General features: G+C 66.7%; 46 protein-coding genes and 1 pseudogene. 28 read left to right on the forward strand and 19 right to left on the reverse strand.

Going from position 1 to position 44,910, the window contains the following annotated elements:
• The 12 genes and pseudogenes from KXJ60_RS20990 to KXJ60_RS21045 form a co-directional block, all read left to right on the forward strand.
• Positions 1 to 99, forward strand: a pseudogene (locus tag KXJ60_RS20990) (4-carboxy-4-hydroxy-2-oxoadipate aldolase/oxaloacetate decarboxylase); the annotation flags it as partial.
• A gap of 110 nt (positions 100 to 209) precedes the next feature.
• On the forward strand, positions 210 to 1,142 hold the full coding sequence (locus tag KXJ60_RS20995; protein ID WP_291132175.1) for an amidohydrolase family protein: 933 nt from the start codon (positions 210 to 212) through the stop codon (positions 1,140 to 1,142).
• 1 nt (position 1,143) lies between these two features.
• Positions 1,144 to 1,584 (forward strand): protocatechuate 4,5-dioxygenase subunit alpha, encoded by a 441-nt coding sequence (ligA, locus tag KXJ60_RS21000; RefSeq protein WP_291132177.1) that lies wholly within the window; start codon positions 1,144 to 1,146, stop codon positions 1,582 to 1,584.
• A gap of 1 nt (position 1,585) precedes the next feature.
• Positions 1,586 to 2,440 (forward strand): class III extradiol dioxygenase subunit beta, encoded by an 855-nt coding sequence (locus KXJ60_RS21005; RefSeq protein WP_291132180.1) that lies wholly within the window; start codon positions 1,586 to 1,588, stop codon positions 2,438 to 2,440.
• Positions 2,441 to 2,536: 96 nt separating this feature from the next.
• Positions 2,537 to 3,496: a Gfo/Idh/MocA family oxidoreductase gene (locus KXJ60_RS21010; RefSeq protein WP_291132182.1), complete on the forward strand. Its 960-nt coding sequence runs from the start codon at positions 2,537 to 2,539 to the stop codon at positions 3,494 to 3,496.
• 5 nt (positions 3,497 to 3,501) lie between these two features.
• Positions 3,502 to 4,500 (forward strand): aldo/keto reductase, encoded by a 999-nt coding sequence (locus KXJ60_RS21015; RefSeq protein ID WP_291132185.1) that lies wholly within the window; start codon positions 3,502 to 3,504, stop codon positions 4,498 to 4,500.
• Between the two features lie 113 nt (positions 4,501 to 4,613).
• A complete protein-coding gene (locus KXJ60_RS21020) occupies positions 4,614 to 5,081 on the forward strand; it encodes a Spy/CpxP family protein refolding chaperone (protein ID WP_291132188.1) in 468 nt (155 codons plus the stop codon).
• A gap of 18 nt (positions 5,082 to 5,099) precedes the next feature.
• Complete coding sequence (locus KXJ60_RS21025) at positions 5,100 to 5,804, forward strand: response regulator transcription factor (protein ID WP_291132190.1); 705 nt, start codon at positions 5,100 to 5,102, stop codon at positions 5,802 to 5,804.
• On the forward strand, positions 5,801 to 7,204 hold the full coding sequence (locus KXJ60_RS21030; RefSeq protein ID WP_291132192.1) for a HAMP domain-containing sensor histidine kinase: 1,404 nt from the start codon (positions 5,801 to 5,803) through the stop codon (positions 7,202 to 7,204). The genes KXJ60_RS21025 and KXJ60_RS21030 overlap by 4 nt, the downstream gene beginning before the upstream one ends.
• 110 nt (positions 7,205 to 7,314) lie before the next feature.
• Positions 7,315 to 7,974 (forward strand): hypothetical protein, encoded by a 660-nt coding sequence (locus KXJ60_RS21035; RefSeq protein ID WP_291132194.1) that lies wholly within the window; start codon positions 7,315 to 7,317, stop codon positions 7,972 to 7,974.
• Positions 7,967 to 8,647, forward strand: a complete 681-nt coding sequence (locus KXJ60_RS21040) for a hypothetical protein (RefSeq protein ID WP_291132198.1) — start codon at positions 7,967 to 7,969, stop codon at positions 8,645 to 8,647. Before KXJ60_RS21035 ends, KXJ60_RS21040 begins: the two co-directional genes overlap by 8 nt.
• A 24-nt stretch (positions 8,648 to 8,671) precedes the next feature.
• Positions 8,672 to 9,088 carry a PPC domain-containing DNA-binding protein gene (locus tag KXJ60_RS21045; protein WP_291132200.1) on the forward strand — a complete coding sequence of 139 codons (417 nt, stop codon included), beginning with the start codon at positions 8,672 to 8,674 and terminating at the stop codon, positions 9,086 to 9,088.
• Between the two features lie 69 nt (positions 9,089 to 9,157).
• Here KXJ60_RS21045 and rpoD read toward each other — a convergent pair whose 3' ends face one another.
• The 4 genes from rpoD to KXJ60_RS21065 all read right to left on the reverse strand — a co-directional run bounded on the left by rpoD (position 9,158) and on the right by KXJ60_RS21065 (position 16,533).
• Positions 9,158 to 11,491: an RNA polymerase sigma factor RpoD gene (gene rpoD, locus KXJ60_RS21050; RefSeq protein WP_291132203.1), complete on the reverse strand. Its 2,334-nt coding sequence runs from the start codon at positions 11,489 to 11,491 to the stop codon at positions 9,158 to 9,160.
• A 318-nt stretch (positions 11,492 to 11,809) separates the two neighbouring features.
• The gene (gene dnaG, locus KXJ60_RS21055) at positions 11,810 to 13,786 is read right to left on the reverse strand and encodes a DNA primase (protein ID WP_291132206.1); all 1,977 of its coding nucleotides are present in this window, start codon (positions 13,784 to 13,786) and stop codon (positions 11,810 to 11,812) included.
• A 30-nt stretch (positions 13,787 to 13,816) separates the two neighbouring features.
• On the reverse strand, positions 13,817 to 15,610 hold the full coding sequence (locus tag KXJ60_RS21060) for a gamma-glutamyltransferase family protein (RefSeq protein ID WP_291132209.1): 1,794 nt from the start codon (positions 15,608 to 15,610) through the stop codon (positions 13,817 to 13,819).
• Between the two features lie 131 nt (positions 15,611 to 15,741).
• Positions 15,742 to 16,533: an IclR family transcriptional regulator gene (locus KXJ60_RS21065; protein WP_291132212.1), complete on the reverse strand. Its 792-nt coding sequence runs from the start codon at positions 16,531 to 16,533 to the stop codon at positions 15,742 to 15,744.
• Positions 16,534 to 16,612: 79 nt separating this feature from the next.
• On the opposite strand from KXJ60_RS21065, the gene KXJ60_RS21070 reads away from it, so the two are divergent.
• The 5 genes from KXJ60_RS21070 (at position 16,613) to KXJ60_RS21090 (ending at position 20,837) form a co-directional block, all read left to right on the forward strand.
• The gene (locus KXJ60_RS21070; protein WP_291132287.1) at positions 16,613 to 17,062 is read left to right on the forward strand and encodes a type II 3-dehydroquinate dehydratase; all 450 of its coding nucleotides are present in this window, start codon (positions 16,613 to 16,615) and stop codon (positions 17,060 to 17,062) included.
• Between the two features lie 48 nt (positions 17,063 to 17,110).
• Positions 17,111 to 18,100 carry a TRAP transporter substrate-binding protein DctP gene (dctP, locus tag KXJ60_RS21075; RefSeq protein ID WP_291132214.1) on the forward strand — a complete coding sequence of 330 codons (990 nt, stop codon included), beginning with the start codon at positions 17,111 to 17,113 and terminating at the stop codon, positions 18,098 to 18,100.
• A 76-nt stretch (positions 18,101 to 18,176) separates the two neighbouring features.
• Positions 18,177 to 18,680, forward strand: coding sequence for a TRAP transporter small permease subunit (locus KXJ60_RS21080; protein WP_291132217.1), 504 nt, complete (start codon positions 18,177 to 18,179; stop codon positions 18,678 to 18,680).
• Positions 18,677 to 19,978: a TRAP transporter large permease gene (locus tag KXJ60_RS21085; RefSeq protein ID WP_291132219.1), complete on the forward strand. Its 1,302-nt coding sequence runs from the start codon at positions 18,677 to 18,679 to the stop codon at positions 19,976 to 19,978. The genes KXJ60_RS21080 and KXJ60_RS21085 overlap by 4 nt, the downstream gene beginning before the upstream one ends.
• A 4-nt stretch (positions 19,979 to 19,982) precedes the next feature.
• Complete coding sequence (locus KXJ60_RS21090) at positions 19,983 to 20,837, forward strand: shikimate dehydrogenase (RefSeq protein ID WP_291132222.1); 855 nt, start codon at positions 19,983 to 19,985, stop codon at positions 20,835 to 20,837.
• Positions 20,838 to 20,849: 12 nt separating this feature from the next.
• On the opposite strand, the gene KXJ60_RS21095 is transcribed toward KXJ60_RS21090, so the two are convergent.
• The 4 genes from KXJ60_RS21095 to KXJ60_RS21110 form a co-directional block, all read right to left on the reverse strand.
• The gene (locus KXJ60_RS21095; protein ID WP_291132225.1) at positions 20,850 to 21,692 is read right to left on the reverse strand and encodes a plasmid replication/partition related protein; all 843 of its coding nucleotides are present in this window, start codon (positions 21,690 to 21,692) and stop codon (positions 20,850 to 20,852) included.
• A 62-nt stretch (positions 21,693 to 21,754) separates the two neighbouring features.
• Positions 21,755 to 22,546, reverse strand: a complete 792-nt coding sequence (locus KXJ60_RS21100; protein ID WP_291132227.1) for a tyrosine-protein phosphatase — start codon at positions 22,544 to 22,546, stop codon at positions 21,755 to 21,757.
• Positions 22,547 to 22,602: 56 nt separating this feature from the next.
• Positions 22,603 to 24,156, reverse strand: coding sequence for a methyl-accepting chemotaxis protein (locus KXJ60_RS21105; RefSeq protein ID WP_291132230.1), 1,554 nt, complete (start codon positions 24,154 to 24,156; stop codon positions 22,603 to 22,605).
• 238 nt (positions 24,157 to 24,394) lie between these two features.
• Positions 24,395 to 26,464, reverse strand: coding sequence for an AsmA family protein (locus tag KXJ60_RS21110; RefSeq protein WP_291132233.1), 2,070 nt, complete (start codon positions 26,462 to 26,464; stop codon positions 24,395 to 24,397).
• Positions 26,465 to 26,665: 201 nt separating this feature from the next.
• Between KXJ60_RS21110 and KXJ60_RS21115 the strand changes: the two genes are divergently transcribed.
• From KXJ60_RS21115 to KXJ60_RS21130, 4 genes are read left to right on the forward strand one after another with little or no spacing between them, the layout of a single operon-like run.
• Positions 26,666 to 27,829, forward strand: coding sequence for an ABC transporter permease (locus tag KXJ60_RS21115; protein ID WP_291132235.1), 1,164 nt, complete (start codon positions 26,666 to 26,668; stop codon positions 27,827 to 27,829).
• Entirely contained in the window at positions 27,830 to 28,624 is a 795-nt protein-coding gene (locus KXJ60_RS21120) for an ATP-binding cassette domain-containing protein (RefSeq protein ID WP_291132238.1), read from the forward strand.
• Entirely contained in the window at positions 28,621 to 29,655 is a 1,035-nt protein-coding gene (locus KXJ60_RS21125; RefSeq protein WP_291132241.1) for an MlaD family protein, read from the forward strand. Before KXJ60_RS21120 ends, KXJ60_RS21125 begins: the two co-directional genes overlap by 4 nt.
• Positions 29,652 to 30,263 (forward strand): PqiC family protein, encoded by a 612-nt coding sequence (locus KXJ60_RS21130; protein ID WP_291132244.1) that lies wholly within the window; start codon positions 29,652 to 29,654, stop codon positions 30,261 to 30,263. Before KXJ60_RS21125 ends, KXJ60_RS21130 begins: the two co-directional genes overlap by 4 nt.
• On the opposite strand, the gene KXJ60_RS21135 is transcribed toward KXJ60_RS21130, so the two are convergent.
• The 4 genes from KXJ60_RS21135 to KXJ60_RS21150 are packed head-to-tail and all read right to left on the reverse strand — an operon-like array spanning position 30,260 to position 34,094.
• Complete coding sequence (locus KXJ60_RS21135; RefSeq protein WP_291132246.1) at positions 30,260 to 30,937, reverse strand: RraA family protein; 678 nt, start codon at positions 30,935 to 30,937, stop codon at positions 30,260 to 30,262. The two genes, KXJ60_RS21130 and KXJ60_RS21135, sit on opposite strands and share 4 nt — an antisense overlap.
• Positions 30,934 to 32,193 (reverse strand): alpha-hydroxy acid oxidase, encoded by a 1,260-nt coding sequence (locus tag KXJ60_RS21140; RefSeq protein ID WP_291132249.1) that lies wholly within the window; start codon positions 32,191 to 32,193, stop codon positions 30,934 to 30,936. Before KXJ60_RS21140 ends, KXJ60_RS21135 begins: the two co-directional genes overlap by 4 nt.
• Before the next feature lie 18 nt (positions 32,194 to 32,211).
• Positions 32,212 to 33,141 (reverse strand): NAD(P)-dependent oxidoreductase, encoded by a 930-nt coding sequence (locus KXJ60_RS21145; protein ID WP_291132252.1) that lies wholly within the window; start codon positions 33,139 to 33,141, stop codon positions 32,212 to 32,214.
• A complete protein-coding gene (locus tag KXJ60_RS21150) occupies positions 33,138 to 34,094 on the reverse strand; it encodes a tripartite tricarboxylate transporter substrate binding protein (protein WP_291132290.1) in 957 nt (318 codons plus the stop codon). Before KXJ60_RS21150 ends, KXJ60_RS21145 begins: the two co-directional genes overlap by 4 nt.
• A 136-nt stretch (positions 34,095 to 34,230) precedes the next feature.
• Here KXJ60_RS21150 and KXJ60_RS21155 point away from each other — a divergent pair, with 136 nt between their 5' ends.
• The gene (locus KXJ60_RS21155) at positions 34,231 to 35,130 is read left to right on the forward strand and encodes a LysR family transcriptional regulator (RefSeq protein WP_291132293.1); all 900 of its coding nucleotides are present in this window, start codon (positions 34,231 to 34,233) and stop codon (positions 35,128 to 35,130) included.
• Positions 35,131 to 35,136: 6 nt separating this feature from the next.
• Here the strand turns inward: KXJ60_RS21155 and KXJ60_RS21160 are convergent, their stop codons facing one another.
• On the reverse strand, positions 35,137 to 36,123 hold the full coding sequence (locus KXJ60_RS21160; RefSeq protein WP_291132254.1) for an NADPH:quinone oxidoreductase family protein: 987 nt from the start codon (positions 36,121 to 36,123) through the stop codon (positions 35,137 to 35,139).
• A 125-nt stretch (positions 36,124 to 36,248) separates the two neighbouring features.
• Between KXJ60_RS21160 and surE the strand changes: the two genes are divergently transcribed.
• The 5 genes from surE to rlmD all read left to right on the forward strand — a co-directional run bounded on the left by surE (position 36,249) and on the right by rlmD (position 41,251).
• Positions 36,249 to 37,055: a 5'/3'-nucleotidase SurE gene (gene surE / locus KXJ60_RS21165; protein WP_291132257.1), complete on the forward strand. Its 807-nt coding sequence runs from the start codon at positions 36,249 to 36,251 to the stop codon at positions 37,053 to 37,055.
• A gap of 224 nt (positions 37,056 to 37,279) precedes the next feature.
• Positions 37,280 to 37,921, forward strand: coding sequence for a protein-L-isoaspartate(D-aspartate) O-methyltransferase (locus KXJ60_RS21170; RefSeq protein WP_366018917.1), 642 nt, complete (start codon positions 37,280 to 37,282; stop codon positions 37,919 to 37,921).
• A gap of 166 nt (positions 37,922 to 38,087) precedes the next feature.
• Positions 38,088 to 38,918, forward strand: coding sequence for a peptidoglycan DD-metalloendopeptidase family protein (locus KXJ60_RS21175; protein WP_291132259.1), 831 nt, complete (start codon positions 38,088 to 38,090; stop codon positions 38,916 to 38,918).
• Positions 38,919 to 38,934: 16 nt separating this feature from the next.
• Positions 38,935 to 39,720 carry a 3'-5' exonuclease gene (locus KXJ60_RS21180; RefSeq protein ID WP_291132262.1) on the forward strand — a complete coding sequence of 262 codons (786 nt, stop codon included), beginning with the start codon at positions 38,935 to 38,937 and terminating at the stop codon, positions 39,718 to 39,720.
• A 40-nt stretch (positions 39,721 to 39,760) separates the two neighbouring features.
• Entirely contained in the window at positions 39,761 to 41,251 is a 1,491-nt protein-coding gene (rlmD, locus tag KXJ60_RS21185; RefSeq protein WP_291132264.1) for a 23S rRNA (uracil(1939)-C(5))-methyltransferase RlmD, read from the forward strand.
• A gap of 7 nt (positions 41,252 to 41,258) precedes the next feature.
• On the opposite strand, the gene KXJ60_RS21190 is transcribed toward rlmD, so the two are convergent.
• The gene (locus tag KXJ60_RS21190; protein WP_291132267.1) at positions 41,259 to 41,600 is read right to left on the reverse strand and encodes a hypothetical protein; all 342 of its coding nucleotides are present in this window, start codon (positions 41,598 to 41,600) and stop codon (positions 41,259 to 41,261) included.
• A gap of 135 nt (positions 41,601 to 41,735) precedes the next feature.
• On the reverse strand, positions 41,736 to 42,431 hold the full coding sequence (locus KXJ60_RS21195; protein WP_291132270.1) for a Bax inhibitor-1 family protein: 696 nt from the start codon (positions 42,429 to 42,431) through the stop codon (positions 41,736 to 41,738).
• Between the two features lie 251 nt (positions 42,432 to 42,682).
• Here KXJ60_RS21195 and KXJ60_RS21200 point away from each other — a divergent pair, with 251 nt between their 5' ends.
• Positions 42,683 to 43,090: a heme-binding protein gene (locus KXJ60_RS21200; protein ID WP_291132272.1), complete on the forward strand. Its 408-nt coding sequence runs from the start codon at positions 42,683 to 42,685 to the stop codon at positions 43,088 to 43,090.
• A 139-nt stretch (positions 43,091 to 43,229) separates the two neighbouring features.
• Here KXJ60_RS21200 and KXJ60_RS21205 read toward each other — a convergent pair whose 3' ends face one another.
• The 4 genes from KXJ60_RS21205 to KXJ60_RS21220 all read right to left on the reverse strand — a co-directional run.
• Positions 43,230 to 43,433, reverse strand: a complete 204-nt coding sequence (locus KXJ60_RS21205; RefSeq protein WP_291132275.1) for a hemin uptake protein HemP — start codon at positions 43,431 to 43,433, stop codon at positions 43,230 to 43,232.
• Positions 43,430 to 43,843, reverse strand: coding sequence for a biopolymer transporter ExbD (locus tag KXJ60_RS21210; RefSeq protein WP_291132278.1), 414 nt, complete (start codon positions 43,841 to 43,843; stop codon positions 43,430 to 43,432). Before KXJ60_RS21210 ends, KXJ60_RS21205 begins: the two co-directional genes overlap by 4 nt.
• 11 nt (positions 43,844 to 43,854) lie before the next feature.
• A complete protein-coding gene (locus KXJ60_RS21215; protein ID WP_291132281.1) occupies positions 43,855 to 44,607 on the reverse strand; it encodes a MotA/TolQ/ExbB proton channel family protein in 753 nt (250 codons plus the stop codon).
• A 30-nt stretch (positions 44,608 to 44,637) separates the two neighbouring features.
• A partial coding sequence (locus KXJ60_RS21220; RefSeq protein WP_291132284.1) for an energy transducer TonB occupies positions 44,638 to 44,910 on the reverse strand: 273 nt, incomplete at its 5' end.

Below are 44,910 nucleotides of genomic sequence, written 5' to 3' on the forward strand. Positions count from 1 at the left end.
GGCGAGAAGCGCGCCAAGCTGGCCAGCGGCGTGCTGGGCCTGGACATGTACAAAATGCGCGAGCCGCTGGCCGCTGCCGGCCTGCGCTATATCGACTAACCCCGCTGCGCTTCGCGCGACCCCCTTGACAGGGGGCAACACCAGCGGCCCGGCGAAGCCGGTTCCGCGGTGTTTCTTGACAGAGTCACTTCATGCAGAAGGATTTGCAAATGACAAAAGCAACATCTGGAGACTTCACCAAAACAGCCGGCTGGCTCGACTGGTACGACGGCCCGAGCAAGCCGCGCTTTCAGCTGCCCGCAGGCGCGGTCGACGCGCATTGCCACGTGTTCGGTCCCGGCGCCGAGTTTCCCTATGCCCCCGAGCGCAAGTACACGCCGTGCGACGCGAGCAAGGAGCAGCTGTACGCGCTGCGCGACCACCTCGGCTTCTCGCGCAACGTGATCGTGCAGGCCACCTGCCACGGTGCCGACAACCGCGCCATGGTCGATGCCTGCGTCTCCAGCGACGGCAGGGCGCGCGGCGTGGCCACGGTCAAGCGCGACATCAGCGACGAAGCGCTGCACCGCCTGCATGTGGCCGGTGTGCGCGGTGTTCGCTTCAACTTCGTCAAGCGCCTGGTGGACTTCACACCGAAGGACGAGCTGCTGGAGATCGCCGGGCGCGTCAAGATGTTTGGCTGGCATGTGGTGATCTATTTCGAGGCGGTGGACCTGCCCGAGTTGTGGGACTTCTTCACCGCGTTGCCCACCACCGTGGTGGTCGATCACATGGGTCGCCCCGACGTGAGCAAACCGGTGGACGGCCCCGAGTTCGAGCTGTTTCTCAAGTTCATGCGCCAGCATCCCAATGTGTGGAGCAAGGTGAGCTGCCCCGAGCGCCTGAGCGCCACCGGACCCAAGGCCCTGAACGGCGAGCAGGCGGCCTACCAGGACGTGGTGCCGTTTGCGCGCAAGGTGGTCGAGGAGTTCCCCGACCGCGTTCTGTGGGGCACCGACTGGCCGCATCCCAACCTGAAAGATCACATGCCCGACGACGGCCTGCTGGTGGACTTTATTCCGCAGATCGCGCCCACGGCCGAGCTGCAGAGGAAGTTGCTGGTGGACAACCCCATGAAGCTGTACTGGCCAGAGGAGGTGTGACGTGGCACTCGACAAACCCTACCTGGATGTACCGGGCACGACCATCTTCGATGCCGAGCAAAGCCGCAAAGGCTACTGGCTCAACCAGTTCTGCATGAGCCTCATGAAGGCCGAGAACCGCGAGCGGTTCAAAAAGGACGAGCGCGCCTACCTCGACGAATGGGCGATGTCGGAAGAACAGAAGCAGGCCGTGCTCGCGCGCGACCTCAACTGGTGCATCCGCCTGGGCGGCAACATCTACTTCCTGGCCAAGATCGGCGCCACCGATGGCAAGAGCTTCCAGCAGATGGCCGGCTCCATGACTGGCATGACTGAAGACGAGTACCGCAACATGATGGTGGCCGGTGGCCGCTCGGTGGAGGGCAACCGCGTGGTCGGCGAAGACGGCTCCGCGCAGGCGCACCGCCAACCCCAAGGCTCCGCAGGCCAGAAAGCACACTGACATGGCACGCATCACCGCCTCCGTTTACACCTCGCACGTGCCGGCCATTGGCGCCGCGCTCGACCTGGGCAAGACCCAGGAGCCTTACTGGCAACCCGTTTTCAAGGGCTACGAGTTCGGCAAGCAATGGTTGAAGGACAACAAGCCAGACGTGATCTTTCTCGTCTTCAACGACCACGCCACGGCCTTCAGCCTGGACATGATCCCCACCTTCGCGATTGGCACCGCGGCCGAGTACCAGCCCGCCGACGAAGGCTGGGGGCCGCGCCCTGTGCCCAAGGTCATGGGACACCCCGAACTCGCTTCGCACATCGCGCAGTCGGTGATCCAGCAGGACTTTGACCTCACCATCGTCAACAAGATGGACGTGGACCACGGCCTGACCGTGCCGCTCTCCTTGATGTGCGGCCAACCCGAAGCCTGGCCCTGTCCGGTGATCCCGTTCGCCGTCAACGTGGTGCAGTACCCGGTGCCCAGCGGCCAGCGTTGCTACAACCTCGGCAAGGCGATTGCGAAGGCCGTGGCCAGCTACGACGAAGACATCAACGTACAGATCTGGGGCACGGGCGGCATGAGCCACCAGCTGCAGGGGCCGCGCGCGGGCCTGATCAACAAGGACTTCGACAACACCTTCCTCGACAAGCTCATCAACGACCCCGAGTCCGCGGCCGGCATTTCGCACATCGACTACGTGCGCGAAGCGGGCAGCGAAGGCATCGAACTCGTGATGTGGCTGATCGCGCGCGGCGCGATGGCCGATGCGGCCGGTGGCGCCCGCCCGAAGGCCGTGCAACGCTTCTACCATGTGCCCGCGTCGAACACGGCCGTTGGGCACCTGATACTCGAAAACACGTAAACCTCCGTTCGGGCTGAGCCTGTCGAAGCCCTCGTGCCCTCGGCTCGAGAGGACTTCGACAGGCTCAGTCCGAACGGTATTGACTGGAGAACACCCATGACCAAAACCATCAAAGTTGCCCTCGCGGGCGCCGGCGCCTTCGGCATCAAGCACCTGGACGGCATCAAGAACATCGACGGCGTCGAGGTGATCTCGCTCATCAGCCGTGACATCGACAAGACCAGGGAAGTGGCCGCCAAGTACGGCATTGGCCACGTCACCACCGACCTGGCCGACGCGCTCGCACTCAAGGAAGTGGACGCCGTCATTCTGTGCACCCCGACGCAGATGCACGCTGAACAGACATTGGCCTGCCTGAAGGCCGGCAAGCATGTGCAGGTGGAGATTCCGCTGGCCGACAGCTTGAAAGGCGCGCAGGACGTGATCGCCCTGCAGAAGCAGACTGGCCTGGTGGCCATGTGCGGCCACACGCGCCGCTTCAACCCCAGCCACCAGTACGTGCACAACGAAATCCAGGCCGGCAAGTTCAACATCCAGCAGATGGATGTGCAGACCTATTTCTTCCGCCGCACCAACACCAATGCGCTGGGCCAGCCCCGCAGCTGGACCGACCACCTGCTGTGGCACCACGCCGCGCACACGGTGGACCTGTTTGCCTACCAGGCCAACAGCCCGATCGTGCAGGCCAACGCCATCCAGGGCCCGATCCACCCCACGCTGGGCATCGCCATGGACATGAGCATCCAGCTCAAGGCCGCCAACGGCGCCATCTGCACGCTGAGCCTGTCGTTCAACAACGACGGCCCGCTGGGCACCTTCTTCCGCTACATCGGCGACACCGCGACCTACATCGCGCGGTACGACGACCTGTTCACCGGCAAGGAAGAGCCCATCGACGTGTCGAAGGTGGCCGTGAGCATGAACGGCATCGAACTGCAGGACCGCGAGTTCTTCGCTGCCATCAAGGAAGGCCGCGAGCCCAACTCCAGCGTGGCGCGTGTGTTTGCCTGCTACGAGGTGCTGCACCAGCTCGAGCAACAACTCAACGCGAACTGAACGCCATGCAACAACGCCAGCTCGGTCCCTTTCAGGTCGGTGCCATCGGCCTGGGCTGCATGAACATCTGCCACGCCTATGGCGCGCCGGTGTCCAGGGAGCAGGCCGAGCGCCTGTTGCTCACCGCGTTTGACGAAGGCGTGACGCACTTCGACACCGCCGCGCTCTACGGCTTTGGCGCGAGCGAAACGCACGTCGGCAACGTGCTGGCCCGGCACCGCAGCCGGTTCACGCTGGCCAGCAAGGGCGGCATGGCGGGCGTGCAGTTCGACGACGGCGTCAAGCGCGTGATCGATGGCCGGCCCGAGGCGATCCGCAAGAACTGCGAAGACAGCCTGCGCCGCCTCAAGACGGACGTGATCGATCTGTACTACCTGCACCGCTGGGACAAGCAGGTGCCGGTGGAAGACAGCGTGGGCGCCATGAGCGACCTGGTGCGCGCCGGCAAGGTGCGTGCGCTGGGCTTGTCGGAAGTGTCGGCGGCCACCCTTCGCAAGGCGCACGCGGTGCATCCGATTGCCGCCGTGCAGACGGAGTACTCGCTGTGGACGCGCAACCCGGAGATTGCGGTGCTGCAAACCTGCCGCGAACACGGCACCACGTTTGTGGCGTTCAGCCCGGTGGCGCGCGGCTTTCTGGGCGGTGAAGACCTGGACGCCAGCGCCTTCGACCCGAAAGACATCCGCCTGGGCATGCCGCGCTTCAAGCCCGAGCACCTGGCGGCGAACAAGAAGCTGCTGGCACCGTACCGCGCCATCGCGCAAGCGGTGGGCTGCACGCCGGCCCAGCTGGCACTGGCCTGGCTGCTGCACCAGGGCAACGACATCCTGCCCATTCCCGGCACATCGCGGGTGGATCACCTGCGCGACAACCTGGGCGCGGCCAACGTGAAGCTGGACGCGGCGACGCTGGCCCAGCTTGACGCGCTGATCAACCAGCAGACCGTGAGCGGCAACCGCTACAGCGAACAGGCAAACCGCGAGGTCGACACGGAAGTGTTCTGACCGCCCGGCGCCGATACAAACCGAAAAAAACCGAAACCGCGCCGACACCCCCCGGCGCCTGCGCGCCAGCACCATCACGGTCATGTTCAACCGTCCATTGAAAGGACACCGTGATGAAACCCTGGATTCAACGCTCGCTCATGGCCTTCACCGGCGTCGCACTGGCCGTGGGTGGCCTGGCCGCCTGCGGCACGCGCCACCACGAGCGCGGCCCCATGAGCCCCGAGAAGATCGCCGAAGTGCGCGGCAAGGTGGTGGAGCGCATCACCAGCAAGCTCGACCTCAATGCCGAGCAACAGCAAAAGCTCAACGTGCTGGCCGACAAGGTGCAGGCCCAGCGCACCGCACTGATCGGCCAGACGCCCAACCCGCGCGCCGAGTTCAGCGCCCTGGTGGCCGGCGAGAAGTTCGACCGCGCCCGCGCCCTGAACCTGCTCGACGAGAAGACCCGCGTGGTGCAGGTGAGCAGCCCCGACGTAATCAACGCCATGGCCGACTTCTACGACAGCCTGAACCCCGCGCAGCAAGCCGAAGTGCGCGAGCGCATGGGCCAGCGCAAAGGCTGGTTTTCGCGCGGCTGAGCCGGGTGACAATGCCGCATGCACCGCGTCCTGCTCATTGACGACGACGAACAGCTCGGACCTCCGCTGGCCACGTACTTCCAGCGCTTCGAGCTGTCGTTGACGCACGCGCTCAGGCCTGGCGAAGGGCTGGCGCAGTTGCGCGGTGGTGCGTTCGATGCCGCCATCCTCGATGTGATGCTGCCCGAGATGGACGGCTTCGAGCTCTGCCGCACGATCCGCAAGGAGAGCGACATTCCCATCGTCATGCTCACCGCGCGCGGCGACGTGATGGACCGCGTGGTCGGCCTCGAACTCGGTGCCGACGCCTACCTGCCCAAACCCTTCGAGCCGCGCGAACTGGTGGCGCACATCCAGACCGTGCTGCGCAGGCGCCACGGGGGCAACGGCCCGGCCGCGCTGGCGGTGGCGCCCGACCCCGGTGTGCTGGTGTTCGAGGGGCTCACCGTGGACCCGACGCGGCGCAGCGTGCTGCGCCATGGCGAGGTAGTGGAGCTCACCAGCACCGAGTTCGACCTGCTGCACCTGCTCGCGCGCGAGAGCGGGCGGGTGTTCAGCCGAGACGACATCCTGAACCAGCTGCGCGGCCACGAGGCCGACCTCTACACGCGCGCGGTCGACATCGTGGTGAGCCGCCTGCGCAAGAAGCTTGAGCCGCTGGACTGCATCAAGACGCTGCGCAACGCGGGCTACTCGCTGGCGCTGCGCAGGCTCGTGCCGTGAGCGCTGAACGCTCCGCATCCTGGTACCGCCGGGCGGCGCACGCGCTGCGCTGCTCGCTCAAGCTGCGCCTGGTGCTGGTGTTTCTGCTGCTGGCCGTGGCGGTGTCGTTCGCCTTCATCAGCGGCGCGCAGAAAGCGTTCTCGGTGGGCTGGCGCGACGCGGCGCGACCGCTGCTCATGGACTATGTCGACCGCCTCGCCCAGGACATTGCGCCAGCCGGCAGCGCGCCCAGCATCGAGCGCGCGCAGGCCATCACGCAGCGCCTGCCGATCACCATCGACATCTCGGGCCCGCAAGTCAACTGGCGTTCGCATCCCGGGCAGTCCCGACTGGAATGGAAGCGCCACGCGCCCCCTGGCGTCAAAGATCCCGACACCGAAGACTGGGGCAACGACAGGGACTGGCAGGCGCTGCTCCAGCGCAGCAGCGCCGACGGGCACCGCATCGAATTCGGCCTGAACGAAGCGGCCTTCGAGCGCCGCCCGCGCCTTTTCGGCTTCACGCTCGCCGCGCTGCTGGTCTTCACACTGCTGGCCTTCCTGTACGTGCGCCGTCTGCTGCGCCCGCTCGATCACATCCGCCAGGGCGCCTTGCGTTTTGGCGCTGGCGAGTTCGGTCAGCCCATTCCCGTGCGCCACGCCAAGCGACCCGACGAGCTCGGCGAACTCGCCGCCACCATCAACACCATGGGGCAAGACATCCAGCAGATGCTGGAGGCACAGCGCGCCTTGTTGCTGGCCATCAGCCACGAACTGCGCAGCCCGCTCACGCGCGCACGGCTCAACACCGAACTGCTGCCGGACACGCCAGACGCCGCCCCGCAACGCGATGCGCTGCTGCGCGACCTGGGTGAAATGGCGCGGCTCATCAGCGACCTGCTGGAGAGCGAACGCCTGGCCAGCCGCCACGCTGCGCTGCACCGCGAGCCCACCGATGCGGCCGCGCTGGCGCGCGACGTGATGGCCGAGATGGCCGCCACCGAACCGGCCGCGCGCACCCTTGCGCTGCACGCCGCCAGCGGCCTGCCCACCACGCCGCTGGACCGCATCCGCGTGCGCCTGCTGCTGCGCAACCTGCTGGGCAACGCCCTGCGCCACAACGCCGGCGCGGCGCAGCCGGTGGAGCTGCACGTGCGCGCCGGCCCCGCAGGGCAGGGCATCGAACTCGAAGTGCGCGACCACGGCCCCGGCGTGCCCGAAGACCAGCTGCCCCACCTCGGCCAACCGTTCTTCCGCCCCGACACCGCCCGCACCCGCAGCGCCGGCGGCGTGGGCCTGGGGCTTTACCTTTGCAAGCTGGTGGCACAGGCGCACGGCGGCACGCTGGCGGTGCGCAATGCGAAGCCCGGGCTGGCGGTGATGGTGACGCTGCCGGGTGCGACACCTGGATCCGCTCTGTAGGAGCGATGCCCACTGCTTGCTGCGGCATACGGCAGTCATGCGAATGACACGTTGCAGAAAGTGCAGGCATCCTTTATATTCCATATTCTCAAATCGCGAATAAAGAACCCGTGCAACTGAAACCCCAAGACTTCCTGGTCGCACTCAAGCTGGTGAGCTGGCGTCACCAGCGCTGGACGTACGCCCAGCTCGCTCAGGCGCTGGGCTTGAGCGCCTCGGAGGTGCATGCCGCTGTGAAGCGCGGCATGCACGCGGGGTTGTTGCTCGATACCGCGTTGCTGGCACCACCTCCTGCGGCCGCGCCGGGTGTCCAAGAGGCGGCGCCGGTCTACCGGGTGCGCGCAAGGCCGCGCCGGGCGGCGGCCGGTGCCGGTAGCGAGGCCGACAACCCCGCTAGGGTGAACAACCGGAACCTCGCCGAGTTCGCGGTGCACGGCGCCCGGTATGCCTTTGCCCCGGATCGGTTGCCAGCGGCGGTGGGGCTGCCCACCAGCCACAGTGCGCCGGCCTTTGCTGGCGTGTTTGCGCCGGGGTCCGACGACTGGGTATGGCCACATCCCAACGGCACGGTGCGCGGGCAGGGACTGGAACCGTTACATCCGAGCGTGCCATTCGCCGCAACGCAAGATGCGGCGCTCTACGAAATGCTGGCCTTGTTCGACGCGCTGCGCGTGGGGCGCGCGCGCGAGCGCGGCATGGCGCTCAAGCGGCTGCCGCGGCTGATCGACCCAGACGGGCTTCTGCCCAAAGAGAGCCCCATGCATGGCTGACCCCAACCTTGAGCTGCTCAGCGGCATGGCCATCGCGATGGGGCCGCTTTGCGAACAGGTGGTGTTCGTGGGCGGCTGCGCCACGGGGCTTTTGGTCACGCAGCCCCTTCTGGCTGATTCAAGGGTCACAGAGGATGTGGACGCCATCGTGGAGGTGGCCTCGCTGGCGGGTTACCACGCCTTGGCTGATCAGTTGATGGCGCAGGGGTTCAAGCAGACGATGCTCGACAACACACCCCCATTCCGGTGGTTCTGGCAGCGCATGCAGTTGGACTTGGTTCCGCTCGATGAGAAGGTGCTGGGATTTGCCAATCGCTGGTATCGACCCGGATTTGACGCGGCGCAGACCGCGACGCTGCCCACGGGCTTGCGGGTCAGGCACCTGTCGGCACCTTACTTTGTCGCAACCAAACTCGAAGCTTTCCAAGACAGGGGACGCAATGACGTATACCTCAGTCACGACCTCGAAGACATCATCACCGTGATCGACGGAAGGCCGGAGCTCTTGGCCGAGCTGCCCAAGGCACCGCCCGATGTGCGCGGGTTCATTGCGGGGCAATTTACGGCCTTGCTCCAGATCCCAGACTTCCCCAACGCCTTGCCCGGTATCGTTTCGCACAGCAGCCGCGCCGGTCTGGTACTCCAGCGATTCACCGAGATAGCCCAGCTGTAAAACCCGGCCGAAGAATCGAGCGCCATGAAAACCCTGCCCATCCGCCTCACCCCCGGCCAGGACCTGCGCCCCGCACTCGAAGCGGTGGTGCGCGAACACGGTTGCCAGGCCGCCTTCGTGATCGCCGGGATCGGCAGCCTGAGCGATGCGCGCATCCGCTTTGCGGGTGTGGACGAAGCGCAGACGCTGGCGGGCGACACGGAAATCCTGAGCCTTTCCGGCACGGTGGGCGTGGATGGGCAGGGGCACAGCCACTCGCACCTGCACATGGCAGTGTCCACCGCCACCGGGGCGGTCTTCGGTGGCCACGTGGTGCCCGGCTGCCGTGTGCGCACCACGGCCGAGGTGTTGCTGGGCTTGTTGCCTGCGTGGTCGTTCACACGCGAACACGACGCCGCCACCGGCTTTCCCGAGCTGCGGGTGCTCCCTTGCGAGCCTTGAGGCGTCGCAGTGCACCAGAAAAAAGGGAGCCCGAAGGCTCCCTTTTTCATGTGACCGACCTTCGCCGGCTTACAGCGTGTCGATGAAGCTGCGCAGCTTGTCCGAACGGCTGGGGTGCTTGAGCTTGCGCACCGCCTTGCTTTCGATCTGGCGAATGCGCTCGCGCGTCACGTCGAACTGCTTGCCCACTTCTTCCAGCGTGTGGTCGGTGGACATTTCAATGCCGAAGCGCATGCGCAGCACCTTGGCTTCGCGTGGCGTGAGGCTGTCGAGGATTTCCTTGACCACTTCGCGCAGGCCGGCCTGCATCGCCGCCTCGATGGGGGCGGTGTTGGCCTGGTCTTCGATGAAGTCGCCCAGGTGCGAATCGTCGTCGTCGCCGATGGGGGTTTCCATCGAGATCGGCTCTTTCGCAATCTTCATGATCTTGCGGATCTTGTCCTCGGGCATCTCCATCTTTTCGGCCAGGATGGACGCATCGGGCTCGAAGCCGAATTCCTGCAAGTGCTGGCGGCTGATGCGGTTCATCTTGTTGATGGTCTCGATCATGTGCACCGGGATGCGGATGGTGCGCGCCTGGTCGGCGATCGAGCGGGTGATGGCCTGGCGGATCCACCACGTGGCGTAGGTCGAGAACTTGTAGCCGCGGCGGTATTCGAACTTGTCCACCGCCTTCATCAGGCCGATGTTGCCTTCCTGGATCAGGTCCAGGAACTGCAGGCCGCGGTTGGTGTACTTCTTCGCAATCGAGATCACCAGACGCAGGTTGGCCTCGATCATTTCCTTCTTCGCATCGCGCGAAGTGGACTCGCCCTGGTTCATCCGCTTGTGGATGTCCTTCAAGTGGGCCAGCGGCACGACCACGCTGCTCTGGATGTTGATGAGGCCTTGCTGCAGTTCCTGCACCGGCGGGATGTTGCGCTCGAGCACCACGCTCCAGGGCTTGCCCGCAGCGGCTTGCTTCTCGACCCATTTCAGGTTGAGCAGGTTGGGCGGGAAATCCTTGATGAAGGTTTCCTGCGGCATGCCGCACTTGTCCACGATGATGCGGCGCAGTTCGCGCTCTTTCTTGCGCACGTCGTCGACCTGGCTGCGCATGGTGCCGCAGAGCTTCTCGATCGCCTTGGCGGTGAAGCGGATCGACATCAGCGTTTCGGTGATGGCGAGTTGCGTCTTGAGGTAGGCCGGCGTGCCGTAGCCTTCCTTGTCGTAGGTCTTGTGCAGCTTCTCGAAGAGATCGCGCATGGTGTCGAAGCGGGTGAGCGCTTCGCGCTTGAGTTCTTCGAGCTTGCGCGTGAGGGCCTTGGAGCCGCCCTTGCCGTCGTCGTCGTCGGCTTCGTCGTAATCGTCGAAGTCTTCCTCGGCCACGTAGTCGTCGGCCTCGTCGGCGTCGGCAAAGCCGTCGACCACGGTCGAAATGACGACCTTGCCTTCGCGGATGTCGTCGGCCATCACCAGAATTTCGGCGATGGTGGCCGGGCTCTCGCTGATGGCGGCCATCATGTCGTTGAGGCCGCCTTCGATGCGCTTGGCGATTTCAATTTCGCCTTCGCGCGTGAGCAGCTCCACCGTGCCCATTTCGCGCATGTACATGCGCACGGGGTCGGTGGTGCGGCCGAACTCGCTGTCGACGGTGGAGAGTGCCGCTTCGGCTTCTTCCTCGGCTTCTTCTTCGGTCGCGGCGGTCGGGCCGGTGTTGTTCAGCAGCAGGGTTTCGGCATCGGGCGTCTGCTCGTAAACGGCCACACCCATGTCGTTGAGCAGCGAGACCACCACTTCCAGCGTTTCGGCTTCCACCAGCTTGTCGGGCAGGTGGTCGTTGATTTCGCCGTGCGTGAGGTAGCCGCGCGTCTTGCCCAGCTTGATCAGGGTCTTGAGGCGTTCGCGGCGGTTGCGCGCTTCTTCTTCGGACAGGACGGTTTCGTCCAGGCCGAATTCCTTCATCAGCGCGCGCTCCTTGGCCTTGCTGATCTTCATGCGCAGCGGCTTGACCTTCTCGGTCGTCTGCGCGGTGCTCGTGTCCACCGCCTCGGCTTCGACTTCACCCGTCAGGTCGTCCTCGATGTCGCTGAGGTCGGCGTCATCCATATCGGCGTCGCCTTTGCCTTTGGCATCGGCTTTGGGCTTGCGGCCGCGCTTGGCGGCGGGCTTGTCGGCCGCATCGGCCTTGGCCGGGCGACCGGCCTTCTTCTTCGGAGCGTCTTCGAGCAGTTCGGCTTCAGGCTTGGCCTTGGCGGCGGTCTTCTTGGCGGGAGCGGCCTTGGCTTCGGCTTTGGCAGGGGTCTTCTGGGTCACAGCAGGGGCTTTCTTCGGGGGCGAGGCCGGGGCGGCAGCGCGCGCGCTGGCCTTCTTGGCGGTTTGGGTGCTGGACGCAACGGACGTACTGGATTTCTTCGCGGGCATGAGGACCTCAAAAAAATGTCGAACTGGAACCGGCAGAACACACAAAAACCGCCAGAAGGCCGCACGAGACGGCGCTTCCCGGTGATTTTTTGGGGCACTAAGCCTGCCTTTCGCCGGAAAGGGCAGGCCCGCAAGCTGTGGGGGCGAACATTTGGTGTGCAGTCCTTGCGGGGGGTTCCGTCGGGCCGGGGAGGTCGCCGAGGTGGCCAGGAAGGTGTTCCATCTAGCCCCGTTCAGGGGCCGGGCCGATGCCGGAGGTGCTGCTGTCGCGCTTGCGGTGAAAAGCCTTGGATTATACCGCCGGTGGCGTTTTTGTGGTCAACGGGCCGTGGTGGCCTTGAGCACCTGCAGCTGGGCATTGACGCGCTTGTAGTCGTCCATGGCCCCGGTTTCGCCCCGTGCCACCCGGTCGGCCAGATGGCGCGCCTGCTCCTCCAGGGCGTCGCGGCGCAGGCGGTTCATCACGTCGGCCAGTTCGGAGAGCTCGGTGGTGGCGTCGACCCCGAGCGTGACCTGTTCGGCCTGGGCACAGGCAAAGGCTTCGTGTTCGTGCCCGCGCAGCGCCTCGCGCAGCGCGGCCCAGGGCTGGTGGCCGTGCTCATGGAGCTGGGCTTCGAGCCAGCCAAACATGGGCCCGTGAGGGGCCGGCAGCTGGGCCAGCAAGGCGTGGTCGTCGGCCGAGAGGTGGTCCCAGGCCTGCATGTTGGCCAGCAACAGGCCCACGGCGCGGTCCGCACGGCTGCCGCCGGCGCGGCGTGTGCCGAGCATGCGGGGCGGTGGCGGGTCTTTGCGCCATTTGCCATAGCCCTTGCCGCTGTACTTGCGGGGGGCTTCGCCGCCGTAGCCGCCCTGCGCAGGGGCCGACTCGTAGCCGGAGGGCGCGTAGCTGAAATCGCTGGTGCCGCCGTCGTAGCCGGCGTCGCGAGGCGGCTGGGGAGCAGGCGCCTGGGCGCCGGTGCGGGGCCCGCGTGAGCCCCCGCCGGCCTGCTGCCACAGCTGCAGCAGGTCGGCGCTGCCGATGCCGATGCCCGACGCCAGCTCGCCGATCAGCTGGCGCTTGAGCGCGCCATCGGGCAGGGCGCTCCAGAGCGGGCGGGCCTGGCTGGCCATGCGGGCACGGCCTTCGGCGGTGCCGAGGTCGCAGTCGGCGCTGGCGGCTTCGATCAGGAAGCGCGAGAGCGGCACGGCGTCTTTCACGCACTGGGCGAAGGCGGCTTCGCCGTTGGCGCGGATGAAGCTGTCCGGGTCGTGCTCGGCCGGCAGAAAGAGGAACTTCACGCTGCGCGTGTCGGTGGCCAGGGGCAGGGCGGCGTCGAGCGCCTTGCGCGCGGCGCGTCGGCCAGCGCCGTCGCCGTCAAAGCTGAAGACCACCGTGTCGGTGAAGCGAAAGAGCTTCTGCACGTGGTCGGGGGTGCAGGCGGTGCCCAGCGTGGCCACGGCGTTGGCAAAGCCCAGCTGGGCCAGGGCCACCACGTCCATGTAGCCCTCGGTGACGAGCGCGTAGCCGGCCACGCGGATGGCGGTGCGGCCTTCGAACAGGCCGTAGAGCTCGCGGCCCTTGCTGAACACCGGAGTTTCGGGGGAGTTGAGGTACTTCGGCTCGCCCTTGTCGAGCACGCGCCCGCCAAAGCCGATGCACTCGCCCTTGACGTTGCGGATCGGGAACATGATGCGGTCGCGGAAACGGTCGTAGCGCTTGGACTGGCCGTCCGCGCCCTTCTCGTCTTCGTGCTCGATCACCATGCCCGACTCGACCAGCAGCGGCTCCTGATAGTCCGGGAACACGCTGGCCAGGGCGCGCCAGCCTTCGGGCGCATAGCCCATGCCGAAGGTCTTGGCGATCTGGCCCGACAGGCCGCGCCCTTTGAGGTACTGCACCGCCCGCGGGCTGGCCTTGAGCTGTTTGGCGTAGGCCTGTGCGGCTTTCTCCAGCACGTCGGTGAGCGTGGCCTGCTTCTGCCGTTGCTGCGCCGCGCGCTCGCGGTCTTGCGGCGAGGCGTCGTCTTCGGGCACCTGCATGCCGGTTTGCTGGGCGAGGTCTTTCACGGCTTCAATGAAGCTCATGCCCGCGTGCTCCATGAGGAAGCCGATGGCATTGCCGTTGGCCCCGCAGCCGAAGCAGTGATAGAACTGCTTGGTCGGGCTGACGCTGAAAGAGGGCGACTTTTCGCCGTGGAACGGGCACAGCCCCATCAGGTTCGCGCCGCCCTTCTTGAGCTGCACGTAGCGGCCCACCACGTCGACCACGTCGACGCGGTTGAGCAGTTCCTGGATGAAAGTCTGGGGGATGGCCATGGCGGGGGGTGCCAAGCTTAACGCCGTGCCTCAATCCCCGGCGACGATGCCCTCGCGGCGCGGGTCTGCACCCCCCAGCCAGACGCGCTGGCCCCCCTGCTGACCGCGCACCAGCGCCTGCAGGCCGCTGGTCATGGCGGTTTCTTCCACGGTGTGGCCGCGCTGCCGCAGGTGGGCCACGGTGGCGGCGGGAAAGCGCTTGTCTTCCAGCAGCACCGGCCCGCCCAGCGTGCCGAAGTTGGGCAGGTCGATGGCCGCTTGCGGCGACAGCCCGCCTTGCAAGGTGGCCAGCAGCGTCTTGGCCGTGAAGTGAATGATGAGTGCCCCGCCCGGGCTGCCGGCGCTCATGAGCAGCTCGCCGCTGCCCTGGTCGAACACCAGCGTGGGCGACATGGACGAGCGCGGCCGCTTGCCGGGCTCCACGCGGTTGGCCACAGGACGGCCTTGCGCATCGGCGGGCGTGAGGCTGAAGTCGGTGAGCTCGTTGTTGAGCAGGAAGCCGCCCGGGCGCGAGGGGTTTGTGCTGACCATCATCCGCGAGCCGAAGCCGGCCTCGATGGTGGTGGTCATGGCCAGCGCGTTGCCCCAGCGGTCGGTGATGCTGATGTGGCTGGTGCCGTACTCGGGCTGCTCGGGCATGCGCGCCCACGCGCTCGGCGCGCCACCGGGCTGGCCCGGGATGGCCTGCGGTGCCCGCGCGGGCGTGATGCTGCGGGCGCGCTCGTCGAGGTAGCGCGGCGCGAGCAGGCTCTGCCATGCGCCACCGGGCGCAGCGACGAAGTCGGGATCGGCGAGGTACTGCGCGCGGTCGGCAAACGCCAGGCGCGACGCTTCCATGTAGGTGTGCAGCCAGTCCGCGTCGGGCACGCCGGCCAGCGGTTGCGCACCCTGCGGCGTGCGCGCCATCAGGCCGAGAATTTGCCCGACCGCCACCGCGCCCGAACTGGGCGGCGGAAAGCCGCAGATGCGCAAGGCCCGGGCCGCGGCACGGTGGTCAAAGCACAGGGCTTCGCGCTCCCTGGGCTGGTATCGCTTCAGATCGTCGAGCGAGAGCGTGCCGGGGCGCAGCGGGTGCTGCTGCACCTTGGCCACGATGGCGCGTGCCACCGGCCCTTCGTGCAGGGCCAGCGGGCCGATGGCGGCGATGTTGCGCAGCACCTCGGCCAGCTCGGGGTTGCGCAGCACATGGCCCACAGGATGAGGTGTGCCATCGGGTCGGAAGAAATAGGCCGCAGCCACGGGGTCGGCCTTGAGCGCGGTTTCCTGCGAGAGCAGGGTGTGCAGCCGCGGGCTCACGGCAAAGCCGCGCTCGGCCAGCGCAATGGCCGGCTCGAACAGGCGCGACCACGGGAGCTTGCCGTGCTGGCGGTGCGCCAGCGCCAGCATGGCCACTGCGCCGGGCACGCCCACGGAAAGGCCCGACGCCACCGCCTCGGCGAAGGGCAGGGGCTTGCCGTCGGGCCGCAGGAAGAGCTGCGGCGTGGCCGCTGCGGGCGCGGTTTCGCGGCCGTCGAAGGCCTGCACGCGCTGCCCGTCAAAGTGCAGCAGGAACGCGCCACCGCCGATGCCGCTGGATTGCGGCTCCACCAGCGTGAGCACCATCTGCACGGCGATGGCCGCGTCCACCGCGCTGCCACCTGCGCGCAGGATCTGCGCTCCGGCTTCCGTGGCCAGCGGGTTGGCGGCCGCCACCGCGTGCTGCCGGAAGGTCCACCCCGGTTTTGCCGTGAGGCCGGAGGCGCCTTCGGGTGGTGTGGCTTGCGGGGCCGCAGGGGGCACAGCGCCGGGTGGCGTGGCGCAGGCCGCCAGCCAGACGGCCAGCATGCAGGGCAGCCCTTGCCAAAGCCGCCGGGGCGCACGGGCAGGGCGAGTGGGGTGCTGGATGGGGGTGTGGTTCGGCATGGCGGTGCAGCTGGGTGAATGAGGGTGGGAGGGACGTGGGGCGTTGAGGCTGTTCAGCCTTTGCCCAGGGGAGGGCGTCCAAACAGGCTGGAGCCGTTGCTGATGGGGCCGAGTTCGGCAGCGGCGGCCAGCAGCGCTGGAGCCAGCTCGCGCATGCGGGCTGCGCTCAGGCGCGAGCGCGGCCCTGCAATGCTGATGACGCCAATGGCCTCCTTGCGCCGCATCACGGGCGCGCCCATGGCGTTCATCCCGGGTGCAAACACCTCTTCGATCATGGAGTGGCCGCGCACGCGCGCCGCGTGCAGGAAGCCCAGCAGCGCCTTCACCGTGGTGGGGGCTTTCGGCCCGTATTGCGCCGGCGCGCCAAAGCCCTGCCGCGCCACGAGTTCTACCGCGCGTTCATCGCTCAGGGTGAGCAGCCAGGCGTGGCCCGAGGCGGTGCAGGAGAGGCGCGCGTCCATGCCCATGTCGGGGTCGTAGCGCAGCCCCTGCCGCGTGCCTTGTGACTTGGCCACCCATGTCAGGCGGTCCTCATCCACGATGGAGAGGCGAACCAGCTCGCCGGACTTGTGCGCCAGCCGCTCCAGCAGCGGCTCGGCGATGTCGACGATGCCCGCATGGCTGAGGTACCCCAGGCCGAGCGATACGACCTTGGTGGTGAGCATGTAGTCGCCCTGTTTGTGGGCCTGCCGCACATAGCCGCGGCGCTGCAACTCCACCAGCAGGCGGTGGCAGGCGCTCAGGGGCATGTCGAGCTCGGACGCCATCAGGGCCAGCGGCAGGCCGCCCGGGTGGTCGGCCAGGTGTTCGAGCAACGTCAGTCCACGGTCGAGGGCAAGGCTCATGGCGTCTCCAGTTTTTGTAATGAGGAATGTGTTTCCAGTTTGGAAAGATTGTCCCACCATGGCCCAAGAATCCGTGCACATGAACGACACCTTCTACATCCTCAACGGCCCAAACCTCAATCTGCTGGGCGTTCGTGAGCCACACCTGTACGGCGGCACGACGCTGGCGCAGGTGCAGCAGATGTGCGAGCGGGTCACGGCGGAGCTGGGCTACCGGTGCGAGTTCCGCCAGTCCAACCACGAAGGTGTGCTGGTGGACTGGGTGCAGGAGGCGCGCGAGAAGGCCGCGGCGGTGGTGATCAATCCGGCGGGCCTGTCGTTTCGGTCCATCCCGCTGCTCGACGCGCTCAAGACGCTTGACCAGCCCCTGGCCGAGGTGCACATCACCAACATCCACCGCCGCGATCCGCTTTACCAGCATTCGCTGATCTCGCTCGCGGCCACCGGCGTGATCTGCGGCTTTGGCCCGTTTGGCTACGAGCTCGCCCTTCGCGCGGTGGCGCAGCGCCTGGCGCTGGTGGCCGCCTGAGGTTCTGTTTTTCCGGTTCTCATCCCACACACAACAGGAGACATCACCATGAACGTTCAACCCAACCGCCGCGCAGCCCTGCAAGCCGGTGCCGCGCTGGCGGGCGCCTCACTGGTGCCCGCCTGGGCGCAGGCCCAGCCCACGCTGCGCTTTGCTGCCGTGTTCTCCGACAAGGACATTCGCGCCGACATGATGAAGATGCTGGCCAAGGACATCGAGGCCGACTTCAAGGTGGAGGTGTTTCTCAACTCCACGCTGTTTCGCCAGGGCACCGAGCTGGTGGCGCTGCAGCGCGACAACCTCGAGATGGGCAACGTCGGCCCGCAGGACATCTCCAAGCAGATTCCCGCCTGGTCGTTGCTGACGTCGGCCTACCTGTTTCGCGATGCCAACCACCTCACCAACTTCTTCGCCAGCGACATGGGTGCGCAGATGAAGAAGATGGTGGAAGACCAGCTCAAGGTGAAGGTGCTCGGCCCCACCTTTTTCGGCACGCGCCAGGTGGGGTTGAAGACGAAGAAGAAGATCAACGTGCCGGCCGATCTGGCGGGCGTGAAGCTGCGCATGCCCCCGGGCGACAGCTGGCAGCTGCTGGGCCGATCCATCGGCGCCAACCCCACGCCCATGGCCTACGCCGAGACCTACACGGGCCTGCAGACGGGCGCCATCGACGGTCAGGACAATCCGCTGCCCAACGTGCAGAACATGAAGTTCTACGAGGTGATGTCGCAGATCGTGCTGACCTCGCACCTGGTGGGCTACGACCTGCTCACGCTCAACATGAAGGTGTGGCAGGGCATGTCTCCCGCCCGGCAGAAGGCCTTTCAGGCTGCGGCCGACAAGGCGATTGCGTGGAGCACGGCCGAGCACCTCAAGCGTGAGAAAGAACTGGCCGACGGCTTCAAGAGCCAGGGCCTGGACGTGTACACGCCCAACATTGCCGCCTTCCGCGAGCACGCGCAAAAGGTCTACCTGGCATCGGACGAAGCCAAGCAGTGGCCCGCCGGCATGCTGGACAAGATCAACGCGATGAAATAGAACGCTCCCGCACTGCGCCTTGCGCGGTGTCTGCGGGTGGCACTTATCCATGCGGCATTTTTTTGAAGCCTTCCGAATGACTCCCCTGCGCCCGCTCTCCCGTTTTGCCGAGTTCGTCGCGGCCGGCCTGCTGGCCATCATCTTCGTGGCGTTCATCGTCCAGATCGCGCTGCGCTACCTCTTCAACTGGCCCGTGGGCTGGACCACCGAGGTGTCGCTGCTGGCGTGGTTGTGGCTGGTGCTGTGGGGCGCCGCCTTCGTGCTGAAAGATCACGAGGAAATCCGCATCGACTTCATTTCGGGTGGGGCGGGCCGGCGCACGCGCATCGGCATGGGCGTCGTCGGTTCGGTCAGCGTCATCGTGCTGTTCGGCATGCAGTTGCCCGCGGCCTACGACTACGTGAGCTTCATGAAGGTGGAGAAAAGCTCCTACCTCAACACGCGCTTTGACGTGCTGTTTTCGATCTATCTCGTCTTCTCGGTGGCGGTGATCGCACGCCATGCCTGGAACCTTGTGCAGCTGCTGCGGGGCAAAGAACCCGCGGCGGCACCCTCTGACCACACCAGCTCTCCCCTGTGAACTTCACCAGCCCTTTCTCCCTCGCGCTGGGCACGATCCTGGCGCTCAGCCTGCTGGGCGTGCCCGTGGGGCAGGCCATGATTGGCGGCTCCGTGCTGTACCTGTACCTGCGCGGCATGGACATGGGGACCGTGGCCGAGCAGTTGCTCAACGGCACCTACTCCAGCTTCCTGCTGCTGGCGATCCCGCTGTTCATCCTGGCCGCGACCCTGATGGCTTCGGGCAGCGTGCTTGACCGGTTGATGCGCTTCTGCAATGCCCTGGTGGGCCACTTTCCTGGCGGTCTGGCGCAGGTGAACGTGCTGCAGAGCGTGGTGTTTGCGAGCATGTCGGGCTCGGCCCTGGCCGACGCCGCGGGCTCCGGCAAGCTGATGCAGGTCATGATGACCAAGGACGGCAAATACACCAAAGGCTTTGCCGCCGCGCTCACCGCAGCGTCCTCGGTGATCGGCCCGATCCTGCCGCCATCGATTCCCATGGTGCTGTATGCGCTGGTGTCGGGCACGTCGATCGGCTTTCTCTTTATCGCCGGTGTGCTGCCGGGCCTGCTGCTCGGTGGCGTGCAGATGGGCCTGGTGCATTACCTGGCCAAAAAGCGCCAGTTTCCGGTGGAGCCCCGGGTGCCGCTGCGCGAGCTGCCACGCATCACGCGCGAAGCTTTTGCTGCGCTCATGCTGCCCGTGGTGCTGCTGGGCTGCCTCTACACCGGCATCACCACACCCACCGAGGCCGCGGGTCTGGCGGCGGCCTACGCATTGCTGATTTCGGTGGTGCTGTACCGCAGCATCGGCTGGCGCGATGTGTATGACGCGCTGCTGAGCAGCGCCCGCATCAGCATTTCCATCGGCATGCTGATCGCCGGTGCGCTGGTCTTCAACTACGTGATCACGGTGGAGAACATTCCCGCCAGCCTGAGCAGCGTGCTCGCGTCCTTCGACCTGTCTCCGCTGGGCTTCCTGCTGCTGGTCAACCTGATCCTGCTGTTGCTCGGCTGCGTTCTGGAGGGCTCCACCATCATTCTGGTGATCCTGCCGGTGCTGCTGCCCACGGCGGTGGCGCTGGGTGTGGACCCGGTGCACTTTGGCGTGGTGGCGGTGCTCAACATCATGATCGGCCTGGTGACGCCGCCCTACGGCTTGCTGCTCTTCATGATGACCAAGATCGCCGACATCTCGCTCATGGAGCTGGTGCGCGAGATGGTGCCCTTCCTGGTGGTCATGGTCGGCGCGCTGGCGCTGGTCACGCTGTGGCCGGACATGGTGCTGTTCCTGCCCCGCCTGGCGGGCTACACGGGCTGAGCTCATGGACCGCGCGTTCTGCATCGACGGCAACACCGAGCTCATTGCGCACATTGGCCACCCCACGCACGCCTTCAAGGCGCCGCTGATCTACAACCCGCATTTCGAAGCGCAAGGCATCAACGCCGTGGTGGTGCCCATGGCCTGCCGCGCCGATGACTTTGCGCGCTTCCTTCGCGCCGTGTTCGCGCTGGAGAACGTGCGCGGCGCGCTCATCACCATGCCGCACAAGGTGCACACGGTGGGCCTGCTCGATGAGGCGTCGCCCGCCGTGCACGTGGCGGGTGCGTGCAATGCGGTGCGCCGCGATACCCGTGGCCGCCTGGTCGGAGAACAGTTCGATGGCGCAGGCTTTGTGCGCGGCATCCAGCGCAAGGGCTTCGATGTGCGTGGCCGCACGGCGCTGGTGGTGGGGGCAGGCGGTGTGGGCTGCGCCATTGCGGCGTCGCTGGCTGGCGCAGGCGTGGGCGCGTTGCGCCTGATCGATGAGAACGCGGCGCTGGCCGAGCGGTTGCGCGAGCGGCTGGCGCTGCACCACCCCGAGATCGGGGTGAGCACTGGCAGCCGCGATCCGCGGGGTTGTGATCTGGTCGTCAACGCCACGCCGCTGGGCATGAACGACGGCGACCCGCTGCCGTTCGATGTCTCGTTGCTCGCGGCATCCACCTGGGTGGGCGAGGTGGTCATGCGGCGTGAGGTGACCCCGCTGCTGGCCGCCGCGCAGGCGCGCGGGTGTCGCGTTCAGGTCGGCACCGACATGCTCTTCGAGCAGATACCCGCTTATCTGGAATTTTTCGGGTTCCCCAGCGCCACGCCGCAGGCGCTGCGCGCCACGGCACGGCAGCCTGCAGACGGCTGAAGCCGGCCCAGCTCAGGCCGTCGGCGCTTCGGCCAGTTGCTGGCGCAGCGCCGACACCTGCTCGCGCAGCGCGGCATTTTCCGCCTGCAGCGCAGCGACCTTTTCGCGCAGCGCGGTGAGTTCGTCGAGCGGTTGCGCCGTGGCGTCATCGGCGCCTTCCGCTTCGTTGGCCTTGCGCCGTGCGGCGTCGCGCACGCGTTTGGCCACCAGCTTCAATTCGTTCTTGCCGGCCAGCGCGGCCACCTTTTGCTCGTCTGCCGGCAGGCTGGCCACCACGGCGGCGGCGTTGAGCGAGATGCTGCCGGCCTTGAGCGCCTGCACCAGCTCAGGCGCGGCCTGCTTCTGAATTTTTTCGATCATCACCACCTGGCCGCTGCTCAGGCGCGCGGCCTTGGCGATGTCTTCGCGGCTGCGCAGCGGCTTCGGCTCGGGCACCGCGGTGCTGGAGGCCGCAGGCGCGGCAGCGGGCAGGGCATCGGCGTCCGCCGGCAGGTCCTGGGGCGACGGCGTGGCCGCCAGAAAGCGCGCCCGCCGCTCGGTGAGGATCTCGCGCTTGCGCAGGGCGAGCACGCCGCGCTGAAAGTCCGACACGCTGCGCCGGCCCAGGTGCTGGTCGATCATCCACAGGTGCACGTCTTCGAGGGACTGGAAGTTCGGGTTCTGCACCGTCTGGAATGGCAAGCCATGCTTCTGGCAGATGCCATAGCGGTTGTGGCCGTCCACCAGCACGTCGCCCCACAGCACCAGGGCGTCGCGGCACCCCTCTGTGAGCAGGCTGCGTTCCAGTGCGTCGTGCTCATCGGGCGTCAGGGGGTCGATGTAGGCTTGCAGTTCCGGGTTGACGGTGATGGGCATGAGGCGTGCACGGGGAGGAAGGAAGGGGCGCGAATTGTAGATGCCCGAAGACCCCCTCCGGCTCAGCCTTCCAGCAGCGCGTCGCGCAGCTGTTGCAGTTCGCGCGCGCCCAGACCCATCGGCCCTTCCAGGTAGCGCGGCAGACCGCCAAAGTCCTGCTCGATGGTGGCGAAGGCGGCGTCCAGAAACGCGGGTTGCACGCTCCAGAGCACGTCCATCACGTGCGCCGGGCCGCGCGCTTCCACCAGCGGGCTGCGCACATACAGGCGGTTGGTGAGCAGGTAGTCCTGCAGGATGTCGTCGCGGGAAACGCCCAGTGCGCCGAGCAGCAGCGCGGCCGCAAACCCCGTGCGGTCTTTGCCCGCCGTGCAGTGAAACACCACGGGCGTGCTGTGGTCCAGCAAGTGACGAAAGAAGCGCGCATACACCGGGGCGGCTTCGCGCGCAAAGCCCCGGTAGGTCTGGCACATCAGCGCGACCGCTTCGGCTTCGGTGGGTTCGGTGCCCCGGGCCAGCAGGGCCTGCACCCGGTGCACCACGGTGGGTTCGATCGACAGTGCCAGCGGGGTGAGGCCATCCACATCGGAAGGCAGCGCGGCGCTTTCGGCCACACCGCGGAAGTCGATGCGGTGCGTCACGCCCAGGCCTTGCAGTGCGGCCCGGTCCTGCGGCGTGAGCGCCGCGAGGTGGTCGGAGCGGTACACGCGCCTCAGGCGCACACGGCGACCGTCCAGGCCGCTGTGGCCACCGAGGTCGCGGAAGTTGGAGGCGCTCTGGAGCAGGCGGGGTGGCGTGTGCGCGGTCGCGTCGGACGAAGGCGGGGTCGAGGAGGGGGTCGAGGAGGGGTGGGGCATGGTGGCCATTGTCGGCCCCACGCCCGCCGCCAGCGGTCACATGGGCGCCGCCATCCTCAGACCTTGAACACGCCCACGATTTCTGCCAGCCGCGCTGCCTGCCCTTTGAGGCTGTCCGCCGCCGCTGCGCTTTCTTCCACCAGGGCCGCGTTCTGTTGTGTCACCTGGTCGAGCTGCTGCACCGCGTCGCCCACCTGGCTGATGCCTTGCGACTGTTCGACGCTGGCGGCACTGATCTCCGCAATCATGTCGGTGACGCGCTTGACCTGCGCCACGATGCCCTCCATGTTGCGGCCCGCGTCATCGACCAGACGGGAGCCCACTTCCACTTTTTCCACGCTGTCGTTGATGAGGGTCTTGATCTCCTTGGCAGCGCCTGCGCTGCGCTGTGCGAGGTTGCGCACCTCACCGGCCACCACGGCAAAGCCACGGCCCTGCTCACCGGCTCGGGCGGCTTCCACGGCGGCGTTCAAAGCCAGGATGTTGGTCTGGAACGCGATGCCATCGATCACGCCGATGATGTCGCTGATCTTGCGCGAGCTCTCGGTGATCTCCTGCATGGTGCCCACCACCTGGCCCACCACGGCACCGCCCTGAATGGCGGCTTCGCTGGCCGTGTTGGCGAGCTGGTTGGCCTGGCGGGCCGTCTCGGAGTTCTGGCGCACGGTGGAGGTGAGCTCTTCCATCGAGGCGGCGGTTTGCTCCAGGTTGCTGGCCTGCTCTTCGGTGCGCTGGCTCAGGTCGTTGTTGCCGATGGCAATCTGCGAGCTGCCGGTGGCGATCGATTCGGAGCTCGAGCGCACGTTGCTCACGATGTTCAGCAGGCTGGTGTTCATGGCTTTGAGCGCCGTGAGCAATTGGCCGGTCTCGTCCTTGCTGCTGACGTCGATGCGGGAGGTCAGGTCGCCGGAGGCCACGGTTTCTGCCACGCGCACCGCTTCTTTCAGGGGCACGGTGATGGAGCGGCTGATGACGATACCGAGCGTCATGCCGATGCCCACGGCGGCCACGATCAGTGTCAGCATCATGGTCAGGCTGGTGCTGTAGAGCTCGTCGGTCAGGTCGTTGGCGGCACTCGCATTGGCTTCCTTGATCTTCGAGAGCTCGGTGAAGAGATCGTCCACCTTCGTGGACTCCACGCGGGCGTTGTTCAGGGCCTGGGTGAGGGCGTCACTGCGGCTGAGCAGGCTGTCCTGCGCCGCCAGCGACAGCGCGGTGTTGAGGTGGCCACCGTAGGAAGCCAGGGAAGCTTGCGCCTGCTTGAGCATGACGATGGCTTCCGGCGCAGAGAACAGCGGTGCAGCCTTGGACAGCAACTCTGCGGCCGTGGCCATGCTTTTGTCCACGGTGGCCTTGTTGGCAGCGCGTTCCTCGGGGGTGGTGGCCAGCATGAAGTTGGACCGCGCGCGTCCGGCGTAGATCAGGTTGATGTTGGCTTCCTTGATGTAGGAGAGGCCCATCAGCTCCCTCTCGTACATCTTGGTGGCTTCGTCGTTGATCTTTGACATGTTGACGATGCCGACACCGCCCACCAGTGCGCAGATGGCACAGATGACAAGGAAAGCGGCGATCAGACGCGGGCCGACTTTGAGGTTCTGGATGAGGTTCAAGGGCTGGTTTCTTTCAAATCAAGGAATGGCTTTGGGGGTACGACGGGCACACGCTCTTGCAGCGGTGACGCTCGCCTGACCTATATCGTTGACCGATCGGTCAACTTAAGGAAAATGTGATTCTGGTTGCGCCCGCAACTCGAAAAGGCGCGAACAGCGCCGGAATTTCCGCGCTGTTTTCTGGCGCGCAGGGACAGCGCCCGGAGGGATCCAATCCGCCGGTGTGGCGGCTTGCGGGTCAGGGCTTGCGAGGGGTTGCCGCAGCGCTGATGCAGGGGTCGCCATCGGTCTGGCTGCCGCGTTCCATCAGCGGCAGCACGGCAGCGGCCGGGCCGGCGGCGGCACCCAGCGCCAGCGCCCCGAGCACGCGCCCGGCAAGACCACGGCCTTCGATGCCCACGGCGGGCTGGCCCAGCGTGCCGCTCACGGTGATGGGCGTGCGCAGCGAGAGCAGCGACCAGTCTTTGGGCTGCGTCACCAGGCGCAGCGCCATGGTCTCGTCGCGAAGGTTCACCTGGCCAGCGATGCGCACCGTGCTGTCCTGGTTGTCGATGACCGCCAGGCGCGGCTCCATCACGCCGTCGCGCGCCTGCAGCTCGAAGCGGGCGCAGCGCAACGGCAGCGGATGGTCGCCGCGGATGAACACGCCCAGGGCCTGCGCCACGTCCAGGCCCATGGCTTCGGTGGCCAGGTGCGAGATCGTTCCGTCGCGCAGCGTGAGGTCGACAGGGCCGTTGAGCGAGCCGAGGATGTCGGCGGTGGAGCGGCCCGCGCCGCGCACATCGAGCTTCGCAAAGAGCACACCCGTCACGTAGGACTGCACGGCCTGTTCGCCACCCTGGCGCGCTTGATCGCGTTCCTTCTTGAGCGTCTTGGTCGCAGTGGTGGCGGTGGCTTTACCGGGTGCGGCGTCGGGGCGCAGGCCCGGCATCCAGCCGGCGATGTCCACGTTGGCGATGTCGAGGCGGGCTTGCCACTGCGCGGGCTGGGTGTTGGCGTCGAGCTGGGTCATGCCCCTGAACTGGCCCCCCGATACCGTGGCTTGCAAGTCGTCCAGGCGCAGCACGCCGGCCATGAGTTGAATGCGCGTCTGCAGGCCCCGCAACGGCGCCATGGCGGGTGTGCCGAAATCGACTTCGTCGATCTTCACCTGCACATCGGCGTCCATCGCCTTGAGCGAGGGCAGGTCAAACGGGCGTTGCGGCAGCACGCGGCCCCGGGCCACTTGCCGAGCCGGGGGTGCTGCTGTGCCACCTTCGCCACCGATGGCCGGGCCGAGGTCGGCAAAAGCGAGTTTGGAGCCGGTGAGCTCACCGGTGAGGCGGCGCGGCTGCGCGAGTTGATGAAACCGCAGGTCGCCGGCCAGGCGGCTGCTGCCGATGGTGGCGCGGGACGCTTGCAGCCGCCATGTGCCTGCGTTTTGGGACAGGCGACCGCGCAGGTCAAACGGCGGTGTTTGCGGCAGCGTGATGCCCAGTGGGCGCCCCACCTCGGCCAGCGAGCGGCCCTGGAACTGCAAGGCACCATCGAGGCGTGGCAGGCCCAGCAAGGCGGCGGCCTGCCCGTCGAACAGCAGGCGCGCGGCGCCCGCCGTGCCTTGCACGCGCAGCGGCACCCAGGGCGCGTCCGGCGCGACCTCGGGGTCCTGGATCAGGGGTAGGGTGCTGCCCGCGCGCACTTGCAGCTTCAAGGGCAAGGTGCGGTAGCGGCCCGAGAGCGATGCCCGGTACCCCGATGCCGCATCGCTCACGGCTTCGCCCTCGCTGCCCTGCACGTCAATGGCCAGGTCGATGTCTTGCAGTTGGTCCTTCAGCGCGATGCGGCCCTGGCCCATCACGAGCGCGCCAAAGCGCGGCAGTGCAGTGGCCACATCGGTGTCTTGCGCATCGGGTGGCGGATCGCGTTGCCCCAGCTGCCAGTTGGCCGTGCCATCGGGCAGCCGCATGAGCCGCGCGTCCAGCGTGTCGGCCTGCAGCCGCTGCACACGCAGCCGCTCACCCCGCTGCCAGTGCCACAGGTCACGCCATTGCCAGGCGAGGGTGATGCGCTCTGCGTCCAGCAGGTGCGGCGCCCCAAAACGGTCTTCGGACCCGATGCGCAGCCGATCCACCTCCACGCGCGGGCGCCACAGCAGGTGCAGCTTGAAGCGGCCCTGCAGGGACACCGGCACACCCACCTGTTGTGACGCCGCGTTCTCGATGGGCTGGCGCAGCACCGGCCAGCCACTGAGCTCACCCCACACCAGGCCTGCGCCCAGCACACCCGCCACGCCTGCGGCCGCCCAGGCTGCGCGCGTGCGCCGGCTCATGCCTGGCTCCCGGCGCGCGGGGCGCTGCGGATGGCGGACGGGGGGTGGAGCGGGTCGGTCGAGATCACGGTTCATTGGAACGCAGGGCCACGGATCTGGTTCGTTTTCGGGGCGATGACGCGGCGTTGTCCTACATGGCAGCGGGCTTGCGCCTGCCGTCGATCGATAGAATCCAGACTCCGAAGATGAATGGGTTCTTCCATGCGCGATGCCTCGAGCGGAAATGCCTCGTCGGACACGATGGAGGTGAGTGACGAGACGCAGGCGCCGGGTGCACGCTGGGTCTCACAGGGCGGTGCGCTCGTGCTGGAACTCAGCGGCCCGTGGCGCGGGCACCGCGCTCCCTTGCCCCAACCCCCACAGGCAGACGCCGTCGAAGCCGTGCGCTTTGATGCGCACGCGCTGCGGTCGTGGGACGCTGCGCTGGCGTCGTCGTTGTGGCATCAACTCGAGCCGCTGGCGCGTCGCGAAACACCGCTGGATCTGCAAGGCTTGCCTGCAGGCCTTCAGCAGATCGTCACGCTGGCGCTGGATTCTGCGTCGCCCGCCCGTGCGAGCGCGGCCGCGGTGCCGGGGCCGGTGACCAGGGTGGGCGCGCGCGCTGCTGCAGCCTGGGCCGTGCGCCGCAAGACGCTGACTTTCTTTGGCGAGGTGCTGATGTCGCTCGGGCGCTTCATGCGTGGGCGCAGCGACATGCGCGCCTCCGACCTCGCGTGGCAGATCGACCAGACCGGCCCGCGCAGCCTGCCCATCGTGTCGCTCGTGTGCTTTCTGGTGGGCCTGATCGTGGCCTACATGGGCGCGGCGCAATTGCAGCGCTTCGGTGCCCAGACCTATATTGCCGACCTCGTGACCGTGGGCGTGGTGCGGGAAGTGGCCGCGCTGCTGGTGGGCATCGTGCTGGCCGGGCGCGTGGGCGCGGCGTTTGCCGCGCAGATCGGCAGCATGCGCGCCAACGAAGAAGTGGACGCGCTGGCCACCATGGGCGTGAACCCGGTGGACTTTCTGGTGCTGCCGCGCGTGCTCGCGCTGCTGATCGTCGGGCCCTTGCTCACGGCCTTCGGCGCGCTGGTGGGCATGGCCGTGGGCTGGCTGGTGGCGGTGGGCATCTATGGGGTGACGCCGCTGGAATACGTGTACGCCAGCATGGAAGCCATCACGCTGCCGCATGTGCTCGTGGGCCTGATCAAGGGCACGGCGTACTCGGTGCTGGTGGCGCTGGCAGGTTGCCTGCAAGGCATGTCTGCGGGACGCAGTGCGCAGGCCGTGGGCGACGCCACGACTGCGGCCGTGGTGCAGGCCATCGTGTGGATCGTGGTGGTCGCCTCCGTGCTGACCGTGGTGTTTCAACGCCTGGACTTCTAGATGCAACAAACCACAAGCTCTTGCGCGCAGACGCCACTGGTGACAGTGGAAGCGGTCACCATGGCCTTTGGCAGCAACGTGGTGCAGCGCGACCTGAACTTCGAGATTCTTCCCGGCGAAGTGCTGGCGCTGGCCGGGGGCAGCGGCTGTGGCAAGAGCACCTTGCTGCGCCACCTGATCGGCCTGCAGCAGCCGGCCAAGGGGCGCGTGCTGTACGGGAGCACGCACGATCTGTATGCCGCCGACGAGGACGAGAAGACAGGCTTGCTGCAGTCGTTTGGCGTCATGTTCCAGGCGGGCGCGCTCTGGAGCAGCATGACCGTGGGCGAAAACGTGATGCTGCCCATGCAGGTGCTCACCCACATGAGCGCCGAGCAGCGCGAGCAGGAAGCGCGCTTCAAGCTCGCGCTGGTGGGGTTGGCGGGCAGTTTCGATGCCGAGCCCGCCACGCTCAGCGGAGGCATGCGCAAGCGCGCCGCCATTGCCCGCGCGCTGGCGCTGGATCCGCCGCTGCTGTTTCTGGACGAACCTTCCGCCGGGCTGGACCCCTTGACCTCGGCCCATCTGGACGAGCTCATCCTGCATCTGCGCGACGATCTCGGCACCACGGTGGTGATGGTCAGCCACGAACTCGAAAGCATCTTTGCGCTGGCAGACCGCCTGCTGTTTCTGGACGCACACACCAAGACCATGACCGCCCTGGGCCCGCCCAGGGAACTGCGACAACACGGCCCCGAGGAGGTGCAGCGCTTCCTTCGGCGCGGGGCCCCGGCACCACAGGAGGAACACGCATGAAGCGCAAGGCCAACCCCACCCTGATCGGCACCTTCGTGGTGGCCGGCATCGCGTTGATTGCCATCGCCATCATCACGCTGGCCGGCAGCAACTACTTCACCCGCAAGGAGCGCACGGTGATGTACTTCAGCGGCTCCGTGTATGGCCTGCAGGTCGGCGCGCCCGTGGTGTTTCGCGGCGTGCGCGTGGGCAGCGTGGAGTCCATCGAGGTGTCCTACGACCGCAACGCCGATGCGTTCTCGATTCCCGTGGTGGCCGTGCTCGACAGCGATGCCGTGCGCGGCCTGGACGGTAAACGTTCCGACGCAGACGAGCCCGGCCTGGCCCTGCCTGCGCTGGTCGAGCGGGGCTTGAGCGCGCAGCTCTCCATGCAGAGCCTGCTCACGGGCTTGTTGTACGTCGACCTCGACCTGCGCCCCAAGCGCACCGCCAGCACGCGCAACGTGCCGCGTGGGCTCATCGAGATTCCCACCACGGCCACCGCCATTCAGAACCTGCGCGACCAGGTGGAAGGCATTGACCTGCGCAAGATCACCGACGACCTGGCCGCCATCGCGGCCTCGGCCCGTGCGGTGATTTCGGGTCCTCAGCTCAACCAGGCGCTGAGCGATCTCGCCGAGATCACGGCCACGGTCAAGCGCGTGTCCGAACGGCTGGACAAGCGGCTGGACCCGATGGCCGAAGAACTGCAGCGCTCGCTCAAGTCGACCACCTCGGCCATGGGCAGCCTGGACAAGGCCGCCCGCTCGGTGGACCAGACAGCCGCGGGGGTGGGGCGCACGTCCGAACGCGTCTCTGACCTGCTGGCACCCGACGCACCGCTGGTGCAGAACCTGCAGCGCGCGGCCAACGAAGTGAGTCGCACGGCCGGCGCCCTGCGCGAGGCCACCGCAGGCGACTCGCAGCTCATGGTGGGCGCCGACCGCGCACTGGACGATCTCTCGCGCGCGGCCCGTGCGCTGCGCGATCTGGCCGAGGCCCTCGAACAACAACCCGATGCGCTGCTGCGCGGCAGAAAGGTCAACGAATGAAACGCCATGCCATGAACCGCCGCACGGTGCTCGTGACGATGAGCGTGGTGCCTGCCGCGATGGCGGTGGGCTGCGCCGGAACCCCCGCACCGCCCACCCGCTGGTACGAGCTGCGCGCCGCACCCCCTGAGCCCAGGCCCGCGCCGAGGCCGGGAGATGGCGCGGTGTGGGAGGTGTCGGGCCAGGTGCGTCTGCCGGGTGCTCTGGACCGCGACACGCTGGTGGTGTCTTCCGGGGCCGCCTCGCTGGTGCCGCTGCCGGGACACCGCTGGGCCGAGCCGCTGCGCGAGAGCGTGCCGCGCCGCCTGGTGGCCGATCTCGCGCTGTTGCGCGGCGAGCGCCTGGTATGGCGGGCACCGTCACCGGCGGGCGTCAACGTCACGCGGCAGCTGCGCGTGGAGATCGACGCGCTCCTGGCCGACAGCGCTCGCCAGTCGCTGCGGCTGCAGGCGCGCTGGTCACTCACCGATGTGCAGGCCGGCGCCACGCCCCCCGTGCTGGGTCAGGCCGACATCGATGTGCCGCTGGCCGACGCCTCGCCCGACGCCCTGGCGGCTGGTCACCGCATGGCGGTCTGGCGGCTGGCCCAGCGCATTGCGGGAGCTTAACGCGGCGTGGTGGGGCAGCCCAGGCGCTGCAGTGTCGCGTCCACCCACGAGGTATCGAGCTGTCCGGCAGCAATGTCCACCAGCGTCTTTTTTTCCGCCTCTGCTTTCTGGCGGGCTGCGGCGAGCAGGGCGTCTGCCTCAGCCAGTGGCACGCACAGTACGCCGTCCGCGTCGCCCAGCATCAGGTCACCCGGATGAATCACCATGCCATCGATGGCAATGGGGACGTTGATTTCGCCTGGACCATCCTTGTAAGGGCCGCGGTGCGTGATGCCGGCGGCGTAGACGGGGAAGTCGCTGCTGCCGATGACATCGATATCGCGGATGGCGCCATGAATGACGAAGCCTGCCACGCCCCGGCTGATGGCGAAGGTGGTCATCAACTCGCCAATGAGGGCGTTCGTGAGGTCACCGCCGCCGTCGACGACGATCACATCGCCCGGCTGCGCCATGTCGAGCGCCTTGTGAATCATCAGGTTGTCACCCGGTCGGGTCTTGACGGTGAGCGCAGGTCCCGCCAGGCGGCCGCTCTGGTGCATGGGTCGCAGCCGTGGGCCACCGGCGCTCATGCGGGTCATGCAGTCGCTGATGTTGGCCACAGGAATTTCGCTGAACGCCTTGATGTGCGAGGCGGCGATGCACTGTGTGCGCTGAAGGATTTGAAGGCCGATCATGAAAGGTCTTTCGGAAATGGAAGGGTGTTTGGACTGAAGAGGCAGCCCGGTTCAAGCTGATCGATGGACGTGACTCCCATGAGTGCCATGTTGCGTGACACCTCGGCTTTGAGAAGCTCGATGGCATGCAGCACCCCCGCTTCGCCCGCGACGGATGCGGCAAAGCTGAAAGGCCTGCCCACGAAGACGAACTTCGCACCCAAGGCGAGTGCCTTGAGGACGTCGCTGCCGCGGCGCACGCCGCTGTCGAGCATCACGGGAATGTCCGGGCAGCTCTTGACGACCTGCGGCAGCACGCGCAAGGGCGCGACGGCCCCATCGAGTTGGCGACCACCGTGGTTGGAGACGATCACACCATTGGCGCCTTCGTCCGCGGCCTGGCGCGCATCGCGGGCGTCGAGCACGCCCTTGACGATCAACGGTCCTTTCCAGTGCGCACGGATCATGCGCAGGTGGCGCCAGTTCACGTGGCCCCGGTCGCCCAGGTTGCGCTCGACGTGGGGCGAGAGGATGGGGGCACCGCGCGTCGCATAGCTGTTTTCAAAGTGCGGCATGCCATGCATTGCCAGCGTGCGCAAGAACGTGCCGAACAGCCAGCGCGGATGGGTGATGCCTTGCCACGCCAGGCGCACGCTGGGCCGCACGGGTATGGAGAAGCCGGCCCGCACATTGTTTTCGCGGTTCGCGGCAGCAGGCGTGTCCAGGGTGATGACCAGCGTTCTGTAGCCGGCCGTACTGGCGCGGTCCAGCAAGGCGAGCATGCCGTCGTCGTCGCCCGGCAGGTAGGCCTGAAACCAGGCGTCGGGGTTCACCTGGATGACGTCCTCCAGACGGATCAACGATGAGCCGCTCATCACGAACGGAATGTTCTCGCGATGGGCTGCAGCCGCCAGGGCAATGTCACCCCGATAGGCAGATAGCGCCGCCAGGCCCATGGGGGCGATGCCGAATGAAGCGTCAAAACGTTGACCCAACAGGCGGGTTCCTGTGTCCCGCTGGGTGATGTCCACCAATACCCGGGGTATGAACTCGTATTGCCCGAAGGCCTCGCGGTTGGCGCGAAATGACTGGTTGGTTTCCGCCGCGCCCGCGATGTAGCTGTACACGGGCCAGGGGAGGTGTCGCCGGGCCGCTTTGTCAAAGTCGTCGAGGCAGAGAATGTGTTTCCAGCGAGCAGGCAGTTTCTGGCGTGCGTTTGCCTTGTTGCCGGGTCGTGATGGGGTATGCGCCTGCGAGGCCACAGATGGAGATGCCATGTCTTGTTGGGCAGACGCTCAGCCAGCTTCGCGCTGGCTGGGGACTTCCAGCCCGGACTGCACCTGCACCTGCAGCGCCAGAGCGCTCCAGTCCCAGTCGGCCCTGCCTCCCTCGCACAAGGCATCCAGCATCCGCTCGGCGAGCGCTGTGGTCGGAAGTTCGGCGCCGGTGCTGCGAGCGGTTTCCAGCGCCAGACGCAGGTCCTTGCGCATCAGGTGTGCGCGAAAGCCCGGTGTGAACTGCCCCTCGATCACACGCGGCGCGTGTTTTTCCAGGGAGAAGCTGCGCGCTGCGCCGCCGAGGAGCACATCCCGCATCAGCATGAGATCCACCCCCTGAACGCGTGCGAGCGCCAGCGCATCTGCCACGCCAAGCAGGGCGCCCGCCACGGCGACCTGGTTGCAGGCTTTCACCGTTTGACCCGCACCGAGCGGGCCAACGTGTGTGATCGTCTGGCAGAAGGCGCTCAGGGCCTCCCGGCATGCGGCCAGTACGGCGGCTTCACCACCCACCATGCAACCGAGCGTGCCTGCCAGAGCGCCGGCCTGCCCGCCGCTCACCGGCGCGTCCAGCAGATGTACGCCCACCGCATTCAGGCGCTGACCCAATTCACGCGCTGAGGTGGCGGCAATGGTGCTGGTGTCCACGACACAACTCCCGGGCTTCAGGGAAGCGGCAAGCCCTTCGTCGCCAAAGAGTGCATCTTCGACGGCAGTGGCATCTGGCAGGCTGAGAAACACCAGGGACGTGCGGCCACCCACGGCGGCAGCCGAATCGGCAGCGCGTGCGCCTGCACTGGCCAGCGCTTGAATGCCTTGCGGGTGTCGCGCGAACACAGACAGGTCGTAGCCTTTGCGCAGCAAACATTGCGCCATGCCACCGCCCATGGCACCGAGGCCGATGAAACCGACAGGGCAGCCAGGGGTGAACGGCTGTGGAACGCTCATTTCGCAATGGCCTTCCCGATCAGGTCATAGGCCTCAACGATTTCCTTCTGGAAGGCGGGCCCGTCTGCGTAGTCCTGGGTAAGACCGGATTTCGTCACCCACTCCTTCCACTCGGCGGTCTGCATGGCCTTGCGGAAGCTGTCGTGCAGGTAGCGGCGAACGGAGTCGGGCAAGCCCGCCGGGGCCATCAAACCCTTCATGTTGTCCAGCGCCACCGGCACGCCCAGTTCGAGCATCGTGGGGACCTCTGGCAACGAGGGCAGCCGTGTGCGTGAAAAGAGGGCGAGTGGGCGCACTCGCCCCGTGTCGATCATGGCCTTCATCTCTTCGTACGCGCCGAAGGCGCTGTCTACCTGGCCTCCCAGCAGCGCGGTCATGGAGTCGGCTGCGCCACGGTAAGGCACGTGCAGCAACTTGAGTCCGGCCTGCTTTTCCAGAACCAGTGCGGTTGCATGAAAGATGCCGCCTTCGCCTGTCGACCCGTACGAGACTTTTTCAGGTGCCTGGCGCGCTTCGTCCAGCAGCGCCTTCATGTTGGCGAAACGCGAGTCCGCTCGAACCGCCAGGATGCTGGGTGCGCGTGACACCTTGATCACGGGCGTGAACGACTTGCGGGGGTCGTACGCCAGAGGGCGGAAGTGACCCACTGAGGACGTTTCGCTGCCACCGCCGACGAAGAGCGTGTAGCCATCGGGCTTGGCCTCGGCTGTGGCTTGCGCGGCAATGGCGCCCGCTGCGCCCACGCGGTTGTTCACCACCACGGGAACAGGAATGATGGTCTTGGCTGCGAAGGCCAGCTGTCGGGCGATCTGGTCGGCCGACCCCCCGGGGGCGAACCCGACCAGGATGTTGATGGGCTGACTGGGCGTCCATTCCTGAGCCCATGCGGGCAAGGCGGCAGCAGAAAGGCCAAGCAGCGTGAGCTGGCGACGGGTAAGCAGTGGGGTGGGCATCGTCAATCGGGTCTCCTGGTCGTTGTAGTGGTTGGCACGCGCGGGCGCCAGCAGTGTTTCCGGCCCGAATTCTGCGGACATTCGTGCGTGTGCAAAAGCGATAAAATTCGCACGACTTTGTTCGCTTTATAGAAACATGACGCTCAAGCAGCTCGAGGCTTTCTACTGGGCCGCAACGGCAGCCAACTTTCTTGTGGCGGCACAAAGGCTGCATGTATCGCAGTCCACGCTGTCCAAACGCATAGCCGAGCTCGAAACCCAGTTGCGCACTTCGCTGTTTGACCGCAGCGGCCATCGCGCCACGCTCACCGAGGCCGGTGAGCAACTGCTGCCGCTGGCGCGGCGCATGTTGGGGCTGGCGGACGAAATGCGTTCGCGTTTGACTGAAGGCGGTGGTTTGCGCGGGCATTGCCGGTTCGGGGTGGGCGAGCTTGCCGCGCTGACGTGGCTGCCCGATTTCGTCGCGCAGTCGCGCGTGCAGTATCCCGATCTGGTGCTTGAACCCTTTGTGGATCTTGGCGCCGTGCTGGAGCAGCGCCTTGAAACGGGAGAGCTCGACTTCGCCGTGGTGGCTGGCTACTCCTCGCGCAGCACGATTGCCAGCGAAGCGATTGCCGAAGTGCGTTTTTCCTGGGCGGCATCGCCCGCCCTGGTGGGCGAGCAGCGGACGGTGAACGCCCGCCTGCTGCAGGACACCGCGTTGATCACCATGCCCCCAGCCGCGGGTCCCACGCGCATGCTCGAGCACTGGCTGGCGGTGAACAATCTGGAAGTAGGCCGTCGCCTCACGTGCAACAACCTCGCGGCCATCGCCAGTCTGATCGTTGCCGGCGTCGGCGTCGGCCTTTTCCCGCAGGGCTGGCTCAAGCAGATGGAGGCTCGCGGGGCTGTTGTCGCATTGCGTGGCAGACAGGCACTCCCAGCGCTTGAATACACGTTTCAGCGCCGGCGCGACGACAGTCGCCCCCTCCTGGCCAGCATGCGCGATCTCGTGCGGGAGACGGTGGACTTCAACAAGCCCAGCCCGCTGTGGTGAGCGGCCTCAGTTCACCAGCACCAGCTTGCCCTTGACCGAGCGCGATCCCATGATCGCGTAGGCCTTGTGCAGCTCGCTCATGGGCAGCGTCTGGTCGATCACGGGCTTGACCTGTCCCTTGGCGTACATGACCGCCAGGGCCTGCATCATCTCGGCGTTGGCCTTGGGTTCGCGGCGGGCGAAGTCGCCCCAGAAAACGCCGACGATGCTGGCGCCCTTGAGCAGCGTGAGGTTCAGCGGCAGCGAAGGAATCGGGCCGCTGGCAAAGCCCACCACCAGGTAGCGGCCGCGCCAGGCGATGGAGCGGAACGCCGGCTCCGCGAAGTCGCCGCCCACCGGGTCGTAGATCACGTCCGGGCCCTTGCCATCGGTGAGTTGCTTGATCGCGTCGCGCAAGCCTTCTTTGGGTGTGTGCACGCTGTAGTTGATCGTGGCATCGGCGCCCAGTTGTTTGCAGAGCTCGCACTTCTCGTCGCTGGAGGCGGCGGCGATCACGCGGGCGCCGGCGGCTTTGGCGATCTGGATGGCGGCCGTGCCCACGCCGCCTGCGGCGCCCAGCACCAGCACCGTTTCGCCGGCTTTCAGCGCGGCGCGGTCCATCAGGGCGTGCCACGAGGTGGCGTAAATCATGATGAACGCGGCGGCGTCGACCGCGGGGAAGCCCGCGGGCAGTGGCATGCACAGCGCGGCGGGAGCAAGGGTGTGCGTGCCAAAGCCGCCGGTGCCGCTCAAGCAGGCCACGCTCTGGCCCACCTGCAGGTGCTTCACGCCTTCGCCCATCGCGCGCACCACACCGGCGTACTCGGAACCCGGCACAAACGGCAGCGCGGGCTTCATCTGGTACTTGTTCTGCACGATCAGCAGATCAGGAAAGTTCAGGCTCGCGGCCTGGATCTCGATCAGCACCTCACCGGCCTTGGGCTCGGGCGTGGGCAGTTCTTTCCAGGTCAGGGCGTCGACGCCCACGGGGTTTTCGCAGAGCCAGGCATGCATGGTGTGTCCTCGGTCAAGTGGTCATGAAACCGGGCCATGATAGGGATCGAAGCCGGCGTTCCGAAGCGGGTTGACCCGCCTTCTGTCCCGAGCGTGACCGGACCGATCCACCTAAAATCGCGCCAATGAAAATACTCATCTCCAACGACGACGGTTACCAGGCGCCCGGCATCGTGGCACTGTATGAAGCCCTCAAGGGCCTGGCCGAGGTGGAGGTGGTGGCTCCCGAGCACAACAACAGCGCCAAGTCCAATGCGCTCTCGTTGCACTCCCCGCTGTATGTGCACACCTCGCACAACGGCTTTCGCTACGTCAACGGCACCCCGGCCGATTGCGTGCACATCGCGCTCACCGGCTTGCTGGGCTACCGGCCCGACCTCGTGGTCTCGGGCATCAACAACGGCGCCAACATGGGCGACGACACCATCTATTCCGGCACGGTGGGCGCTGCCATGGAGGGCTACCTCTTCGGCATTCCCGCCATCGCCTTCTCACAAACGGAAAAGGGTTGGGCGCACCTGGAAGACGCGGGCCTCGTGGCCGCGCGCCTGGTGGCGCAGTTGCTGCCGTCGCTCGAAAACGGCCCACCCAGCGAACCGTGGCTGCTCAACGTGAACATTCCGAACCGGCCGCTGGCCGACATCAAGGGTTTCAAGGTCGCGCGGCTGGGCCGGCGGCACGCGGCCGAGCAGGTGATTGCCCAGACCAACCCGCGCGGCGACACCATGTACTGGATCGGCAGCGCCGGCAAGGCCAAGGACGACGCCGAGGGCACTGACTTTCATGCCACGCTGCAGGGCTACGCCACCATCACCCCGCTGCAGGTGGACCTGACGGACCACGACCGCCTGGCCTACTGGGCGCCCACGGCCGCGAGCCTCTCGACACCGTTGCCGTCAGAAAGCGCTACCGCGGGTGGTAACGCCTCGTGAAACGCGTTGTGCCCGCGCCAGCGCCGTCATCGCCGCAAGCACCGGCGCCCGGCAAGCCGCGGCCCGGGTTTCCAGCGCGTCTGCCTTCCGCCTCGCCGGCCCCTGTGCCTCGCAATCCGCTGCAGACGCGCCCACTCGCGGCCCGCGTCCACACGCCACCGCAGGCGCTGCAGCCCAAGGTGTTGCCCCGCGTGTCTGCGCCCGTGGCGCCCACCGGCGTCGGCATGGATTCGCAGGCGGTGCGGGCTTCGATGGTGCGCAAGATACAAGGGCAGGGCGTCACGCATGCCGGCGTTCTGGCGGCCCTGCAGGCGGTGGAGCGGCACCGGTTTGTCGACTCCGCGCTGGTGAACCAGGCCTACGAAGACACCAGCCTGCCCATCGGGCTGGGGCAGACCATTTCCAAGCCCGGTGTGGTGGCCCGCATGCTCGAGCTGCTGTGCCAGGGCCGGTCGGAAAAGCTGGGCCGTGTGCTGGAAATCGGCACCGGTTGCGGCTACCAGGCGGCCCTGCTCAGCCACCTGGCGCGCGAGGTTTACAGCATCGAGCGGCTCAAGGGCTTGCACGAGCGGGCGCGCGAGAACCTCCGCTGGTTCCGCCTCTCCAACCTGCACCTGCTGTTTGGCGATGGCATGCTCGGGTACCCGAAAGGCGCACCCTATGCCGCCATCATTGCAGCCGCGGGCGGGAACGATATTCCCCAGGCCTGGATCGACCAACTGGCCGTCGGTGGCCGGCTGGTGGCACCCGCTGTCACGGCGGCGGGGCGTCAGAACCTCGTGGTGGTCGACAAAACCGCCACCGGCATCGTCCGCACCGAGCTGGAGGCCGTGCTCTTCGTGCCTCTAAAATCGGGCGTCGCATAAGGTTGTGCCGGCTCAGGCGGGCGCAACGTCTCTTTTTCAGGGTGTCTGGCGCCACGGGCGGCCAGGCACCCGCGCAATCGTGGGAGTTTTCATGAACAAGCGTGTTTTCAAGTGCTCGGGTCGGGCCCAGGCATCGGGGCGGCCTGCACGGCAAGGCGTCGCGGTCATGACCGTTCTGGTCTCCCTGCTCGTCCTGGCAGGCTGCTCCACCACCCGTGTGGCCCCTCCCGCCCCGGTGGAGAGCCGGGGCGGTGCGCCCAAGCCCGCCGAGGTGGTGGTGATGCCGGGGGCCGAAAACGCAGGCAAGCCCGGCTTCTACACCGTCAAGCCCGGCGACACCCTGTTCCGCATCGCACTGGACAACGGCCAGAACTGGCGCGACATCCAGGCGTGGAACAGCCTGACCAATCCGAACGCGATCGAAGTGGGCCAGGTGCTGCGCGTACAGCCGCCCGGTGCAGGTTCCACCGCCGCACCTGCCGCCACCGCACCGGTCGGCCCCACCACCAGCCCGGTGGCCAGCGCAGGCGTGGCGCCCCGGCCCCTGACCGAGGCGCCCGCTCCCGCGGCATCCACGTCGCCGACCCCATCGCCCGCACCGGCCCCTGCGCCAGCGGCTTCTGGCAACGATGAGATCAGTTTCATCTGGCCGGCTCAGGGCGCTGTGGTGACCCCGTTCGACGAGGCCAACAATAAGGGCGTGTCGATTGCCGGCAAGATCGGTGACCCGGTTGTCGCGGCGGCCGACGGCCGTGTGGTGTATGCCGGTGCTGGTCTGCGCGGCTACGGCAACCTGATCATCCTCAAGCACAACAACACCTACCTCACCGCCTACGCCCACAACCAGGCGTTGCTCGTGCGTGAAGACCAGGCCGTGCGCCAGGGTCAGAAAATTGCCGAGATGGGCAGCAGCGACACCGACCGCGTGAAGCTGCATTTCGAGGTGCGCCGGCTGGGCAAGCCGGTCGACCCGATCGGCCACCTGCCCAAGCGCTGACGCCCTGGCCTCCGGCATGTCCTGGCCGGTGCTTGTGTTTGACATCGAGTCCATCCCGGACATCGAGGGCCTGCGCGCGCTGCGCGGTGCGCCTGCCGACCACACCGACGAGCAGGTGCATGCCGCCTGGCTCGAAGAGCGCCAGACCAGGGGCCAGAGCGATTTCATGCCGTTGCACCTGCAGCGTGTGCTGGTCATCAGCTGTGTGTTCCGCAACGCCGAAGGCCTGCGCATCCATTCCTTTGTCGACCGCGACGGCCAGAGCGAAGGCAAGGTGGTGCAGACCTTCTTTCATGCGATCGAGAAGCACGCCCCGCAGCTCGTGAGCTGGAACGGCAGCGGCTTTGACCTGCCAGTGCTGCACTACCGCGGCCTGCGCCATGGTGTGGAAGCCAGCAAGTACTGGGACCTCGGCGAAGACGACCGCGAGTTCAAGTGGAACAACTACATCAGCCGTTACCACATGCGCCATCTGGATTTGATGGACCTGCTGGCCATGTACTCGCCCAAGAACAACGCCCCGCTGGACGCGATGGCCAAGCTCTGCGGTTTCCCGGGCAAGCTGGGCATGGACGGCTCGCAGGTGTACGCGCAGTACCTGGCGGGGGAAACCGAAGAGATTCGCCGCTACTGCGAAACCGATGTGATGAACACCTACCTGGTGTACTGCCGCTTTCAGAAGATGCGCGGTGGCCTCACCGAGGCCGAGTACGCACAGGAAATCGAGTTCGTCAAACAAACGCTGGGTGATCTGGCGCCCACCGAGCCGCACTGGGACGAGTACCTGCGCGCCTGGGTGTGACGCAGCCCGGCGCCGTGGCGCGGCCTGAGACAATCGGCGGATGACTACCGCGTCCACCCTCCACGAAAACAGCCTCCTCACCACCGCCAGCGCTGCGGCCCACGACACGCCAGAGACCCCCTTGCCCGACGGCTGGCTCGCGGTGGAGTCCCTCGACATCGATGCCCAGGGCATCGCCCACCGACCCGATGGCAAGGTGGTCTTTATCGAAGGCGCGCTGCCGTTCGAGCACGTCAGCGTGAACGTGCACCGCAAGAAGAACAACTGGGAAGCCGGCACGGTCACAGCCGTGCACCACGAGTCTTCGCAGCGCGTGCGCCCGGGCTGCCCCCACTTTGGCCTGCACGCCGGCGCGTGCGGCGGCTGCAAGATGCAGCACCTGCACGAAGCCGCCCAGGTGGCCATCAAGCAGCGGGTGCTTGAAGACAACCTCTGGCACCTGGGCAAGGTCAAGGCCGAGACCATGATGCGCCCCATCGAAGGGCCAGCCTGGGGCTACCGCCACCGCGCCCGGCTGTCGGTGCGCCACGTGCACAAGAAGGGCGAGGTGCTGATCGGCTTTCACGAGCGCAAGAGCCGTTACGTGGCCGACATGCAGGTCTGCCCGGTGCTGCCCGCGCACGTCAGTGCCATGCTCATGCCGCTGCGCGAACTGATCTTCGGCATGGACGCGCGCGAAACCTGCCCGCAGATCGAGCTGGCGTGCGGCGACAACGTGACCGCGCTCGTGCTGCGCCACCTCGAGCCTTTGAGCGCTGACGACCTCGCGCGCCTGCGGGCCTTCGGGCAGCAGCATGGCGTGCAGTGGTGGCTGCAGGCCAAAGGCCCGGACACGGTGAAACTGCTCGACGAGGGCGGCGAACCGCTGTCCTACGCGTTGCCGGAGTTCGGCATCACGATGCCATTCAAGCCCACGGACTTCACGCAGGTCAACCCCTACATCAACCGCGTGCTGGTGGTGCGCGCCCTGCGCTTGCTCGATGCCCGCGCGAACGAGCGCGTGATCGACTGGTTTTGCGGGCTGGGCAACTTCACCTTGCCGATAGCCACCACGGCCGGCGAGGTGCTGGGCATTGAGGGCAGCGAGACGCTGGTGGCACGCTCGCGCGAGAACCTGTCGCTGAACCAGGCGGGCCGCGATCGACCGCTGGCGCCCACTGCGTTCGCCGCGCGCAACCTGTTCGAGATGACACCCGCGCAGCTGGTGGCCGATGGCGTGGCCGACAAATGGCTGGTGGACCCGCCGCGCGAGGGCGCATTTGCACTCGCCAAGGCGCTGGCCGATCTGTACCAGAACCCGTCACAGCGCGAAGGCTGGACGCCGCCACAGCGCATCGTGTATGTAAGCTGCAATCCCGCCACCCTGGCGCGCGATGCAGGCTTGCTGGTGCACCAGGCGGGCTACCGTTGCGTGGCGGCGGGGGTGGTGAACATGTTTGCGCACACCGCGCATGTGGAGAGCATGGCGGTGTTCGAGCTGGACCCGTCGCGCACGCCGGGTGACAAGACCCAAGAGGACAGCACCGCCTGAGCGCGGTTCAGGACTTTTGCGATGCGCTGCCGGGCTTCGCGCCTTCGGGCGCGGCACTGGGCGAGGCGTCTGCGCCCGGCTCATTGGGCATGCCCACCACCGAGTTCTCGCGCATGTACTGGTCCATTTCGCGCCAGCCGGCGAACACGGCGGCTTTGCCCGCACGCGGGTAGGCGCTGAAGCAGCTTTCGATGCTGCGCACCGCGTGGCGGCACGCGCTGCCAATCGCCTTGCCCTCAGCCTCTTTCTTGGCATTGATCTGCGTCGCGGTTTCGATGCCCAGCGCCTCGCAACCGCTCAGCAGGCTGACCGAGGCGAGAAGGCAAAGAAGGGTGGCAGTGCGTCGCATGGCTGTGTGGGTGGGTTCAGCCTTGTTTCGGCGGTTGCGGGCCGAACTTGACGCCCGGGCGGCAAAAAAATCGTTGGCCCTGCATCGGGCAAAGAAAAAGGACCCGAAGGTCCTTTTTCTGTGGGCGGGCATCGCTTATTCGCGGTCGCCGCCGAAGAGGCCGAGCAGCATCAGCAGGCTCTGGAAGATGTTGAACAGGCTCAGGTACAGGCCCAGCGTGGCGGTGATGTAGTTGGTCTCGCCGCCATCGACGATGCGCTTGAGGTCATAGAGCAGGTACATGCTGAAGACCACGATGGCCAGGGTGGCGATCACCGCCATGCCGACCGGGCTGCCCACGAACACGTTGATGATCGCGCCCACCATGATGGCCAGGGCGCCCACGAAAAGCCACTTGCCCATGCCGGAGATGTCGCGCTTGATCACGGTGGAGAGGTTGGCCATGACGAAAAACACGCCGGCGGTGCCACCGAAGGCGGTCATGATCAGGCTCGCGCCGTTCGAGAAACCCAGCACCGACGCCAGCAGGCGCGAGAGCATCAGGCCCATGAAGAACGTGAATGCCAGCAACACCGGCACGCCGGCTGCGGAGTTCTTGGTCTTTTCGATGGCGTACATGAAGCCGAAGGCGCCGCCCAGGAAGACGACGAGCCCCAGGCCCCCGGTGAGCGCAGCGGTGATGCCCGTCTGTACGCCGATCCAGGCGCCCAGCACGGTGGGCAGCATGGACAGGGCCAGCAGCCAGTAGGTGTTGCGCATCACCTTGTTGCGTTGCGCATCGGAAGAAACGGCGGTACCAAAGCGGCCGCTGGTTTGAACGTGGTCGGTCATGGTGGTGATCTCCTTCATCATCTGACGCCTCTGATGCCGGTCGCTGCGCGTCGGAATGACGCGCAACCGGCAAGCTTGCATTCTAGGGACGCGCTGCGTCACGCGGGGCGATGGCGGCGAAACGCATTTTTGGTAAGGTCACTTTTGACCTCAGGGTCACCAATGCGCGCGTTATCGTTCGCCATTCGCACCTTGGGCTGCACAGCCCTGGCCTGCAATGCTTCTCAGACTCCAAAGTTAGGACCAAGTTCATGAAAAACAAGGCTGTTCTCGATCTCGCCGACGTCAAACTCATTGCAGCGGCGGCGGAAGCCGAGGCCATCAAGCACAACTGGGCGGTCACCATCGCCATCGTGGACGACGGCGGTCACCTGCTGTGGCTGCAGCGCTTGGACGGCGCGCCCGCCATTTCGGCCCACATCGCACCCGCCAAGGCCCACACCTCGGCCATGGGGCGTCGTGAAAGCAAGATTTACGAGGATGTGATCAACCAGGGCCGCATGTCGTTCCTGAGCGCGCCGTTGCTGCAGGGCATGCTGGAGGGCGCGGTGCCCATCCTCAAGGACGGGCAGTGCCTGGGCGCTGTAGGTGTGAGCGGGGTGAAGTCGACCGAAGATGCGCAGATCGCACGCGCGGGCATCGCCGCCATCGGTTTGTGAGTGCTGCCGCCGCAGGGCGGAAAAAATGCCTGGCTAGTGAAGCGAAAAGCCCCTTGGCTGGCTAAAAACGACGCACGGGGAGGGTGGGTTCCCCGGGTCGCCCCACGATGAGAAAAAGAGACGAGGCTTGGGCGTGGCCTTATTTGGTGAGGATCAGCTTGCCCTGCCGCGTGGTCTGCAGCCGGTAGAGCGATCCGTTGTGATCAATGGCCACCGCTTTCTGGCCGCGCAACAGGTCGGCGCTGGGCCACACGGGCAGGCCGCGTGTGTCCTGGCTGTCCTGCGACGCCTGCAGGTCTGGCCGTGGCTGGTCGGTAGACAGGTTGTTGTGTTCAGGGCTCATGGCGCCACAGGTTCCGTGATGAAGCCGATCTTTCGCACGCCGGTGCGCTGTGCGGCGGCCATGGCCTGTGCCACGCGCTCGTAGCGCACGGCCTTGTCGCCGCGGATGTGCAGCTCGGGCTGCGGGTCCTGCGCGGCGGCGGCCTGCAGGCGGTTGGCAAACTCGGTGTCGTCCACGCGCTGGTCGTTCCAGAAGTAGGTGCCCTCGGCATCCACCGACAGGCGGATGTTCTGCGGCTTGTCCAGCACCCGCTCCATGCTCGCCTGCGGCAGCTCGATGTTCACCGAGTGTTTGATCACCGGCACCGTGATGATGAAGATGATCAGCAGCACCAGCATCACGTCGATGAACGGGATCATGTTGATCTCGCTCATCATTTCGTCGCTGTCCTGTTGGGTTCCGATGGCCATGGCGGGAGTCCTTACGAAGCCTTCTTCATGGGCAGGACCTTGCCATCGGGCGAAGCCGCGGTGACGCGGGCGCCGGTGACGAAGTACGCGTGCAGGTCGTGCGCAAAGCGGTTGAGCTGGTGGCTGATGCCCTTGTTGCCGCGCACCAGCGCGTTGAAGCCCAGCACCGCGGGAATGGCCACCAGCAAGCCCAGTGCCGTCATGATCAGCGCCTCGCCAATCGGGCCGGCCACGCGGTCAATGCTCACCTGACCCGCCGCGCCAATGCCCAGCAGCGCGTGGTAGATCCCCCAGACCGTGCCGAAAAGGCCCACGAAAGGTGCGGTCGACGCCACCGAGGCCAGCACCGACAAGCCGCTTTGCGCGCGCGCCGTGTGGTCGTCCACGCTCTTGCGCAGCGAGCGCTCCACCCAGTCGCTCACGTCCAGGCTGTCGTGCAGCTGGCGCTGGGGCGGCGAGCCGTTGTGGCCGTCCTTGTGCAGGATGTGGCGCGTGGCCTCGCGGCCCTCCAGCGCCACCGAGCGAAACGGATTGCCGTCGGCCGCGCCCAGCTTGTCCAGGCCTTCGGCGAAGTCCGCGCTGTGCCAGAAGCCCTCGATCCCCTTGGCCTGGGCGCGCTGGGCACGCTGGTCCAGCGCCTTCCACAAGATGATGATCCAGGTGGCGAGCGACATGACGAGCAGGACGATGGCCACCGAGCGGGTGACCCAGTCGCCCTGGGTCCAGACGTGGGCCAGGCCGGTTGAAGCGATGTTCGGATCCATGGTGCGCAGACTCCTGGGAAAAAGACGGGATTAGTTCAAGACGAAATCGATGGGCGCCTCCACCCACATGGGGGTGGGCACGCCCGCGCGTTTGCCGGGCGCATAGCGCCAGCGCAGCACGGTTTGCAGGGCGGTCTGGTCCAGGCGCTCGTAGCCGCTGGACTTGAGGATCTCGGCGCGGCTGGCCGTGCCATTGACCTCGATGAAGACGCGCACGACGACCTTGCCCTGCTCGCCCATGCGCCGGGAGAGCGCGGGGTAGGGCGGGCGGGGGTTGTTGAGGTAGTCGGCGCTGCTGGAGGG

The organism is Hydrogenophaga sp., assembly GCF_019264445.1.
Taxonomy (GTDB): domain Bacteria; phylum Pseudomonadota; class Gammaproteobacteria; order Burkholderiales; family Burkholderiaceae_C; genus Hydrogenophaga.

Coding starts and splice junctions, on each gene's coding strand:
- KXJ60_RS21005 (WP_291132180.1), top strand. CDS start 1,586: ATGGCACGCATCACCGCCTCCGTTTACACCTCGCACGTGCCGGCCATT.
- KXJ60_RS20995 (WP_291132175.1), top strand. CDS start 210: ATGACAAAAGCAACATCTGGAGACTTCACCAAAACAGCCGGCTGGCTC.
- KXJ60_RS21060 (WP_291132209.1), bottom strand. CDS start 15,610: ATGCTGGCCGTCTGGCTGGCGGCCTGCGCCACGCCACCCGGCGCTGTG.
- KXJ60_RS21025 (WP_291132190.1), top strand. CDS start 5,100: ATGCACCGCGTCCTGCTCATTGACGACGACGAACAGCTCGGACCTCCG.
- KXJ60_RS21190 (WP_291132267.1), bottom strand. CDS start 41,600: ATGCGACGCACTGCCACCCTTCTTTGCCTTCTCGCCTCGGTCAGCCTG.
- KXJ60_RS21170 (WP_366018917.1), top strand. CDS start 37,280: ATGGATTCGCAGGCGGTGCGGGCTTCGATGGTGCGCAAGATACAAGGG.
- KXJ60_RS21155 (WP_291132293.1), top strand. CDS start 34,231: ATGACGCTCAAGCAGCTCGAGGCTTTCTACTGGGCCGCAACGGCAGCC.
- KXJ60_RS21130 (WP_291132244.1), top strand. CDS start 29,652: ATGAAACGCCATGCCATGAACCGCCGCACGGTGCTCGTGACGATGAGC.
- KXJ60_RS21065 (WP_291132212.1), bottom strand. CDS start 16,533: ATGAGCCTTGCCCTCGACCGTGGACTGACGTTGCTCGAACACCTGGCC.
- KXJ60_RS21200 (WP_291132272.1), top strand. CDS start 42,683: ATGAAAAACAAGGCTGTTCTCGATCTCGCCGACGTCAAACTCATTGCA.
- KXJ60_RS21020 (WP_291132188.1), top strand. CDS start 4,614: ATGAAACCCTGGATTCAACGCTCGCTCATGGCCTTCACCGGCGTCGCA.
- dnaG (WP_291132206.1), bottom strand. CDS start 13,786: ATGGCCATCCCCCAGACTTTCATCCAGGAACTGCTCAACCGCGTCGAC.
- KXJ60_RS21070 (WP_291132287.1), top strand. CDS start 16,613: ATGAACGACACCTTCTACATCCTCAACGGCCCAAACCTCAATCTGCTG.
- KXJ60_RS21095 (WP_291132225.1), bottom strand. CDS start 21,692: ATGCCCATCACCGTCAACCCGGAACTGCAAGCCTACATCGACCCCCTG.
- KXJ60_RS21040 (WP_291132198.1), top strand. CDS start 7,967: ATGGCTGACCCCAACCTTGAGCTGCTCAGCGGCATGGCCATCGCGATG.
- KXJ60_RS21110 (WP_291132233.1), bottom strand. CDS start 26,464: ATGAGCCGGCGCACGCGCGCAGCCTGGGCGGCCGCAGGCGTGGCGGGT.
- rlmD (WP_291132264.1), top strand. CDS start 39,761: ATGACTACCGCGTCCACCCTCCACGAAAACAGCCTCCTCACCACCGCC.
- KXJ60_RS21080 (WP_291132217.1), top strand. CDS start 18,177: ATGACTCCCCTGCGCCCGCTCTCCCGTTTTGCCGAGTTCGTCGCGGCC.
- KXJ60_RS21160 (WP_291132254.1), bottom strand. CDS start 36,123: ATGCATGCCTGGCTCTGCGAAAACCCCGTGGGCGTCGACGCCCTGACC.
- KXJ60_RS21175 (WP_291132259.1), top strand. CDS start 38,088: ATGACCGTTCTGGTCTCCCTGCTCGTCCTGGCAGGCTGCTCCACCACC.
- rpoD (WP_291132203.1), bottom strand. CDS start 11,491: ATGCCCGCGAAGAAATCCAGTACGTCCGTTGCGTCCAGCACCCAAACC.
- KXJ60_RS21135 (WP_291132246.1), bottom strand. CDS start 30,937: ATGATCGGCCTTCAAATCCTTCAGCGCACACAGTGCATCGCCGCCTCG.
- KXJ60_RS21120 (WP_291132238.1), top strand. CDS start 27,830: ATGCAACAAACCACAAGCTCTTGCGCGCAGACGCCACTGGTGACAGTG.
- dctP (WP_291132214.1), top strand. CDS start 17,111: ATGAACGTTCAACCCAACCGCCGCGCAGCCCTGCAAGCCGGTGCCGCG.
- KXJ60_RS21195 (WP_291132270.1), bottom strand. CDS start 42,431: ATGACCGACCACGTTCAAACCAGCGGCCGCTTTGGTACCGCCGTTTCT.
- KXJ60_RS21145 (WP_291132252.1), bottom strand. CDS start 33,141: ATGAGCGTTCCACAGCCGTTCACCCCTGGCTGCCCTGTCGGTTTCATC.
- KXJ60_RS21140 (WP_291132249.1), bottom strand. CDS start 32,193: ATGGCATCTCCATCTGTGGCCTCGCAGGCGCATACCCCATCACGACCC.
- KXJ60_RS21125 (WP_291132241.1), top strand. CDS start 28,621: ATGAAGCGCAAGGCCAACCCCACCCTGATCGGCACCTTCGTGGTGGCC.
- KXJ60_RS21180 (WP_291132262.1), top strand. CDS start 38,935: ATGTCCTGGCCGGTGCTTGTGTTTGACATCGAGTCCATCCCGGACATC.
- KXJ60_RS21210 (WP_291132278.1), bottom strand. CDS start 43,843: ATGGCCATCGGAACCCAACAGGACAGCGACGAAATGATGAGCGAGATC.
- KXJ60_RS21010 (WP_291132182.1), top strand. CDS start 2,537: ATGACCAAAACCATCAAAGTTGCCCTCGCGGGCGCCGGCGCCTTCGGC.
- KXJ60_RS21205 (WP_291132275.1), bottom strand. CDS start 43,433: ATGAGCCCTGAACACAACAACCTGTCTACCGACCAGCCACGGCCAGAC.
- KXJ60_RS21015 (WP_291132185.1), top strand. CDS start 3,502: ATGCAACAACGCCAGCTCGGTCCCTTTCAGGTCGGTGCCATCGGCCTG.
- KXJ60_RS21090 (WP_291132222.1), top strand. CDS start 19,983: ATGGACCGCGCGTTCTGCATCGACGGCAACACCGAGCTCATTGCGCAC.
- KXJ60_RS21150 (WP_291132290.1), bottom strand. CDS start 34,094: ATGCCCACCCCACTGCTTACCCGTCGCCAGCTCACGCTGCTTGGCCTT.
- KXJ60_RS21115 (WP_291132235.1), top strand. CDS start 26,666: ATGCGCGATGCCTCGAGCGGAAATGCCTCGTCGGACACGATGGAGGTG.
- KXJ60_RS21215 (WP_291132281.1), bottom strand. CDS start 44,607: ATGGATCCGAACATCGCTTCAACCGGCCTGGCCCACGTCTGGACCCAG.
- KXJ60_RS21045 (WP_291132200.1), top strand. CDS start 8,672: ATGAAAACCCTGCCCATCCGCCTCACCCCCGGCCAGGACCTGCGCCCC.
- surE (WP_291132257.1), top strand. CDS start 36,249: ATGAAAATACTCATCTCCAACGACGACGGTTACCAGGCGCCCGGCATC.
- KXJ60_RS21100 (WP_291132227.1), bottom strand. CDS start 22,546: ATGCCCCACCCCTCCTCGACCCCCTCCTCGACCCCGCCTTCGTCCGAC.